Here is a 57,671-nt window from a genome sequence, read left to right as displayed (position 1 = left end):
AGCAGCGCGAGACGTCCGGGGTGTTCGTCGGTGGTCTCGCGGATCTCGTGGCCGGCGATCCCCCCGAGCGAGTGCTCGCCGCCGAACAGGGTGAGCAGGCTCTTGGGGCCCGGGCTCAGGTGGTACGGGTCGGTGAACCACTCGGGGCCACGGACGGACAGCGGGGAGTCGTCCTTGTCGCCGGCGACGACGAGGGCGGGCGTCGTCATGGTGGTGAAGTCCGGGTTCATGAACGGGAAGTGCTCGGCCGCGAACGGGGACAGGTCGGCTCCGCCGGCGCCGGCCGCGGCGAGCAGCACGCCGGCCCTGATCCGCGGGTCCGACAGGTCGTCGCCCGGCGCGCCCGCCGGGTCGAGGACGCGCTGGCCGAGCAGGCTGCCGGCGGTCTGGGCGCCGTAGGAGTGGCCGGCCACGGCGACCCTGCTCCGGTCGAGGCGGCCGCCGAGGCCGGGCACGGCGGCTTCGACCGTGTCGAGCTGGTCGAGGGCGCGCCTCAGGTCGTCGACGCGGATGCGCCAGATGTCGGGGGTGCGGGGGTCGTCCGGCGCGAGGCCCACGGTCCGGGAGTCGAGGTGGGTGGGCTGGACCACCACCAGGCCGTGGGCGGCCCAGAAGTCGGCCAGCGGGCCGTAGCCGTCGAGCGAGGAGCCGAAGCCGTGCGAGAGGAGGACGACCGGCAGCTCGTCGCCGGTGGTCGGGGCGGAGACCCTGACCCGCAGCTCCTCGCCGCGGCCCGGCGCCTCCAGCGTCACCGGCTTCACCGAGACGACCGGGGCGGGCGCGGTGCCGACGACGTCCGTCGCGACCCCTGCTGTTGTGGCCATGGGCATGCCTTTCTGCTGGCCGTTCGGCGGCCGATCTGCCACCATGAGAGAAACGGGACGCTGTCCCGGTTCCAAAGATACGGGACACTGTCCCGGTTAGCAACGTCGTGGTGGCACGGCGACGAGGGAGACGGTGCGGTGAACGGCGGCGAGCGGGGCGTGGAGCGGGCGACGAGGCCCAAGCGGGCGGACGCCCGACGCAACCAGGAGGCCCTGCTGGACGCGGCCGCCGCGGTCTTCGTCACGTCGGGGGTTGACGCCCCGGTCCGCGCGATCGCGGCCAGGGCCGGCGTCGGGACGGCCACCATCTACCGCCACTTCCCGACGCGGGCGGACCTCATCGTCGCCGTCTACCGGCACCAGGTCGAGGCGCTGGCCGAGGCCGGCCCGGCCCTGCTGGCCGACGGCCCGAGCCCCTACGCGGCGCTCGGCCGGTGGATCGACCTCTTCGTCGACTTCCTGGTCACCAAGCACGGCCTCGCCACCGTCCTGCAGTCCGAGGACGACCGCTTCGCCTCGCTGCACTCCTCCTTCCTCGAACGGCTGGTCCCGGTCTGCGCCGAACTCCTGGACGCCGCCACCGGTTCGGCGGAGATCCGCTCCGCCCCGGGCGCCTACGAGCTGATGCGCGGCGTCGGCAACCTCTGCGCGGGTGCCGGCGACGACCCCCGTTACGACGCCCGGCGCCTGGTCGGGATCCTCGTCGCGGGGCTGCGTCGGCCGTCCTCCGGCTGAGCGGCGGGACGCATCCGGGCGGCGACCACCAGCGTGCCGGCGACGACCGCGGCCATGGCGAGGAAGACGTCGGAGTAGGCGGCGCCGTCCGCGCCGGAGTAGAGGGGGTTGAGGGCGCCGCCGCCACCGTCCGCCCTGGCGGACGCCAGCACGCCGAACACGGCGGGGCCGGTGCCGGCCCCCAGGAACTGGGCGCCCTGCAGGATGCCGAGGCCGACGCCCGCCCGCTCGGCCGGCAGCTCGCGGGCCGCGGCGCCGATGACGGTGGTCATCACGAGCATGAAGCCGACGCCGATCCCGAGGATCCCGGCGCCGGCCGGGAGCACCGAGGAGCCGTCGGTGAGGGCCGAGAGCCACAGGGCGGACAGCCCCATCAGGGTGAGCCCGGCCAGCACCAGGGGGCGGGGGGCGGCCCGGTCGGCGAGCCGGCCGATCAGGGGCGAGAGCAGCGCGACGGCGGCCCCGGCCGGGATCATGACCAGCGCGCCCTCCCCCGGGTCGAGGCCGTTCACCTCGATGACCAGCAGCGGGACGAACACCAGGCCGCCCAGGTTGACCGTCATGGCCAGGAAGGCGACGAGCAGACCGGTCCGGTAGACGCGGTTGGTGAACAGGGCGGGCGGCACGAAGGGCTGGTCGACGCTGACGGTGCGTCGCCCGAAGAGCGCGAGCGCCGCGACGGCGATCAGCAGGCTGCCCCAGGCCGAGGGCGCGGCGAAGCCGGAGACCTGCGCCTGGGTCATGCCGAACAGCGCCAGCCCGGCGCCGAGGCCGAGGAGCGCGCCGCCGGGCAGGTCGAGCCGGCCCGTGCCGGACGGGCGCTCGTCCGGCAGCACCCGCCAGGCCGCGGGCAGCAACAGCAGCGAGACCACGAGCATGATCCAGAACAGCGCGGGCCAGCCGAGCGCCTCGCCGATCCCGCCGCCTACCGCGGGCCCCGCCGCCGTGCCGATGCCCGCGCCGGCGGAGACCACGCCGATGCCGACGCCGCGCCGGTCACCCGGCAGCAGCCGGGTGACGGCGATGACCGAGAGCACCGGGATCGCGGCCGCGCCGACGCCCGTCACGATCCTCCCGGTCACCAGGGCCGGCAGGTTCGGGGAGACGGCGCAGAGCAGGCTGCCGGCCGCGTAGGTCAGGAGCGCGAAGGCGAAGAGCCGCCGTAGGCCGACCCGGTCGGAGACCCGGCCGTAGAGCGGGACGCCGACCGCGAACACCAGCAGGAACCCCGTGACGACCCAGGCGAGTTCGGCCTCGGAGGCGCCGAACTCGGCCCCGATCGTCGGGAGCATCAGGTTGACCATGTCGCTGGCGGTGACGGTGGCGAGGATCGCCGCCATCAGCACGGTCAGCAGGGCGAGCCCGCGGTCGTTCCGCTCGCTCGTCCTCGGTGGGGAAGTCATGCGGTGAACCGGTCCCTTCAAAGCCCGCAACCGCCACCACGGCGGTTACATTTTGGATGTCGGAAACGACGGAGGAACCCGCCTCCGTCGTCGCTACTGTCAGTCGCCCCGGCGCGCGGCCTCGCGCTCGATGTCGAGCACCCGCCCGGCCAGTCGGGCGATCGTCGTCCGGCCGAGCCGCTCCTCCATGGCCCGCTCCGCCGCTTCGAACTCGACGTCGAGCAGGTGTTGCATGTTGCGCCCCACCTCGCACGCCTCGCTCGGCGGATGCGGATGCCGGGACAGCACCGGGCCCGCCTCCACGGCGGCGTACGCGTCGTACAGCGTGATCTCCCGCGCGGGGCGGGCCAGTTGCCAGCCCCCGTGGCGCCCCTCGATGGACCGGACCAGGCCCGCGTCCCGCAGGTTGCCCAGGATCCGCCGCACCAGGACCGGGTTGCTCGCCAGGCTGTCCGCGATCTCACCGGAGGTCAGCGTGCGGTCCCGCCAGCGCGCCAACATCGTGAGCGCGTGGATCGCCACCGCGCTCCTGCTGCTGACGCTCACCACGACCCCTTCCCGGCGGCGCACCGCCGACCGAACTGCAACCAAGCTAGTGTCAGTTCACCTCGCGCGTCAATCCACTCGGAACGCCGGCCGAACGCGCCGCGTCAGCGGCGCTGTCGGTAGGCCGTGGGGCTCAGGCCGGTGAACCGCCGGAAGCGCTGGGAGAAGTACAGCGGATCGCGCCACCCCAGCTCGCGCGCGATGGCGGCCACCGGGCGGTTGGTCAGGTCGAGGAGCTGCTTCGCGAGGGTCATCCGCTGCCGCTCCACATAGCGCTGCGGGCTGGTGCCCAGGTGCTCCACGAAGAGGCGGGTCAGCCGGGACGGCGACAGGTGCACGCTCGCCGCCAGCCGGTCGACGGTCAACGGCTCGGCCAGATGGGCGTCCACATGGTCGATGACCCGCAGCAGCCGCTCGTCCATGCGGGCGGTCAGCGGGTTCTGCGTGTCGCACCAGAGCAGCGCCTCCTCCAGCGCGTTCATCGCGAACGCGGTGGCCTGCCGCAGCGTGCCCGCGCCGACATGGGCGGCGCGGGTCAGCGTGGCGGCGACGCGCCGGTGCACCTCGCCGCCGGTGCGGATCCGGCCGACGCCGGCGACCGGCTGGGGCCAGTCGAGCAGCGGCAGCCAGGCGCGCCGGGGGTGGAAGTGCGAGAAGACGATCTCCCAGCAGGTCTCGTCGGGCGCCGTCCGGTAGTCGTGGAGCACGCCGGGGCGCAGCAGGACCGCGTCGCCGACCGCCGTGCGCAGGCTCCCGTCCACCCCGGTCAACTGCCCGGCGCCGGCGAGGGTGTGGATCAGCAGCCAGTCGGTCGTCCCGCGGCTGCGGAAGGTGGCGTACTCGGGCCCCTCGCGCAGTCGGCCGCCCTCCAGCTGGTCGATCACCGGGCTGCGTGACTCGGCACGCGGTCGTTGGCCGTGCACAGCAGAATCTTCCATGGGTGCGCCGCGTTCTGCCATACCCGTGGCGCGGGCCCCGCCGCAGAATCGCTGGTATGCCAACCATCGTGCGTGAGCCCGGAACCGGGCTCGCCGACGAGTACGCGCGCACCGGCGTGGTCCTGGAACGCGCGCTCCTGCAGTCGGCCGAGATCGAGGAAATCCGCGACGTCTTCATGGCACAGGTCGAGCGGGACCGGTCCATGGGACACGACGACCATGTGCCCGAGGACGACGTGCTGGCCCGCTACCCGCGCTTCGTCCATCCGCACCGGCACGTCGACCGGCCGGCGGGGCGGCTCGCCAGGCGCTGGATGCTCGACCACCGGATCCTGTCGCGGGTGGCGGAGCTGATCGGCCCGCCGCTCGGCGCCCAGTCGATGTTCTACTTCAAGCCGCCCACCGCCCGGGGCCAGGCGCTGCACCAGGACAACCTGTTCCTGCGGGCCCACCCCGAGACCTGTCTCGCCGCGTGGATCGCGGTGGACGACTGCGACGCGGCCAACGGCGCGCTCCGGGTGGCGCCCGGATCACACCGGTACGAGCTGGAGTGCCCCAAGGAGGCCGACCGCTCGGAGTCCTTCACCACCCAGGGGCTCGAACTGCCCCCGGGGATGGCGGAGGTCCAGACCGAGATGCGCGCCGGCGACGTGCTCTTCTTCCACGGCAGCCTGGTCCACGGCTCGGGACCGAACCGCACGACCGACCGGTTCCGGCGCTCGCTGATCTTCCACTACGTGCCGCGGTCGAGCACCGAGATAGCGCGCTTCTACAACCCGCTGCTCACGCCGGAGGGGGACGAGGTCACCGTGACCGAGGCGGCCGACGGCGGCAGCTGCGGCGAGGGCTGGCAGGAGGCGGCGGCCCCCTAGCCGCCGCCCCACTCACCTCCTCATCCCTTCATGCCGCTGGCGAAGCCCCTGATTACATACCGCTGGAGGAACAGGAAGGCGGCGATGATCGGGAGGGACGCCAGCACGAGGCCGGCGAAGACCAGACCGTAGTCGGAGACGTACTGGCCGACGAAGGCGAAGACCCGCACCGGCACCGTCTCCCGCGCCGACCCGCCCAGGTACAGCAGCGGGGTGAAGAAGTCGTTCCAGACGAACACGGCGTTGAGGATCAGCACGGTGCCGGTGATCGGTCGCAGCAGCGGGAACACCACCCGGGTGAAGGCCTGGAGGTGGGTGGCGCCGTCGATCAGCGCGGCGTGGGCGTACTCCGCCGGCAGCGCCCGGATGAACCCGGTGTAGAGGAAGACCGTGAACGGCAGTTGGATGCCGGTGTAGAAGAGGATCATCCCCTGGTAGCTGCCCAACAGGCCCATCGAGTCGAAGAACGTGAACAGCGGGATCATGCCGAGTTGGAACGGCAGCACGATGCCGAGCAGGAACAGCACGTACAGCCGGTAGCCGAGACGGGACGCGCAGCGGGCCAGGAAGTAGGCCGCGAACGAGCCGGTCGCGATGAGCGCCACCAGGCTGAGCACCGTGATGAGCGTGCTGTTCAGCAGCGCCTCGCCGAGCGCCGCCTGCGACCAGGCGCGGGAGAAGTTGTCGAACGTCGGCTCGGTCGGCGGCGCCAACGGCTCGGCGGCGATGGCCCGTTCGTCCTTCAGCGACAGGGCGATCAGCGCGTACACCGGGAAGAGGAACGCCAGGGCGACGGCGACCATCACGATCTCCAGCAGGAAGGTGCGGAACCCGTAGCGGAACCTCACGCGTTCACCTCCCGGCCGCGCAGGTAGTGGATCTGCACCAGCGAGACCGCCGCCACGAACAGCGCGAGTACCAGCGCGATCGCCGTGCTGTAGCCGTAGTTACCGAAGACGAACGCCTCCTTGAAGAGCACCGTGGACAGCGTCTCGCTGGCGTGGCCCGGGCCGCCGCTGGTCGCCGCGTAGACCTGGTCGAAGAGCTTCAGGCCGCCGATGGTCGACAGCATGACGTTGATGGTGAGCGCGGGCGCCAGCAGCGGCCAGGTGACGTACCGGAAGCGTTGGAACCGACCGGCGCCGTCGATCATCGCGGCCTCGTGCAGCTCGTCGGGCACCCCCGCGAGACCGGCCAGGAAGATGACCATCGAGTAGCCGGCGAACTGCCAGACCACCATCCCGGCCACCGACCACAGGGCCAACGACGGGTCGCCCAGCCAGTCCTGCCGCAGGCCGCCGAGGCCGAGCGCGCCGAGGACCCCGTTGAGGCCGGCGTCCGGCGCAGGGTTGTAGACGTACTTCCACAGCACCGCCACCATGACCGGGCTGACCACGGCGGGCGCGAAGAAGACCACCCGCAGCACGCCGCGCGACCTGATGCGGGTGTGCACCCCGAGCGCGAGCAGCAGGCCGATGCCGTTCTGCACGACGACGACCGCGACGGTCAGCGCCAGCGTGTTGCCCAGCGCGCCGCGGGCCGCGTCGTCCCGGAACAGCTCCCGGAAGTTGGCGAGCCCGGTGAACGAGCGGTCGCCGATGCCGCTCCAGTCGGTGAAGGCGTAGACCATGCCGCTGAGGCTCGGGTACAGCACCACCAGGGCGTACACCAGCAGGGCCGGCGCGGCGAACCACCACGGCGGGGTCAGGAAGCCGCCCCGCCGTGGCGACCCGCCGAACGCCCGCCCTCCCCGCCGGGTGGTCGGATGCGCGGAGAACGTCGTGGGCATGGCCTACTCCTGCCGGTAGGTCTCGTCCAGCCGGTTCAGCGCCTCGGCGACCGTGATCCGGTCGCCGAGCAGCTCCTGCACCACCGCGAAGTGGGCTGGCTGGACCTCGGCGTTGGGCCACGCCTGGTCCATGAAGGGGACCGCGCGGTCGCCGTCCAGGAACGGCAGGAACGGCTCGAGCACCGGGTCGACGCGGGACTCGGCGTCGCGCACCAGCGGCACGCAGGCGATCGCCTCGGCCCAGGCGTTGATGTTGCGCTGCTCGCCGAGGAACTCGACGAACTCCAGGGCCGCCGCCTGGTTGCGGCTGCCCGCGCTGACGCCGAGCCCGACCACGACGCCGGCCGGGATCCACACGTCGTCGGCGGCGTCCGCGCCGGGCACCGGGAACATCGACAGGTCGTCGGGGTTGGCGGCGGCGGCGCGGAAGTCCGGCAGCACCGCCGAGACCTGGACGGCCATCGCGGCGTCGCCGGTGGCCACCATGGCGGTCTGCTGCTCGAACGTCGTGCCGTTGGGGTTGTCGTTGAAGAACCCCCGGTCGCGCAGCTCCAGGTACATCTCGAAGGCGTCGGCCCAGCCGGAGTCGGCGAAGCTCGCCGAGCCGTCCCGCAGCTGGCTGTCGAAGTCCGGGTTCCCGGCGTACACGGTGGACGGCACCAGGGCGTAGCTGATGAGCTGGGTGACCCACTGGGTCTGCGCGCCCAGCGCGATCGGCACCCGCCCGGTGGCCTTGACCGCCTCGCAGACCTGGATGAACTCGCCCCAGGTGGTGGGCGGTTCGACGCCGGCCTCCTGGAAGACGCTCCGGTTGTAGATCGCGCCGATCACGCTGGCGCCGGCCGAGTAGAGGTAGGTCCTGCCGTCGAGTTGGAAGGCCGGCTTGAAGTTGTCGGGGATGTTCCGGGTCCACGCCTGCTCGCTCAGGTCGGCGAGCAGCCCGGCCTCGGCGATCTGCGCCATGCTCATCGCGCTGCCGTTGCCCGGGTAGACCACGTGCACGTCCGGCGCGTTGCCGGCGCCCAACTGGGTGCGCAGCGAGGTCTGCACCTGGTCGGTCGGGGAGTACGAGGTCTCGAACTCGGCGGCGCCGTACTCCGCGGTGAGCAGGTCGAGCGGTGCCTGCTGGTCGGAGACGCCGACGAGCCGCAGCGATCCTGAGCCGCCGGACGACCCGCCGCCGCAGCCGGTCAGCGCCGCGGGCAGCGCGGTCACGGCGGCGGCGCCGCCCGCCAGCCGCAGGAAACGGCGGCGGTCGAAGGGGATGCTCGGTATCGACGCTCTCATAAATTCCTCCTTGAATTCACGAACTCACGCCACGCTCTGCCCGCCCCGGCCCCGGCCCGTGGGGCGACGCCGCTCAGGTCGCCGCCACCTCGTAGGGGACGTTCCGCTCGTCCAGGTCACGCAACGCCCGTGGATCCGCGCCGTCGTCGACGATGACGCGGTCGAACGCCGTCAGCGGCGCGACCCGGTGCAGCGCGACCCGGCCCAGCTTCGAGTGGTCCAGGAGCAGCACGTTGCGGGCCGCGGCCCGGAGCATGACCCGCTTGACCGACACGATGTGCTGCTCCTGGTGGTAGGCGAACCCCTCGGACACCGCGGAGGTGGACACGAAGCACAGGTCGACGTTGAGCGCCTCGATCGCGTCCACGCACGAGACCCCGAGGAAGGAGTCGTGCAGCGGGTCGTGGTCGCCGCCCAGCGCCATCAGCCGGATGTCGCGCTCGCCGGCGAGCAGGTTGATGATCCGGAGGAAGTTGGTGACGACGGTCAGCGGCGTGATCCCGGCGAGCCGGCGGGCCAACGCGAGCGCCGAGGTCGAGTCGTCGAGCAGGACGGCCATGCCCGGCTCGATCAGTTCGACCGCGCGCTCGGCGATGGCGTCCTTGGCGGGCCCCATCGACTTCAACCGGTAGGCGACGTTGCTCTCGAACACCCCGGACGGCTGGGCGGTGACGCCACCGCGGTGCTTGCGCACGATCCCCCGGCGCTCCAACTCGTCGAGGTCACGGTGGATCGTCATGAGGCTGACGTCGAACCGCCCGGCGAGCTCGGCGGCGGCGACGGAGCCCGCGGAGAGAACGACGTCGGCGATGTCCTGCCGACGCTGCTCGGGGCCGCGCCGACCACTTCTGTCCATAGTCATGGTCCGAATCCTCGCTGCCGAGGGAAGGCGGCAGAAAGCTATAACAGGCCAGCTGTGTTGTTAACACTCAGGACAGAACTTCTCCGCGCCGGTCACAGCGATACGAGCCCCCGGGCGGGGGCGGAGGCCCGGCGCACGGGGGCCGAACGTAACGAAATCGCTTGTAACTTCACATCACGATGCGTTGGGGAAGGCCAGGTCCAGGACCCAGGTGACGCCGAAGGGGTCCCTGAGCATGCCGTACAGCGGCGCCCACGGCGCGGGCTCCAACGGGCGCACGACGGTGGAGCCGACGGTCAACTTTCCCCACAGCTCGGCGATCTCGGCCGGGTCGTCGCCGCGCACGGAGACGAACACGGTGTTCTCGCCGGGGTGGTACGGCAGGCGCGAGGGCACGTCGTAGGCCATGACGTGGAAGCCGTTGTCGCCGACCACCTCGCCCCACATCACCCACTCCGCCTCGTCCTGGTGCTGGACGTTCCCGGCGTCCCGCTGGGTGACGGCGACGGCGCGCCCGCCGAAGACGGAGTGGTAGAAGTCGAGCGCCGCGCGGGCGTCGCCGCGGAAGTTCAGGTGGGTCGTCGTCGCGATGGACATGGTGGCTCCTGGCTTTCGATCACCGTCCGGCCCCGGTTGGTGCCGGTGACCGCAGACTTCCAGCGGTGGCGGACAGGTTGTGTCCGCCACCGCTACCGCCACCGCCACCGCCCGCCGGCCCCGGGGCTAGGCTGTGTTCGCACACGGAAAGCGGCCCGCAGGGAGGCGCGGTGGCCGGGACGGTCGACTTCACGCGCGAGGACGTCGAGGCGGCGCTCGGCCGCTCGCCATGGCGGCGGCGCGAGTCGTTCGTCGACGAGATCGACCCGGAGAGCATGGCGGACACCGCGGCGACATACGCGCGGGCCGCGGCCGAGGCCGGGGAGGCGGGCGAGCTGGCGGAGGCCGCCACCCGGGCGGGCGAGGACGCGGCCCGGCTGGACGGCGAGGCCGTGGTCGACGGCGCCGAGCGGATCGACGCCACCGCGCGCGGGCTCCAGGGCAACGGCGCCGACCTGGACCGGGTGACCGGCCTGCTGGTCCGCGCGATGAACCGAGCCCTGGACGCGGTCGACGAGGTGAACGCGCTGGTTGTGGGGCCGACCGGGCTCGACGCCTACTTCACCGAGCAACTGGAGGGCGCGCGCCGGGAGTTCGCCGAGACTCCCCCGCTGGAGGCCGGCGCGTTCGGCGACGACGCGTTGCCGGCCCCCGGCGCGGGCGGCGCGCTGTCCCGGCCCGCGCTGATCAGGCTGCGGCATCTGACGGCGGTCGTCGACCGGGCCGGGGAGACGGCCCGGGAGATGGGCGAGGCCATCACCCAGTACCGGCGCCGGCTGGCGGAGTACGGCGCCGAACTCGGCGACCTGGACTACGACGTGACCGACGGACCGCTCGGGCTCTGGACCACCTCCGGCATGGCCGGATTCGCCGCCGACGAGGTCTCCCGCGAACTGGCCTCCGGCTCGCCCGACCCCGCGGCGCTGCGCCGCCACACCGAGACGTTGGCGGCCATCGGGCTCCAGCTGTACGACCCGCTCACCGGCCGGCCGCTGTCGGGCGCCCGGCTCGACGCCGGTCAACTCGCCTACCTGGAGGGCTTCTACGCCCGCCTCGACGCCCGCGAACTCGCCGCACTCGGTGCCCTGGCCGGCGGGCCGCTCGCGCTCGACCCGGCGCGCGGCGCCCCGTTGGCGGACGCCCTGGCGCGCGTCGCCGACGGCATCGTCATGCTGACCGACCCGGCGGTGGGCGGCGGCCGGGACCGCCTGCCCGCCGGGGCCCTGGCGTTCCTCGGCGTCAACGACGATCCCGAGCTGCCGCCCCGGGACACCGGCGGCCTGGGGCGGGAGCGGTTCGAGGACTTCGGCCGGCTGATGGACGCCGCCACCCACCCGCCCGCCGCCGACCTGGACCGCGAACTGCGCACCCAGCGCACCGTGGTGGCGCTCTGGGCCTCGCACGAGGCCGGCGACGCCGGCGTCGAGGTGCGGGCGGAGCGCGAGGCGGCGCTGCGGAGCGCCTTCGCCGAGATGGACCCCGGCGCGCGGGCCTCGTTCTGGTCGGCGCACCGCGCGGCCCTGACGGACGCCGGCCTGCTGTCGGCCCCGCCTGACCGCCGCTACGACGAGGGCGCGGGAGCGTACGACGTGGCCGAACCCCTGGTCCGCGACTACGCGTTGCAGACCGAGCTGGAGGCCGGCGGCACGGTGGCGGAGGCCCTCGGCTACGAGGACGCGGCCGGGCTGCTCGACCACTACCTGGACGGCTCGGGCAGCCCGCTCGACGTGGACGTCGACAGCATGCTCCAGGACTCGGCCGTGGTCGGCCGGGCGGTCGACACGGCGGTCTCGGCGAAGCGGGAGGAGTGGGCGCGGGAGGCGACGGAGGCGTTCCGGGAGAGCGGTGGCCGGCCCGTCGCCTTCCCGGTGCGCACCGGCACCCGGGGGTTCGAGTTCGACGACGCCGACTGGCGCCTGGCGATGGGCCACGCCGAGCTGGACGTCGCCGGCGTGGTCACCGTGGAGCCGGGGCCGACCGGCCGCCCGGAGGCCCGCCTCGACTACCAGGTCAACGTGTGGGACCGCTACAACTGGGACGACGGCAAGGTCGCCAAGATCGGCTGGCTGACGTTCGACAACGCCGACATCGGCCGGCTGCACTCCACCGGACTCGCCCAGGACTACGACGTGCGCGGCCGCAGCACGGTACGGCGGACCCCGCTGTCCGTGGACGCCCACGAGTAGCCCCACGGCCGCCAGCCCCACGGCCGCCCCGCGCGCTTTGCTCTCGCCATTCCGCTCTGGGAGCATGCGACTCGTGACACCCCGTCAGCCGCCACTCCGGCCGGCGGGTGCGCGGGGGGAGGGCGCGGGACGTGGAGTTCCAGGTGCTTGGCGATGTGGCGATCCGGCGGGACGGGCGGGCGGAGGCGCTCGGCGGGCGGCTGGAACGCACCCTGCTCGCCGTGTTGTTGGCGCGCGCCGGACGGCCGGTGGCGACGGACGTGCTCACCGACGCGCTCTGGGGCGACCGGCCGGATCCCCGTAGCGGGCAGCGGCTCCAGCTCCAGGTGCACCGACTGCGCCGCAAGCTCGGGGAGTCGGACCGGCTCACGCTGGGGCCCGCCGGCTACCGGCTGCGGGTGGAGTCGGGCGAGCTGGACGCGGAGCGGTTCGAGTCGTCGGTCGAGCGGGCTGTTGGGATCGCCGCCCGCCGGGACCCGCGGGGCGCGGCCGCGGCGCTGCGCGCGGCGCTGGAGTTATGGCGCGGGGCGCCGTTCACCGGGGTCGACCTCCCGCTCCTCGACGACTGGGTACATCGACTCGTCGAGCGCCGCCTCGTCGCCCTGGAGACGCTGTACGAGGCGGAGTTGGCCCGCGGCCGGCACACCGAGGTGGTGGCGGAGCTGATCCAGCGGGTGCGTGAACACCCGCTGCACGAACGGTTCCACGCGCTGCTGATGACGGCACTGGCCAGGGCCGGGCGCCAGGTGGACGCGCTCGCGGCCTACCGCGCGGCCCGGGAGACGCTGGTGCGGGAGCTGGGCGTCGAGCCGGGGGAAGAACTGCGGGCGCTGGAGCGCCGGGTGCTCGACGGCGAGTCGCTGGGGCCCGGCGGGACGGCGGGCCCGGGCGGCCGGCGGGGGGACGCCGGGCGCGCGGAGGTCCCCGCGCAGCTCCCGCTCGACGTGCGGACCTTCGTGGGGCGCGGCGCCGAACTGGCCGAGCTCGACGGCCTGCTGGCGTCGGCGCCGGCCGCCGTCGCGGCGCTGTCCGGGACCGCGGGCGTCGGCAAGACGGCGCTCGCGGTGCGCTGGGCCCATCGCGCCAGGGAACGGTTCCCCGACGGCCAGCTCTACGTCGACCTGCGCGGCTACGGACCCGACCGGCCGGTCGCGCCGCAGGACGCGCTGGCCGGGCTCCTGCGGTCACTCGGCCTGGAGGGCGCGGCGCTGCCCCAGGGGCTCGACGAGCGCGCCGCCCGCTTCCGCACCCTGCTCGCCGGGCGCCGGATCCTGCTCGTGTTGGACAACGCCCACGCCGTCGAACAGGTGCGGCCGCTGCTGCCCGGCGCCCCGGCGTGCTTCACGCTCGTCACCTCCCGCGACACGCTGGCCGGTCTCGTCGCCCGGGACGGGGCCCACCGGGTCCGCGTCGACCGGCTCCCCGCGGCGGACGCCCGCCGCCTGCTGCGGGAGCTGCTCGGCACCCGCGTCGAGGCGGAACCGGAGGCGGCCGAGGCGCTGGTCCACCAGTGCGTCCGGCTGCCGCTGGCGCTGCGGATCGTCGCCGAGCTGATCAGGTCACGGCCCGCCCTCGGCCTCACCGCGCTGACCGGCGAACTCGCCGAGCGGCAGGGCGCCCTGGACCTGCTGGACATCGAGGGCGACCCACACACCGCGGTGCGTTCCGTGTTCTCCTGGTCCTACCAGCGGCTCGACCCCGCCGCGGCCCGGGTGTTCCGGCTCCTCGGCCTGCACCCCGGGCGCGACACCGACGCGCACGCCGTGGCGGTGCTGGCCGGGCTGGGCCTCCGGGAGACCCGCCGGTGCCTGGACGTGCTGCTGCGCGCCCACCTGGTGGACCAGACCGGCGACGGCCGGCACCGGCGGCACGACCTGTTGCGCGACTACGCCGCCGAGCTCGCCGAGTCCACCGACCCCGCCGCCGAGCGCGCCGCGGCGCTCGACCGGCTGCGCGGCCACTACCTGTACACGGCCTCAGCCGCCATGGACGTCTTCGCGCCGCACGACTACGCGCACCGGCCGAAGGCGCCGCCGCCCGCCGGGCCGCTCCTGACGTTCGCCGGTCACGAGGACGCCCGGCGCTGGCTGGACGCGGAACGGGCCAACCTGCTGGAGGTCACCCGGCACGCCGATCCGACCTTCGTCACCAGCCTGTCGGAGACGGTGCACCTGTACCTGCGCGTGGGCGGCTACTTCGACGAGGCGATCACCCTGCACACCCGGGCGCTCCGGGCGGCCCGGGCAGTCGGCGACGAGTTCGCGGAGGCGAACGCGCGGCGCGTGCTCGGCACGATGATGAACCTGTGGGGCGCCGACCCCGACGCGGTGGTCGGCCACTTCCAGCGGGCACTCGCCGTCTACGAGCGGGCCGGCGACCGGTCGCTCCAGGCCTCGGTGCTCAACGGCCTCGCGGGGGTTCGGCTGCGCAGGGGGGAACTGCCGGCGGCCATGCGGGAGTTCGAACGCGCGCTGGAGCTGAACGGCGCGGCGGGCAACTGGCGGGTCCGCTGCGCGCTCCTGGTCAACATGGGGCGTACGCTGCGCACCCTCGGCCGGCTCGACGAGGCGAGGCACCGCCTGGAGAGCGTGCTCGAACTCTGTGCCTCCCACGGCGACAAGGCGGTCGAGGCCAACACGCACTGTGTCCTCGCCGACGTGCACACGCGGCTCGGGGCCGAGGCGGCGGCGTTCGACCACGCCCGGCGCGGCCTGGCCCTCGCCCGCGAGTCCGGCTACCGGCAGATCGAGGCCCTGTGCCTGGGCAAGTTGGGCACCCTCCACCGGAACCGCGGCGAACTCGCCCGGGCGCTCGACCTGCACGGCGAGGCGCTCGACCTGGCCCGCGCGGTGGCCGAGTCGGAGCTGATGGTCGAGGCCATGAACACGCTGGCCGGCACCCACGCGGCGGCGGGCGAGCCGGCCCGGGCGTTACGCCTGCACGAGGAGGCGCTGGCCCTCGCCGTCGAGGTCGGCGAACGCGTGGCGCAGGCCCACTCGCACGCGGGGATCGGCGATATGCGGGCCCGGCTCGGGGACCACGCCACGGCCCGCGCCCACTGGCGGCGGGCGCTCGCCGGCTACGAGGCCGGGTCCCTGCCGCTGGCCGCCGAACTGCGGGCCAGGCTCGACGCCCAGGACCCACCGCGGGCGTGACGGGTCAGAAGCCGTACTCCTCGATGCGGCCGAGGGGGGCGAACGCGCCGTCGGTCACCTGGTAGAGGTGGGGCCCGGACCCGCCGTACTCCCCGTCGCGGCCGAAGCGGATCACGCCGGTGACGCCCTCGTGGCTGGCCCGGGACAACGCCTGGAACACCGTGTCCCGGTCGACCGCCTCGGGGTCGAGGCCGGCCACCGCCTCCGTGACCAACCTGGTGACGTCGTAGGCGCGCGCCGCGAAGTAGCCCGGCTGCCGGCCGTACGCCTCGTCGAAGCGGCCGGCGAACTCCGTCGTGGCGTCGTCGGTGAACGGATCGACGACGAAGGAGGCGAGGAACCATCCCTCCGCCGCTTGTCCCGCCCGGTCGAGGAAGCCCTGGTCCAGCACCCGGTTCCCGGTGATCCGGGGCCCGACGAAGTCCGCCGCGTCGAGCGCGGTGGCCAGCGCGCTCGCCTGGTCGACCTCGCCGAGGAACGCCACGGTGTCCGCGTCGGAGTCCGTGATCTCCCGGACGAGGCCGTCGAGGTCGGTCTCGTCGCTCGCGACGGACTTCCGGCTCTCCAGGTAGTGGGTCTGGTCGTTCACCAGGACCGCCTGCACCTCGTTGGCCACCGCCACGCCGTACGAGGTCTCGTTGTCGATCACGGTCGCGCCGAAGACGGCCGGGTGCCGGGCGAGGAACTCGCCGATCGCGGTGCCCGACTGCCGGTCGTCCGGCACCGCGCGCAGCAGGGTGGCGAAGCCCTGCCCGGCGAGCTCGGCCTCGGTGACGGAGTGGACCAGGAAGGCGAGACCGGCCCCGCTGTACCGGGGGCCGGCCGCCAGCACCGTCTCGTACGACGCCGGGCCGACCACCGCGACGACGTCGCCGTCGTCGATCGCGGCCTGGGCCGCCGTCGCGGCGCGCGCCTCCGCGCCCTGGTCGTCGGCCTCGACCACCTCCAAACGGAGACCCGGGTGGTCGCCCGAGGCGTTCGCCTGGTCCACGGCGAGCCGGGCGGCGTCGAGCATCTCCCGGCCGATGTCGGCGTTGCTCCCGCTCAGGTCTCCCTGGACGGCGATCCGCACGGTCCTCTCCCCTGCCGCGCCGTCGCCGCCGGTGTCACCGCCGGTGTCACCGCCGCGGGCGAGCCGCCAGGCGAGCGCGCCGCCGCCGGCGACCACCGCCGTCCCCCCGGCGGCGGTCAGCAGCGCCCGCCGCGAGGGCCCACGGCCCGGCGGCCCGGCGGGCGCCGCGGGGCCGAGCGTGCCGGGTGGCGGCGGGGCCTCGGGGAGACTCGGGGTGGGGGCCGGCGGGGTGGTGGGCAGCGGGGTCTCGGTCCGTTCCCGCACCGCGTGGGACACCGGCGCCGGCAGCCACTCCCCCGCCACCAGAGGGCTCGTGCCGGTGTCCGACGCGAGTGCCGTGAGCAGCTCGGCGACGCTCGGCCGCAGCCGGGGTTCCTTCTCCAGGCAGCGGCCCGCCAACCCCCGAAGTCCCGGCGGTACGTCGCGCAGCCGGGGCGGCTCGAAGGCGGCGCGGAAGTTGACCTCCTCCGCCGTTCCCTCGCCGAACGGGCCCGTGCCGCTCGCCGTGTAGACGAGCACGGCGCCGAGGGAGAAGACGTCGCTGGCCGGGCCCGCCTCGCCGTTCCTCAGCTGCTCGGGCGCGATGAACCCGGGCGTGCCCACGACGGCCCCGGGCATGGTCAGCGCGGTGGCGCCCATCGCCAGCGATATCCCGAAGTCGATGACGCGCGGGCCGTCCCGCGCCAGCAGCACGTTCGACGGCTTCAGGTCGCGGTGGACGAGCCCGGTCGCGTGGATGGCCTCCAGCGCCTCGGCGAGTCCCGCGCCCAGCGCCCGCACCGAGGGCTCGGGCCAGGGCCCGTGCGCGGAGATCGCTTCGTTCAGCGACAACCCCGCGACGTACGCGGTGGCCAGCCACGGTGGCGCGCCCCCGGGGTCGGCGTCCACCACCCCGGCGGTGAAGAAGCTGTTGACGCGCCGGGCCGCCGCCACCTCCCGCGCGAAGCGCCGTCGGAACTCCGCGTCCTCGGCCAGCTCCGAACGCACCACCTTGACGGCCACCGGCCGCCCGCCGGGCGAGCGCGCCAGGAAGACCCGCCCCATGCCGCCCGCGCCCAGCCGGGCCAACACCCGGTAACGCCCCACCCGCCGCGGATCCCCGTCGGCCAGCCCCGCCAACTCCGCCACGCCCCCCAGCTCCCCTCCCGCTCGCGGCCGCGACTCCCGTCGCCAGCCGACCCATTTTGCCGCACGCCCGCCTCCGGCGTGCCGCAAGCAGCGGGAAAGGAAAGCGAGTTGGCTCCGGCTAGCGGGGTGCTCCGCCGCGGCCCGCACCAACGGCCGGTGATCCACGGGTACGGGTTCGGCAAACTCCTTCGGCGCGCGCCCCGTCGCCCGGTCGGCCGCGGGTAGCCTCCGAGGCGAGCACCGGGCACCCAGGAGGCACCTCGCGATGTCATCCCAACGTGGCGAGGAGATACTCGCCGTCCTCGACGCCGCCTTCGGCCAGCTGCTGGCGGCCGACCCGGCCGCGTTCCGGGTGAAGTTCCGCAAGATGGCCGCCTCCGCCTTCGCGTTCTACCGTGGCACGGCCTGCCTCTTCTACCGGGACCTGGCCGAGGACCACGCCGAGGGCCCGTTCCTGGACGAGCGCACCTCGCGGGTGTGGATCCACGGCGACCTGCACGCCGAGAACTTCGGCACCTACATGGACGCCAACGGGCGGCTGGTCTTCAACGTCAACGACTTCGACGAGGCGTACGTCGGCCCGTTCCTGTGGGACCTGAAGCGCTTCGCCGCCTCGGTCGCCCTGCTCGGGCACACCAAGGCGCTCAGCGACGACGTGATCGGCGACCTGGTCCGCGCCTACGCCGCCGCCTACCGGGAACGCGTCGCGGCGCTGGCCGCCGGCGCCACCGCGGCGGAGGTGCCGCCGTTCACGCTCGACACCGCCCGCGGTCCGCTGCTCGGCGCGCTGCGCGACGCCAGGAAGCGGACCCGCTTCGAGTTGCTCGACTCGATGACCGAGATCCGCGACCACGAACGCCGGTTCACGCCGGGCGGCGGCGCGGTCGAACTCGACGCGGAACACCGGGACCGGGTGCTGGCCGCCTTCGAGGGCTACCTGGAGACGCTGCCGTCCTCCCGCCTGTCCCGACCCGACACCTACCGCGTCAAGGACGTCGTCGGCCGCCGCGGGATCGGCATCGGCAGCGCGGGCCTGCCCTCGTACAACATCCTGCTGGAGGGCAACAGCGACGCCCTGGAGAACGACGTGGTGATCTACCTCAAGCAGGCGCAGACCCCCGCGGTCTCCCGGCATGTCACGGACCAGCGGGTGCGTTCCTACTTCCAGCACGAGGGGCACCGCACCGTCATCTCGCAGCGGGCCCTCCAGGCCCACGCCGACCAGTGGCTCGGCTGGACCGTGCTGGACGGCGCGGGGCAGCTGGTGGCCGAGGTGTCGCCGTACGCCGTCGACCTGGACTGGTCCGACATCGACGACCCGACCGAGATCGCCGAGCTGGTCGCCGACCTGGGCCGCGCCACGGCGACGATGCACGCCGCCGCGGACGACTCGAGCGGCCACTCCCTCGTCCCGTTCTCCACCGAGCGGGCGATCCACGAGGCGCTCGCGGCCGACGAGGCCGGCCTGCCGGAACTGCTGGTCGACTTCGCCCACCGCTACGGCGCCCGGGCCAGGGCCGACCACCAGATCTTCGTCGACCTCTTCCGCAACGGCCGCATACCCGGCCTGTAACGCCGGCTCCCGCGCGGCGCGGGGCCGCACGCCGTCGGCCAGGTGGGTGTCCACCACCGGCCGGCACCTCACGGTCACCTCGTGAGCCGGCTCATCACCCCCCGGCCGGCCGCGCTGGGCGGGATGCCGTACGCGCGGCGGAAGGCCTTGTCGAAGGTCTGCGACCTGCTCTACTCCGACGGCGCACCGCCGTTCGGCCCGCAGGGCATGGACGCCGGGCTGCGCGCCGCCGCCCACCTGTACAACGGCAGCGCCGCCGCGCACGGCGGCCGGAACCAGGCCGTCTACCTGCACAAGGACCGCCAGGAACACGTCCGCCGCATCGGCGTTTTGGACGTGGAGCGCAGCCAGCAGGAACGGCTGACGCCCTACCCCTGGCAGACCGACACCTGAGTCGGCGGCTGGTTCTACGACGTGCGCGCCGTCTACAAGACCCCGGCACACGTGATCGAGATCCTCGTCGACGTCGTGGCCAAGAACGGCAACCTGCTCCTCAACATCCCGCAACTCCCGGACGGGACGATCGACGAGGAGTGCCGGCACCTGCTGACCGAACTGGCCGACTGGATGGCGCTGTGCGGCGAGGGCGTCCACGGGACGCGGCCGTTCCGCGACGGCGTCGAGGGCTCCAGCGGCGTCGTCGTCGACGGCTTCACCGAGGAACGCGTCCCCTGGACGCCCGCCGACCACCGACTCACCCGCCGGGGCCGGACCGTCTACGCCTTCCAGCTGGCCTGGCCGAAGGACGGCCGCACCGTCATCCGCAGCACCCGCTCCGAGGACCGCGTCGCCGCCGTGCGGCTGCTGGGCCACGGACCCGTGCCCTTCGACCAGGTCCATCCCGGCGGCGAACTGGTCGTCGACCTTCCGGACCGCGCCCCCTCCCGCTATGTCAACGCCCTCGCCATCGAGTTGGGAGCGCCCTGAGACGATCACGTCGGCGGCCGGCCCGGTGCCCGGCCGGCCGCCGACGACTACCTGCCGGCTGGTTCAGCAGGTGGCGTTGGTCTGGGTCAGCAGGCCCATGCGCCAGGGGAGTTGGCTGTACTCGCCGCCGGCGCTCGGGTTGATGCCCTGGTAGAGGAACTGCAGTCGGCACGGGTTGATGGTCATCGTCTGGTCGTTGCCCGCTCTCAGCAGCTCACCGTGGCTGAAGTCCTGCGTCCAGTTCTGCGTTCCGGACGGGAAGGTCACGTTGTTGGAGCGGGCGAACGGATTGGACTCCGTGCCGTGCAGCGCGGTCCACGGTCCGCTGATGCTGCTGGAGGTGAAGGACCGGTACCAGCGGCGCCCGCCTGCGCCGATGGCCTCCTGGAGCAGCAGGTACTCGTTACTGCTCCCCAGCTTGTAGACCGCGGTGCCCTCGAAGAGGTTGTTGCGGTTGGAGTCCTGGAGGGCGATGACGGTGTTGCCGAACCCGTTGGGGAAGTTCGCCACCGACGTCTGGGCCCGGTAGATGTGGCCGTTGTCGTCGCTGGAGAAGAGGTGGCAGTTGGCGGTGTCGCAGATGACCCAGTAGTCGAGCCAGGCGCCGTTGCCGATGTTCTGCCGGACGATGTCGGGCACGCTGTTCATGAAGTTACGCGGCGTCGACCAGGATCTCGGGTTGCTGGGGTCGCTGCTGGTCGAGTAGGACGGCAGTCCGGTCTGGTAGACCAGGTACCACAGGTTCTGCGGTGCGAAGTAGAACACGTGTGGGGCCGCCCGGTAGCCGGTGCCGACGCCGGAGGCGGTGTCCAGGAAGGTGTGTTGGGCGCCGGCCATCTGTGACCAGTCGGGTGCCGCGAAGTGCACCAGGTTCCAGCCGCCGCTCCGGCTGGCGGTGGTGGCGTAGATCTGCCACTGGTTGTTGTGCCACACCACCGAGTAGTCCTTGATCGAGACGATGTCGTGCGTCGCGTCCGACCTCGGCCCGGCCAGCACTCCACTCGAACTCCACTGCATGGAGGAGGGCAGCGACGAGCCGGGCGGCGTGGTGCCTCCCCCGACGCGCACCAGCTGCCACTGCTGGTTGGCGCCGCCCCAGTCGGCGTACTGGACGACGTTGGCGCCGTCGTTGGTCGCCGCGCCCTGTACCTCGACGGCCTTGCCGCTGTTGCGGTTGATCAGCCGCACGTAGCCGCCGTCCGAGTCGGCCAGCCGGAACTGCTGGTTGGCGGTGTTGTTGTCGGCCCACTGGACGATGCCGCCGCCGTCGGCCGTCGAGAAGTTGTAGACGTCCAGCACCTTGCCCGAGTGCCGTGACCGCAACCGGTAGTAGCCGCCGCCGGAGTCGACGAACTGCCACTGCTGCTGCGCCTGGTCGTTCCTCGACCACTGCGTGATCCGCGCCCCGTCGTTGGTCGCCAGGTTGTACACGTCCAACGCCTTGCCGCTGTTCCGGTTCACCAGCACGTACCAGGCCGCGGTGTCGATCCCGTCGGACGGCGGCGGGGTGGTGCCCTCGTTGAGCGCGTTCAGCACCGCCGTGTAGGCCGGCTTCTTGTTGCCCGAGGCGTCGAAGAGCAGTGGGTTCTGCCCGGTCCGCCACGAGTCGCTGTCCCGGATGCCCCACACGGTGATGCCCGTGCACCGCGCGACGGCCAGGCAGGCGCGGGTGACGGTGGAGTAGACGTTCGCCTGGTTCGAGCCCGAGATGTCGAGTTCGGTGATCTGCACGTCGACGCCCAGGTCGGCGAAGCGCTGGAGGTTCGCCTGGTAGTCGCCGGGCACGGAGTTGGTCAGGTGCGACTGGAAGCCCACGCAGTCGATCGGCACCCCGCGCGCCCTGAAGTCCCGGACCATGTTGTAGATCGCGGTGCTCTTGGCGTTGATCCCGTCGGTGTTGTAGTCGTTGTAGCAGAGCCGCGCGTTCGGGTCGGCGGCGCGGGCCGCGCGGAACGCCGCCTCGATCCAGTCGTTGCCGGTGCGCTGGAGGTTGGAGTCCCGCCGGGCCCCGCTCGTGCCGTCGGCGAACGCCTCGTTGACCACGTCCCAGGAGTGGATCTGGCCCCGGTAGTGGGTGGCGACCTGGGTGACGTGGTTCATCATCGCCGACCGGAGCGTGCTGCCCTCCAGGCCCTGGGCCCAGCCGGGCTGCTGGGAGTGCCACAGGAGGGCGTGGCCGCGCACCGACATGCCCTGCTGCCGGGCGTGGTTGAGGATCCGGTCACCGTTCGTGAAGTTGAACTGCCCCCGGTTGGGCTCGGTGGCGTCCCACTTCATCTCGTTCTCTGCGGTGACGCTGTTGAACTCGCGGTTGAGGATCGTCGTGTAGACGCCGTCGTTCAGCTTGTTGGCGGCGACGGCCGTGCCGAAGTACCGGCCGCGCTCGGCCGCCGAGGTGCCCAGCGTGGTGCCGGCCTCGGCGGTGCCGGCCAGCGCGACGATCGTTCCCGAGGCGACGAGCACGGCGACCAGCAGCATCACCAGCGTTCTGAGCCGGCGTAACGGGGCGAGCCCGGTGCCCGCCCGTATCGGTTGTTCCATCTGACGTCCCTTCAGATGAGGTGGCGAGGAGCGAACCCGGTCCCGCCGGGCGCGCGGACGTCCCGGTCGTCGGCCGGATGTCGGGCGGCCTCACCGGAACGGGATGAAGTGGTGCGTGACGCGATGGTGCGTGGCACGGTGACCTCTGACGTTCGAGATGACGAACGCCAGTCGAGGCATCAGACAGCAGGATGGCAGGCGGCGCCCGGAGGGCGTCAATACCTTCGACGGGATTCGGTGGTCAGTCGCGAAAAGGTGTGGTGCTGTCGCGGATGACGAGTTCGGTGGCGAGTTCGGCGCGGCGCTGGTCGAGGGGGTGGCCCTGGGCGAGGGTGACGACCATGCTGGCGGCGGTGGCGGCCATGTCGGCGAGTGGCTGGCGGACGGTGGTGAGGGGTGGGGTGAGCCACTGGCTGGGGAAGAGGTCGTCGAAGCCGACGACGCTGAGGTCTTCCGGCACCCGTAGCCCGGCCTCGGCCACCGCCCGGTAGACGCCCAGCGCCTGGCCGTCGTTGCCGGTGAAGACGGCGGTGGGCGGCTCGGGCAGGCGCAGCAGGTCGCGGGTGTGCTTGAGCCCGTCCTCGATGTGGAAGTCGCCGACGCGCACCAGCGCCGGGTCCAACGGGATGCCGGCCATGTCCAGGGCGGCCCGGTAGCCATCCAGACGGGCCCGGGCGGCCAGCAGGTGCTCCGGCCCGGCGATCACCGCGATCCGCCGGTGCCCGAGCTCCAGCAGATGCCGGGTCGCCGACAACCCACCGCTCCAGTTGCTCGCCCCCACCGACGGCGCGTGATGCCCCGGCTCCCCGGTCGGATCGACCAGCGCGAACGGTATCCCCCGGGTCCGCAACCGCTCGGCCTGCTCCTGGTCCGGCCCGGAGAACACCGACACCACCCCGGTCGGACGGCGCGCCAACACCCCCTCCACCCAACCACGCTCCGGCGTGTGACTACCCCCCAACTCCGAGACCACCACCGCCAGTCCATGCTCCGCCGCCACCCGCCGCACCCCACGGTAGATCTCCGTCGGATACGGCCCACGCACCTCGTGGAACACCAACTCCAACAACGCCGCCGGACCCGCCGCCTTCTGCCGCCGGTACCCGTGCCGACTGATCAACCCCTCCACCAACGCCCGCGTCCCCGGCGCCACATCCGCCCGCCCGTTGACCACCTTGGACACCGTCGCCACCGAAACCCCCGCCCGCGCCGCGAGCTGCGCGATCGTCAGCGGCCCACCCGAAAGATCATCAACAGCCGACATGCCCGAAGTCTAACGATCAACCCACCAGCGCCGTGCCCCGTCGCGCGCGGCGACGTTCGCGGAGGGTTGACGACGCGCGAGGGTGCTTCTACGGTCCCCTCACCGCCTTAACGATCGGTAGAACTCCCCAAAATCATTCGCCCAGGAGTGATCCCATGTCCGCGTCCGACCAGCCACACCACCCCAGCCGCCGGGGGATACTGACCACCGCCACCGGCCTGGCCGCGGGGGCCGCGCTGCCACTCCTCAACGCGGGGTCGGCACATGCCGCGTTACCGCGTGCGGCGGCCCAGGAGCCGCCGGGTGCCGCCGCGACGTTCACGAACCCGGTGCTCTGGCAGGACTTCGCCGACATCGACGTGATCCGGGTCGGGGACACGTACTACTACTCGGCCTCGACGATGCACTACTCGCCGGGCGCGCCGATCCTGCGCTCCTACGACCTGGTGAACTGGGAGTTCGCCGGCCACTCGGTGCCGCGCCTGGACTTCGGCGCCAAGTACGACCTGAGCGGCGGCCGCGGCTATGTGCGCGGCATCTGGGCCTCGTCCCTGGCCTACCGGCCGAGCAACCGCACGTTCTACTGGCTCGGCCAGATCGACTTCGCCCGCACCTACCTCTACACCGCCACCTCCGTCGAGGGCCCCTGGAACCGGCACGCCGAGCTGCCGCAGGTCTACTACGACGCCGGGCTGCTGATCGACACCGACGACACCATGTACGTGGCCTACGGCAACACCCAGATCAGCGTCGCCCAACTCGCCCCGGACGGCCGCGGCCAGGTCCGCGCCCAGCAGGTGTTCTCCACCCCCTCCAGCATCGGCACCCTGGAAGGCTCCCGCTTCTACAAGATCAACGGCGCCTACTACATCTTCCTGACCCGCCCGGCCAACGGCCAGTACATCCTCAAATCCACCAGCGGCCCCTTCGGCCCCTACACCCTGCGCCAGGTCCTGCTGAACCTGCCCGGACCCATCCCCGGCGGCGGCGTCCCCCACCAGGGCGGACTCGTCCAGACCCAGAACGGCGCCTGGTACTACCTCGCCTTCGTCGACGCCTACCCCGGCGGACGCGTCCCCGCCCTCGCCCCCGTCACCTGGACCTCCGACGGCTGGCCCCAACTCCAACTCGTGGGCGGCGCCTGGGGATCGTCATACCCCGCCCCCGAACTCCCGCCGCCACCCCGCCAGGTCGAACCGCTCACCGGCGTCGACACCTTCGCCGGCACCACCCTGAGGCCCAAGTGGGAGTGGAACCACAACCCCGACACCAGCCGCTACACCGTCAACAACGGCCTGACCCTGCGCACCGCCACCGTCACCGGCGACCTCTACGCGGCCCGCAACACCCTCACCCACCGCGTCCAGGGCCCCACCTCCACCGCCACCATCACCCTCGACCACGCGGCGATGCGCGACGGCGACCGCGCCGGACTCGCCATGCTCCGCGACTCCTCCGCCTGGATCGGCCTCAGACGCGACAACGGCACCACCCGCCTCGTGATGGTCGACGGCCTCACCATGGACGCCAACTGGAACACCACCGGCACCGGCACCGAACGCGCCACCGCACCCCTCACCGGCACCCGCGTCTGGCTGCGCGCCACCGCCGACATCCGCCCCGGCACCGGCCGCCAGGCCCGCTTCTCCTACAGCACCAACGGCACCACCTACACCAGCCTCGGCCCCGCCTTCACCCTCAACAACGCCTGGCAGTTCTTCATGGGCTACCGCTACGCCATCTTCAACCACGCCACCCAGGCCCTCGGCGGCGCCGTCACCGTCACCCGCTTCGAACTCACCACCCCCTGAACGCGCTACCGCCCGTCCCGCAGCCCGAGAACGTAGGTCGCGGTGAGCGCCACGGCACGGTCGTCGTCATGCGCCAGCGCCACGAGGGCCCGGGACGCCGTGGCGCCCGGGATGTCCGCGAGCGCCTGGGTCAGCCGGCGACGCGCCGGCTGATCCGTGCCGCCGTGGGCGAGGCGGTCGACGAGCCCGGCGGCGATCCGGTCCGCCGAAGCGGGATCGCTCGCCAGCGTGCTCAGCGCGTCGGCCGCGTCGGCGTCGTTCCGCTCCTCGACGATCATGTCGAGGAGCGTGGGGATCGCGTCGGCCACTCCCCGTCCCCCCAAGGCCAGCGCCGCGTACCCGCGGACCACGACGTCGGGGCTGGTGAGGGCGTCCCGCAGCAGTGCGGTCGCCGCACCGCCCGGCATCTCGGCGATGGACCGCACGGCACGCTCCCGCACCTCGGCCGCGGGTGAGCCGAGGCCCTCCGCCAGCAGTGCGAGAGCGTCCTCGCCGGACTGTGCCAGCGCCCACCGCAGGGCGCCCGCGACATGGGCGTCCGACTCGCTGAGCACGGCCGCCACCAGGGCTTCCACCGGCACCGGAACCTCCTCGGCCGCGGACAGGGCCGCGCGCTGCCGCGTGCCGGCGCTCCCCGACCCGAGCCCCTGGAGGAGCGCGACGATCTGGAGGACGTCCTCCCAGCCGGCCGGCTGCGCGGCGCCGATCCGACGGAGGCGGGTGAGCAGTTCGGTCTCCGCCGCGATGCGGTCCCGCGTCCGGCGGACGAGGTCGTCGACGAGCTCGGCGGGCGCGAAGTCGGGGTCGTCGAGCGCGCGCCCGACGTCGCGCAGCGAAAGGCCCAGCGCCCGCAGGCTCTCGACGTGGAAGATCCGGCGGATGTTCTCGTCGGAGTACTCCCGGTAGCCGGAGTCGGTGCGGCCCGTCGGCCGCACCAGGCCGAGCGCCTCGTAGTGCCTGAGCATGCGGGCGCTGACCCCGGACCGTCGCGCGACCTCACCGATCAACACCGTCTACCGCTCCTCCTGGCCGCCTCCGCCGAGGGCCACGACGCGCTTCGCCTCCTCGACCGCGAAATCGAACCCGGCGTCCGGGTCGCGCCACAGCCGTTCCGTGGCGATCGCGTGCTCGCGCACCCGGGGGTCGGGGTCCGTCGTCGCGGCGCGCAACACCGGCCACATCGCGTCCCCGAGCGCGATCAGCGCCCGGCTGAGGCTCAACCGCGTCCCGCGTCCGCCGCGCCCGAGCTGTGTCGCCAACCCTACGGCCAGCTGGGGCTCCTCCCCTTCGGGCACGAGCACGACCGCCGCCCGCCAGGCGCTCCTGGCCACCTCGTCGTCGGCGTCGGCCAGCGACGCCGGGGTGATCGCCGGCCACGCCCGCCGATCCCCGATCTTGGACAGCGTGTGCAACGCCTGGCTCCGGGCCTGGGCGCGCTCCGAGCGGACCTCGTCCATCAGCGCCGGGACCGTCGTCGACGCCTCGTGGCGGGTGAGGGCCCAGGTCAGCATCTCGCGCACGGGGAACTCCGGCTCGACCGCGCATCGCTCGACGAGCCTGCCGACGAACCCCGGATCCGGGTCCGTGCCGGCCGCCAGCGCCGCCCGCAGCCGGACCGACGGGTTGCCGTGCTCCAGCCCCTGGAGAACCCGCGCCGCGCTCGTGTCCGCTTCCGTCCTGGTCATCGGGACCACCTCCTCGACGGCAGTCAAGACCTTCGCAACGTGTCAAGGTCAAGCGGAGCCCGCCGGGGCGACGCGCCGGCGGGCCCTCAGCCGGGGACGCCGATGGCACGCCGCATGACGGCGTCGAAGGCGCGGTCGGGCAGGACGCGGCGCAGGGTGATCAACGGGCGGGCGGCGAAGCCGGTCGCGTAGCGGGTCCTGGGGCGGCGGGCGGTGACGGCCTTGCCGATGGCGTCGGCGATGACCTGGGGTGGCGAGTTGCGTTTGGCGTTGACCTCGGAGCTGAGGGAGGCGGCCACGGCGTCGGCCTGCTTGGCGTAGGCGCCCGAGCCGGAGGTCTCCCGCAGGTGGTCGGCGGCGATGCCGCCCCACTCGGTGGCGATGCCGCCGGGTTCGATGACGACGACGTCGACGCCGAAGGGCCTGGCCTCCATGCGCAGGCAGTCGCTGAGGGCCTCGAGCGCGAACTTGGTGCCGTGGTACCAGCCGCCGAGCGGGGTGTGGATCTTGCCGCCCATGGAGGTGATGTTGACGATGGTCCCGCCGTGCTGGGCACGCATGTGGGGCAGGGCGAGCTGGGCCAGCCGCATGGCGCCGAAGACGTTGACCTCGAACTGGCGGCGGGCCTCGGCCATCGGCACGTCCTCGATCGCGCCGTAGGAGCCGTAGCCGGCGTTGTTGACCAGCACGTCGATCCGGCCCGACTCGGCGATGACGCGCTCGACGCCGGCACGCATGGACGCGTCGTCGGTGACGTCCATCCCCAGGGGCAGGACGCCGCGGTCGGCCAGCGACTCCAGGCGCTCCGTGCGGCGGGCCGCGCCGTAGACGGTGTAGCCGAGTTCCTTGAGTTTCAGGGCGGTGGCCTCGCCGATGCCGGAGGAGGCACCGGTGACGAGGGCGGTCTTGGCGGGCATGTCGAGTCCTCACGATTAAGATGAACCTGCGTTCACCAACCTATCCTGAACCACCGTTCATGTTGATGCAAGCGAAAGGGGTGGTGAGTCCGATGGCCCAGGCCAGGGCGCCGCGCGCCGACGCGGTCCGCAACCGCAGGAAGATCCTCTCCGCGGCCGGCGAGCAGATCACCGCACACGGACCCGACGTCGGCATGGACGAGATAGCCGCCGCCGCCGGCGTGGCCGTGGGAACCCTGTACCGCCACTTCCCCACCAAGACCGACCTGGTGGCGGCCGTCGTCGCCGAGCACGTCGCCCGCGTCGCCGACGACGCCGAGGCCGCCCTCGCCCGCGTCGCCTCCGGCGGCGCCCGCGCCATGGACGAGCTCGCCGCCTTCCTCGGGCGGGTCGTCGAGACCTCGGCCACCGACCGCGCCGTCAAGGCCGCCGCCCAGACCCTCGGCGCCACCCCGGGCGACCGCGCCGCCGAGGACCGCGCCAGCGCCGCCGTGACCGCCCTCATCCACGCCGGCCAGGCCGACGGCGACATCCACCCCGACGTCACCGTCGCCGACATCTACCTGCTCTTCTCCACCGCCCCCACCGACCAGCCGGCCACCGCCAGAACCCGCTGGCTCACCCTCGTCACGACCGGGCTGACCACCCACGCGCGCGCGACGAGCACCTGAGGGGCCCGAGCGGGCCGGGGTGGTCCGGTTTTCCGGGTTGACGCGGCCGGTATCGGCAGTAGCTTTCTCGTCGCCACATCCCGTACGTCGTTCGGCATGTCAAACAGCGGCCCGAGGTGGCTCCCCCATGAAACGAACGACCAGGCAGACGACAGGCGCCGCGGCGGCGACCGCGCCCGGCGCGTCGGTGTCGTCTCACCGGACACGCGCACCCTCGGCCCGCTCCCCCCACGAGCAGAAAGGTGGCATCGCGATGACGCGTCGCCGACCGTTCAGCCGACTGGTCCCAGGGGCGGCAGCCCTGGTCCTCACCGCCGTCGGACTCACCACGACGGCGGGCCCGGCCTCGGCCCAGCCACCCGGGTACACCGCACCGCCGGAGACCGCGCCCGGCGCCTCGGACGGCATCGGGCCGATGGCCAACCCCATCGTCACCGACATCTACACCGCCGACCCCGCCACGCTCGTCGTCGACGGCACCGCGTACATCTTCACCGGACGCGACGAAGCGGCGCCCGGCCAGCAGCAGTTCGTCATGCGCGAATGGCACGCCTTCTCCTCGCGGTCCCCCTCGAACGACCCGGCCGCCTGGCGGCACCACGGAGCGGTCCTCTCGCTCGACACCTTCGCGTGGGCCGGCGCGAACGCCTGGGCCTCCGAGGTGGTGCAGGGACCCGACGGCCGGTTCTACTGGTTCGCCTCGGTCGACGGCCGCACCGACAACGGGTGGATGAACATCGGCGTCGCGGTCGCCGACCACCCGCTCGGCCCCTACCGGGACGCCATCGGCCGCCCGCTGATCTCGGACGCCACCCCCAACTCCTCGTCGCTGAACATCGATCCGACGGTGTTCATCGACGACGACGGCGAGATCTACCTGTACTGGGGCTCGTACTGGGCGCCCAGAGCCGCGCGCCTGCGGGACAGCATGACCGCCCTGGACGGCGGCGTCTTCACCCCGGCGGGCCTGACGGGCTTCTGGGAGGCGCCCTGGCTGTTCGAGCGAGACGGCGTCTACTACCTGGCCTACGCCTCCAACTCCGGCGCCGACTGCGTCACCGATTCGGCCTACGCCTGCGTCAGATACGCGACGGCCACCAGCCCCGCCGGACCCTGGACGCACCGGGGAGTCGTGCTGGGACAGGTGAGTTCGACGACGAACCACCCGGCCATCATGGAGTTCGGCGACCGGTGGTACATGGTCTACCACACCGCCGACGCCCCAGGCGGCGGCAACTTCCGCCGCTCCGTCGCCATCGACGAGCTGTTCTTCAACCCCGACGGCACCATGCGGAAGGTCGTCCAGACCCCCTGAACCGACGGCGGCCCCGATCTCCCTCCGGGCCGCTCCCCCACTCGCACGGGAAAGGGATCGATCCTCATGTTACGAAAACCGAGCAGGCCCCGCGTGAAGTCCCCCTGGCGGCGCGCCCTCGCGCTCGCCGCCGCGTTCGCCACCGCCCTCGTGCTCGCGGGCCCGGCGGGCTCGGCCGGCGCGACACCGGACAGCCGGGTCCAGGTGGCGAAGCAGACCCGGGTCCCGCGGTTCATGACCGACGCCGGCGCCCACACCGGGAACGTCGCCGAGTCCGAGCACTTCGCGGTCCGCTGGGGCGACGCCGTCGACGCCGTCGCGTGGGGACGGCAGAACCGCGGCATCGACAACTACCCGCAGTGGGTCGCGGACCACATGGACGACATCTACGACTTCTACGTCAACGAGGTCGGGTTCGTCGACCCCGCCGACCACCAGGTCGGCTCCCAGTACCGGATCAACCTCTACCTGTGCGGCACCTGGTCGGGCGGCTTCCTGCCGCCGGCCAACTGGGCCGGCCGCGACGACATCGGCCTCGGACACATGTGCCTGCCCTACGACAAGATCTGGGACGACTGGGTCGAGTCGCACGAGTTCAACCACGTCCTCCAGAACTACGCGGTCGACCTCAACATCGCGCGCGGCAACGGCGGCGGCTGGGGCGCCGGCAACCCGGTGGCCGGGCCGGTCTGGGAGGCCCACGCCAACTACATGGCCCGCATGCGGCGCCCCGAAGTGGTCGTCGGCTCCGGCTACTACGTCGACCGCCAGCACCGCCGGTGGCTCTCCCAGGAGACCTACTACGGCGACTGGATGCTGTTCAACACCATCCGGGACATCTACGGGCCCGAGGTCATCGACCGGTTCTGGTACGAGGCGCGGCAGGGCGAGCACCCGATCAACACCATCAAGCGGATCCTCGGCCTCGACCACCAGGGCTTCGCCCGGCTGATCGCCGAGTACACCTCCCGGCAGGTCGTCTACGACTTCACCGACGGCGCCCGGATCCGCGGCGACCTCTGGCGTGGCGGCGGCAGCTACCGCCCGCTGCACACCGACCCGACGCAGAACCTCGGCAGCGGCCGGTACCGGATCGCCGACAGCGACGCCCCACACCAGTACGGGCACAACGTCATCCGGCTCAACCCGAGCGGCGGCCAGGTCTCCGTCCAACTGCAGGGCCGGTCGAGCCTCGCCGGCGCCGACTGGCGCTTCCGGCTGGCGGCGGTCTCCGCCGACTTCTCCGTCCGGTACAGCGACACCTTCGCGCCCGGCCAGACGGCGAACTTCAGCCTCCAGAGCGGCGAGACCCACCTGATGCTCGTGGTCGCGGCCACCCCCTCGCAGCACCGCGACTACCCGATGTGGGAGGTCGGGGTCGGCGACCCCTTCCCCTACGAGCTCACGATCCAGGGCGCCACCCCGGCATAGCGCACGCGTAACGCCCCATCCCCCGGTGGGGGATGGGGCCGCCCGAACGCTTCGCGGTGCCCGGACGGGTCGAGCGGACGAAAGCGTGGTGAAAGTGGCCCTCGCCATGCTGCGGGGTCCGGGGGCCTCGGGCGGCGGGTGGGACAGCGCGCCGGCAGGGGCCGTCCTCGCCACCGTCATGAAGGAGGAAGGATGCGAGCGAAGGCCCGTACCAGAAGGCTCGTCAGTTCCGCTCTGATCGCCGGCATCAGCGTCGGCAGCCTGGGGATCGCCGGCGTCGCACACGCCACTCCCGCGGAGAGCGCCACGACGAGGTCAGCGGCTGTGACTCCGCTGGCCACCGTCAACTTCGGTGTCCCCACCTCGCACGCCAGGTGCCTCCAGGTCTGGTTGGAGCGGAGCTGGGGCTACGAGGGACCCATCGACGGTCTGCTGGGCACCGAGAGCTGGATGGCGTACCAGAGGTACCTCGCGCATCGCTGGGGCTACGACGGCCCGATCGACGGAATCGTCGGAAGCGGCACCGTGTCGGCGCTGCAGCGTTCGCTGGTGGCCTGGGGTTACGACGGGGAGATCGACGGCATCCCGGGACCCGAGACCCGAGAGGCGTTCCAGACCATGGCCGCCGCCTGCTGAGATCTGTCGACACGGCGGCCTCCGCGGGCCGGGCCACCGTTCGTCGTTCGTGGCCCGCTCGCGCCGGTCAGGCCGACGGGCCGGTGCGGCGCACCGGCCCGTCGGGTGTTTCCGGGTGTTTCCGGGGGTTTCTGGTGTCAGTGGTGTCGTGCGCGCCGCTGACGGGTGATGAGGACCGCTGTCGCGCCCGCGCCGAGCAGCATGGCGGTGAGGGCGATGACACGTCCGAGGCCGGAGGTACCGGTTTCGGCCAGGCCGCCGCCCGGTGTCCGTCCGTCCGGTGCCGGGTCGTTGGGCTCCGGGTCCGTCGGCTCCGCCGGGGGCGGGGTCGTGGGCGGAGTCGGTTCCGGAGTCGGTTCGGGAGTCGGCTCCGGGGTCTCCGGCTCCGGGATGTGGACGCCGGCGTCGATCGTGTGGTCGACCCCTCCTGGGGTGTCCGGCGCGGTGACCGGGGCGTAGCCGTTGCAGAGCCGGCCGGAGGTCGGCGGGGTCACGTTGGAGTCATGGACCCGGTCGTCGCCGGCGCGCGGCAGTGTGAACCGCAGGTCGGTGGCGGCCGGTTGGCCCGGTACCCCGCTGGTGTCCGCCGTGCAGACATCGAACTGCACGGTGTACTCGGCGCCCGGTGTCAGCTGGTACTCCGCGCCCACCCCGCCGAAGTAGTACTCGCCGGCGGCATCGGTCGTGGTCGTGGCGACCTGCTCGCCGTCGGCGTCCAGGAGGTTGATCGTCGCCCCCGGCAGCAGCACGTGCCCCGGGTCCTGGAGGCCGTTGCGGTCGCCGTCGTACCAGACCACGTTGCCGATCTGGATCGGCGCGTTCGCCGCGGCGTACGCGATGTCGCCGAGGCCGCCGGCCTTGCCGAACCCGTTCTGGTTCGGACCGACGAACTCGTAGGAGTTGTTGACCGGGTCGTTGCCGGGGCCGAGGCCGGTGGCGACGTCGTAGTAGCCGGTTCCGCTGGTGATGACCCGGCCGCTCGGGTCCATCTGGGTGCTGACGACCCACTGCTGCTGCGGGATGTAGGCGACCGAGCCCAGGGCGGACTCCTGGTGCGGCCCTGGCTGGGTCGCGGAGCCGCCGTTCGGGAAGAAGTCACCCGGGAAGTACTCGACGACGCTGCCGGGCTGGACCCCGTCGAGGGTCGGGTCCGTGGCGTGGTCGGGGCAGATTCCGGTGCCCTCCCAGTCGTACCCGCCGTCGGGCCTGGCGCAGGCCATGTTGATGTCGCCGCCGGACATCCCGTTCTGGGGGGTGTCGACGCCCGGCCTCGGGTCGAGACCGCCCCAGCTCACGACGTCCATGAACCGGTCGCGGAAGCCGAGGATCAGCGAGCCGTCGCGGGCGAAGGCCATGCTGGCCAGCGCCGGCTGCGGGTTCATCATCGCGCCGCCCACCTGGAAGGAGTCCCAGTCCGCCAGGTCGGTGTTCCACGGGTTCCAGTGGTTGACCTGGTCGCGTCCCGAGTTGCTGGTGAGCACCTGGCCGCGCTCGAAGTCCAGCGGCTGGGACAGCACGGTGGTGAACTCCTCGCCGTCGTAGGTGGCGACGACGGCCCTCAGGTCCGCGCGGTCCTGGGTGCTCTCGGCGCTGCACACACCCCCGACGTACAGGAGCCCGTCGTGGGCGGCCACACTGAACGGACGCCAGTCGTCGGCCGTCGCGCAGCCCAGGTCGGGGATCGGCACGGTCTCCTCGGGCGCCGAGGCCGTGGCCCCGGTCGCGTCGAAGCTGACCAGGCTACGGGTGAGCAGGTTCACCGCGTACAGGGTCGAGCCGTCCTCCGACAGGGCCAGGCCGCCGATGCTCTCCTTGCCCGGCGCGTCGGTGAACGCGGCGTCCTTGATCAGGTTGTCGGTGTCGTGCGCTGTCTCCGAGGCGTCCGGCACCGTCGCGAACAGCGTCGGGGCACCGCCGTCGGCCGGCTGGGCGTAGATCGCGCCACCGCCCTCAGGACCGTACTCGGTGTACCGCCGGGCGAACGCCGCCTGGAACAGCCGGTCGCGGTACCGGTCGTAGGCCAGCCCGTAGGTCGTGCCCACCTGGTCCTGGGTGTTGAGGACCTCGGGGCACGCCTGCTGGTCGGGACAGACGCCCCGGGCGTCCGTCCCGAACGCCACCAGGGCCCGGGTGTCCGTCCCGCCCGCGCCGCTCTGGATCGGCACGAAGTAACGGGAGTCGGGCAGTGCGTAGTCGGCGGGGTTCCAGACCCCGGTGGTCACCGAGTCGTCCTGGCCGTCCGAGACGTCCACGAACGAGGTGAAGCTGTCGAAGTGGTTCTCCGCGGTCGAGGCGGGCGCCGCCCGCAGATAGTCGTCGTAGGGTTCCGGGATGGTGACGTCGACCCGGTACCGGCCGCCGGTCAGCTCGCTCGACGGCGGCACGACGACCCTTCCCGTGACGTCCGTGACCCCGGTGACCCGGTTGCCCTCCGGGTCGGTGACATCGACCTGGATCCCCCGTTGGGGCACGTCCATGGTCGCGTTGATCACGCCGGTGCCGAAGAAGTCCCGCAGTACCTCGACGGTCAGGGTGCCGTCGGAGGTCGCGGCTCCGGCCGGACCGGCGCCGGTCAGGATCACGCCCACGCCGCCCCCTACGAGGAGCACGCCGGACAACCCCATCCGCAGCAGTGCACCTAATCGCATTGCGCTCCCTTCGTCCTGGGCTCACGCAAACCCAGCGACTTCCCGCGCAGAGACTACAGTTGACGACCCGTAGTGTTTGGGCAATCACGGAGTTCGAGGGTGCCTCGGTGAGAACTGTTATCTCGGGCCGCGTGCGGAGCACCGACGTCAAGCGGCGTCGCCGGTGGCCTCGCTTACGGTGGGCCGCGGCAGGCGTCGTCTGTGTCGCGGCTGCCGCGACCGGCGCCCTCGTCCTCCTCGGCGACGGCGAAGGACCCGCCGCCCCGCGGGCGTTGACCTCGGACGAGGTGAACCGGCTGGCGGTCACGCGGTTCCTCAACTACCAGGCCGAGGGCCGGGCGGTGACGATCAGCGTGCCGAACGTCGACGGCGGGCTGGTCATCACCGCGTCAGTCGACTACCGCACCCACACCGGTTACGGGGTGGTGCGCGGGACCGGGCGCGACACGTCGAGCGACGGGCTGATCCGGTGGACGGCCAGCACCGTCCTCGTGCATCCCATGACCGACCCGCCGGCGGTCGTCCCGGCGTCGCCGCCGGAGTCCGGTTGGTACAGCCGTCCGCTGCTGACCTCGGGCATGACCCTGGACAGCGCGCTGGCCATCGTGCTCGACCTCGGCAGCGACCGGCCGGACAACGCCGCGCTGTTGCCGCAGAACGGCGCCACCTGGCTCGGGCGGGAGCAGGTGCGCGGCCAGCGGACCGACATCATGAACGGGCCGCGTGCCGAGGCCGATTCCGGCGCCGAGGCCCCCGGCACCGGCACCGACACGTCAGGGACCGTGCGTTACTGGATCGGCTCGGACGGCACCATGTACCGGGTCGAGGTCGACATCGCCTCCGCGCCCGAGCCGGTGGTCCTCGACTTCGACACCCAGGCGTACGTCCCCGTCGAGCCGCTGCCCGGGGCCACCCCGACGCCGTAGCCGCCGCTCACGAGATCCGCACCAGCGCGCCGTCGGCGAGCAGTGACGGCGACGGCAGCGCGATGTCCTCGACGACCGGCAGCTCAGGAACGTCCGGCACGACGGTGGCGCCGGTCGTGCCGGCCCCCGGGAACTCCGGCTGCGGGCCTGGCGCGGCCACCTCGGTGAAGGGAATGCCCGCGGGCGCCGCCGGGCCGCGCCAACTGCCGGAGGGCGTGGGGGAGGTGGCGGACACAGGGCAGGACGCGGTGGACGCGAGCCCCTCGGGCACGGTCGTCCTCAGCTCGTTCCCCTCCAGGCAGTTGCCCTGTCCCTGGGTGGCGGTGGGGAAGGTCCAGCCGACGTCGACGCCGTTGGCGGTGAAGGTGTTCTCGGTGATCTGGTTGCGGTCCGCCGTCAGGTCGGCGGTCGCGGTGATCACGAGCCCGGCGTTGGTGTTGCCGCTGACCAGGTTGCGGATGAACCGGTTGTCGCTGCCGCCGTCGACGCCGATGCCGATGCCCCAGCCGCCGTCGGCCTGTTCCGGGGTCTCCGGCTGCTGGTTGTCCGCGACCAGGTTGCCCGCGATGACGGCGTCGCGCTGCGGGAGCAGCTTCTCCTGGTGGTCGGAGTTGGTGGTCAGTCCGACCCGGTTGCCGACCAGCCGGTTGCCGACCACGTACATGTCCTCGCTGGCGTTGGTGCCCTCGTAGCCGACCGCGTTGAGTTCGGCGACGTTGTCCCGCACCACGATCCGGCAGGGCCTGCACTGGCCGACGTAGATCCCCGAGTCCGCCCCGCCCGAGGTGTAGGAGTGCTCGATGGCGCCGTTCTGCGCGGAGAACGCGTAGATGCCGTAGAGGCCGTTACGGGTCGCGGTCACATGCGAGACCAGGAACGACTGCAGGAGGGTGACGGGTTCGTCGCCGGTGTCGTAGCCACCGTCCCCCGGCAGTGCGTCGACCGCCGCGGCCGAGCCGGTGACCAGCACCCCGGTGTGCGTGTTGTTCCGCACGGTCAGGTTCTCCACGGCCACCCCGGGCGCCGTGACGACCACACCGTTCGGCTGCCGCACCCGACCGTCGATGACCACCTCCGCCCGGGACTCCCCCCGCAGGGTGACGCGCTCGGTGTCGATCAGCACCGACTCGTGGTACACGCCCGGCGCCACCAGCACCAGGTCACCGGGCCGGGCCAGGGCCACCGCGTCCGAGATCGTCGGAGCGTCGGCGGGCACCCGGATCGTCACCTCCGCGCCGTCCGGCCGCCGCCCCTCGCCCGATCCGCCGTCGTCGCCACCGCCGCCGCAGCCGGTCACCAGCGTCAGTGCGCCCAGGGCAGCCGTCATGACGCGAAGAGCTAATCGAGACATGATCCCAGTCTGGCACGGCGTCACCCCGCCGGAACGCCGAACTCCGGGTCGTGATTCGACGGTTGGCCGGCGGCCTCGGGCCGGGTGTGGCATGGTACGCATCATGCCCAGCGCCGACCGTCCCCCGTCACGCCGCGCGTTCCTCGATGTCACGGGTGTCACGGTGGCCGCCGGTCTGCTCGCCGGGTGCTCAGGGGGCTCCGCACGGTCCGACCGGTCCGTCGATCCCGCCCCTTCCCCGTCGGCCACGCCCACCCCGGTCGCGGCGACCGGCCGGCACCAGGCGGGCGTGACGCTTCCCCGCTCGGCCCAGCCGCACCTGCTGGCCCTGGTGGCCGACCTCGACGACACGGTGCCGCCCGGCCCGCTCCTGGCCGAGCTCGGCGAGACCATCCAGACCCTCACCGCCGGGTCCGACCCACGCCTGCTGGGCCTGTCCCCGGGCGATGTGACCGTGACCGTCGGCGTGGGCCCACGGCTGGTACGGGCGGTCGGCGCCACCCTGCCCGGCGCGACCGACCTCCCGCGGTTCTCCCGCGAACGCGTCGACTCGCGGGAACGCGGCGGCGACCTGCTGATCCAGATCTGCGCCGGCGACGCCCTGCTCCTGCCGCTCGCCGCCACCGCGCTCCTGGACCAGGCCGGCGACCGCGTCCAGGAGCGCTGGCGGCAGTTCGGACGCCGCGGTGCGGAGGTGCCCGTGGCCGAGGACCGCACCGCACCGCGCAACCTGCTCGGCTTCATCGACGGCATCGTGGGCCCACACACCGACGCCGAGCAGGAACGCGACCTGTGGCTGGCCGGCCCCCCGGCCGTCGCCGGCGGCACCCTGGCCGTACTGCGACGCATGGAGATCGACCTGACACGGTTCGCCGCCCTGTCCGTCGCCGAACAGGAGGCGGTCTTCGGACGACGCCGCGCCAGCGGCGAACCCCTCTCCGGCGGCGGCGTCGACTCGGCCCCAGGACTCAACGCCAAGACACCCGAAGGCCGTTATCTCATCCCGGTGGACGCCCACGTACGCCGGGCCAACCCCACCGTGGTCGGCGTCGGCCACATGCTCCGCCGCTCCTACAGCATCGACGACCCCGCCCCCGGCCTGCTCTTCATCAGCTTCCAGAACGACCTGCGGACCTTCACGGCCACCCTCTCCCGCATGGACACCTCCGACGCGCTGCTGCCCTTCACCACCACGACCGCCAGCGCGACCTTCCTGATCCTCCCGGGTTACGAACCACAACGCCCGCTCGGTTCCACCCTGTTCGGCTGATCCAGCAGAAGGCCCCGTCCCGGCTCACTGAGGCCGCTCTCACCACCATGTGCCTGGGCGACCTCGGCGGCATGTACTTCCCCCGTATGCGGCGGTTGCCCGGGCACCCCGTACACCCACCGCCGACTGCTGAACTCTGCCTGGCGCGGAGTGGACCCGCCGTCGCAACCACGGCCACGGTCAACGAGGCGGCCACCGGGCACCTCGCCAGGCCCTTCCCACCACCGTGTACATGTTTGTTCGTCCGCACCGGGAGAGATCCCCCAGCCCCCGATTCGACCTGGTGCCCGAAAGTGCCCCCGGGCACGGGCCTCTGACCTGCCGAAACGCTGAGGCGGCGGACGAGTCGGCCTGTACGCCGGATTCATCCACCGCCCCCGCCGAGCCCGGTTTCAAGCCGGGCCCAATGCGCCCTCAGGGCGCATCGAAGCCGATCACGCGCCTACCCGAATTCGACCTCATTTCACCCCGACTTCCTCCTCATCGGGGCAGAGAAAGTAAGGGAGCAATGACTCCCCCTATTGGCCGCCTCCCCGCAAGGCGGAAAGAACATCAACAGATTCCCTCAAGGCAGCCGCAAGCCTGTCCCGAGCATTCGAGATTACTGGAGATACATCTTCGGGACGGCCTTCAAGCTCCAAAGCCGAAGCGAAGCCCCTCCAGGCCTCGTATACGAATCGAGTCTGATCGCGCACTTTTGCCGACAACTGAGCGAGCTGGCGCACCCCCGCGCCGTCCCCCTTGCGCTCTTCCAGGATCCAAGAATTAAACAGGGCATCCTGCAGGATGAATTCGCCTACAAGCGCTCTGATCTCGAGCCCAGTAGTGTCGCACGAGAGAATCTGGATAGCAAGGCTGACGTTGATCACAGGAGAGGGGCGCCGGAGCTCGTCCGGAACCTCCCAATCGTCGATCATGTCGTCCAACCACTCCCATCCCTCCGGCAGTTCCACAGCCGCCCCTTTCCTGACACTAAGCTAGGCCGAACCTAACAGGCTAGCCATGTCGACGCAGAAGCCATCGCGTTGCGCTCCATGTATCCAGAGGAATCCCCGATACGCCGCCAGCGCGAAGGACTTGTGCACAGTATGTTACACAGCTCTGGCTTGCCAGATCGTATGCCGGATACATGCCTCTGGCAGTCCGTTCCATCATCACTTCCGAGTACGCCAGAGCACCTCCTGGATTCAGTAGCGGTATCCTGACATTTATCGTCGTCGGAGATAGGGTTGCCGGATCAAACGTGGCAACACCATTGGTAGGAAGCCCAACGCCCCCAAACTGGTGCGTACTCAATGACTCATCAGCCGAGCGAACAGTGATCAACGCATGTTCATTTGGCCGGTCCAGGTGAACTATGGCTTCCCCACCGCAGTTATGCACGAGGACGGGCGTGGACTCTGCCTGAACATAGTAGCTGTGCACCTCTTCGACCGTGAGGTCGTAGGTGCGTGCGCTGTCGTGGTACGTGCGGACGTCGGTGACCTCGGCGGTAGTGCCGTCGGGCGTGCGGAGGAGGGCGCCGGGTTCGAGGTCGGAGGCGTTGGTCCAGGTGTCGGTGCTCTCGTCCCAGAAGGGGTGGTGGGCGGTGGCGACGATCTCGTTCTCACCGTCGACCCCGGCCAGGGTGACGCGGGTGAACTCCTTGTCGGAGGCGGTGATGATCGTCGCGGTGACGCGGCGTGCTGTGGTTTCCCCGGTTTCGGGGTCGGTGGCGAGGATCTCGTCGCCGACTTCAAGGTCTTCGATGTCCCGACGGGTGCCATCGGCCATGACTACGTCGGTGCCGGCCAGGAACGAGTGGCGCCCGCCTTGGACGACGCAGCTCACTGCGTCGTCGACGTAGCGTGCGGCGTCGACGGCCTCGTCGGCGTAGCGGGCGGCGACGATGACTCCGCGGCCGCTTCCGCCAGTCGCGACGGAGGCCACCACCATGCCGCAGGCCACCCATTCGCCGTTCCAGCAGTCCCGGACGTCGTTGTAGCCGGTGAGGTCGCCGGCGATGTCAAGGCCGATGTCCCACCAGCTGCTGCTGTCCTGGACGACCGGGGTGGGCTCGGGTTCGGGGATGCGGGGCGGGGCGTAGACGGGGCCGGGGGAGCCGCAGAGTTCGCGGGCGCAGGCGCGTTGGGTCTGGCCCTGCTGGTTGCTGGCGTAGGAAACCTGGGAGTCGGTGCGCGGGGTCGGCAGGGCTTGGACGATGCCGGTGACGCCGTTCTTTTTGACGCCGGTGATATTGCCCTTGCCGTCGAAGCCGCAGGAGTAGCCGCCGTTCCAGCAGGTGCCGAGGATGAGGCCGGTGGGGTCGCTGAAGGTGACGGGGTTGTTGTTGGCGTAGGCGTAGCCGTGGATCTGCTGGGGGTCGGTGAGGTCCATCAGCGGGTCGACCGAGATGAACCGTCCCAGTGCCGGGTCGTACTCGCGCGCGCCGAGATGAGTCAGGCCGGTGGACGCGTCCGTCGTTCCGCCGACGTATCCGCGGGTGCCGGCCCAGAAGAACGGGTCAGGTCCGCGTATGCCGCCGAAGGGGAGGTTGCGGCGGTGGGTGACGTCAAGCGTGTAGGCGTCGACGGCGACTTGTCCGGTGCCGAGGTGGTCGGCCAGCAAGTAGGTGAGGGTGCCGTCGTCACCGAAGACCACCGTGTTGCCACCGCCAGCGTCGATGTACCGGGTGGCGCGGGCGGACGACTCACCCTCGGCTACGGTGAGTTCGGTGTGGCCGAGGTAGAGGGTGGTCTCGTTCGGGGTCCGGCCGATCAGCCGCTGGCCGTCGGCGTCATAGAGGTATTCGGTGCGTGAGCCGTCGGCTTCCTCGACCTCGGCGAGCCGCCCTTCGGCGTTCCAGGTCAGGGTCTGGGTGTCGCCGCCGAGTTGCCGGGTGCGGGTGTTCCCGGCCTCGTCGTAGGTGTACTGCTCCAGGGAGGTCACGTCCGGGGTCTCGTCGACGACGGAGGTGACGGTGTGGGGCTGCGGCTGTCCTGGTTCGGGGTAGGTGTAGGTGCGTTCGGTGTCCTCCTCGTGGAGCGTCTCGGTGAGCCGGTTGCCGACGGCGTCGTAGGTGTAGGAGTGCCAGTAGGGCGCGGGGCCGCCCATCGCGGACTCCGACGGAGCCGTGGCACAGCTCCTGGTGCCCTGGGCCCACGCTTCGGTCAACCGCCGCAGGTGGTCGTAGCGGAAGCACTGCGTGTCCGTGCCGGATTCGGACACGTCCGAGATCGACAACATGTTGCCGGCCTCGTCGTAGGCGTAGGTGGCAAAGCGGTCGAAGTCCGGGGCCATGAAGCGCAGCACGTTCGACGTCTCGAGGCGTCGGGTCCCGCTCTCGTAGGTGTTGGTGACCCAGGCCGCCTCGTCATAGAACTGGTCGTGCTTGAGCGCGATCTCCGCCGGCAGACCGGTGAAGGTGTACTCGGTGGCGGTGTACAGACCCTGGTCGCCGTGGAGTTCGATGGGGCGAAGGGTGCCCGCCTCGTAGACCGGGCTGACAGTCAGCTCCGGCAGCGCGCCCGCGGCCGGATAGGTCGTGGCTTCGGGGAGACCGAACTCCGTGTAGGCGGTGGCGGTCTCGTAGGAGCCGGCCAGCGGCCCTTCCTCGTCGGGGATGGTGATCTCGCTGCGCAGGGCCCGGTAGAGCGCGTCGTACTCCAGGACGCGGTTGGTGTAGGCGGCTCCGTCCTCGTACCGGGTGGATGAGGCGAGTTGTCCGCGCGCCCCGGGCAAAGTGTCGTACTCCCAGGCGGCCAGGAGGGTCCCGTTCGCATCGTCCTGCCGGAGTTCGGTCTTGCGTCCCAGCCCGTCGTAGCCGTACGCGAGGGCCGAGCCGCGGCCGTCGGTGCGACGGACCAGCTGGCCCCGGTCGTCGTATTCGGAGACGGTCGTGCCCGCATCGGGATCGGTCGCGCTGATCTGCCGGCCGCGCTGGTCGTAGGCGTAGGCCCAGGTGTTGCCTGCCGGATCGGTGACCTCGGTGAGCTGGCCACGCCCGTCGTACTCGTAGGCGGTGGTGTCGTAGGTGGAGTCGAGGGTGCGCGTGTGGTGCTGGCGCAGTTCCGTTGTGCGCCCGCGGGCGTCGGTCAGGACCGTGGTGGCGGTGTCACCCTGGGGTGGAATGACGGTGGTGCGGCCCCCGTAGTAGTGCGTGCGGGTGGTGCTCAGCACCTCGGCGCCGCTTCCCAGTCCGGCCAGGAGCTGGGATTCGGTCTCGCGACCCAACCCGTCGTAGGCGTGGCGAGTCTGGGTTTCGACCTGACGCGCGTCCTCGGGCTGGAACAACTGGTGGGTGGGAGCGTCGGTGTTGTAGTAGCTGGCGTAGGTCTCCTTAACGAGACCACGTGCGTCGTAGAACGTGTCGGTGACCAGTCGGCCGCCGCGAGGGCCTGGGTCCTGGGTCTGGCGTTGCCTGAGGAGTCCGTCGTAGATGACGTAGGAGGTGTCACGGGTGCCGTCGACGCCGAGTCTTCGGGTACTGACGGCCACCGGGGAACCTTCGACGAAGCGGTAGCCGAACTCGTAGCTGGGGGTGTCGGAGGTGCTTCTGTCGGCCAGCCAGACACGCGTCGCTCTGCCGAGGGCGTCGTAGGCGGTGACGGTCTCGCGGTCGTTGGTGTCGGTGCTTTTGACGGTCAGGCCGCGGCGGAGTTCGAACTCGGTGACGGTGGTCTGGGCGGTGGAGTTGTCGCCGGGAACGGCGGGTGGCGACGTCTCGGTGGCGGTGGTGGGGAAGCCGGTCGCGGGCTGGTAGACGGTCCTCGTGGTGCGGCCGTCGGCGCGGGTCCTGCGAGTGAGGGTTTCCCCGGCGACGGTGACATCGGCCGTGAGGTCGGTCGCGGTGAGCTGTCTGCCGTACCGGTCGAACGTGGCGCCGGACTCGAGGTAGGTGGCCGTCGTTCCGTCGTGCTCGTCGAGCGTGGCGGTGGCGGTCACGTCGCCGTTCGTGGGTGCGCTGCCGTAGCCGCCACCGTCGTAGGCGAACCGCTGATCGCTGATGACGTCGGTGGATCGGTCCGGGGTGGCGGAGCAGCGGACCGCGACCGTCTCGGTGCGGGCAGGAAGGGTGAACGGCCTGCCGGAGACGTCGGTGGCGTAGGTGGTGCGGGTGCACTGATCGTCGGCCGAGGTGGCCGTGTCGCCGCGGTCGTCGATCTGCGTCAGCCGGCCGGCGACCGTGTCGTAGCTCTGGAAGCTGTCGGTGACGCGCCACTCCCGGCCGGCGCCCTCGTCGAGGGACGTCCACTCCGTGGTACGGGCGGTGCCGGAGAAGTGCGAGGCCAGCGTTCCCCAGTCGTAACTGCGGCTTGCGGTCTCGTGGTACCAGGGGCGCGAGACAGTACGTTCGAGTGCGCGGCCGCCAGGTCCGTCGTAGACCACCGACCGGTACTGGAAGCCGGCCACCGCCCGGTGGTCGGTGATGGGATCGCCTTCGCCCGCCGGCAGATCCACGCTGACGGAGCGGGTCCCGCCGGTGGGTGTGCGGCGGTCGCCATGCATGCCGCGCAAGAAGTAGCTGTCGGTCTGGGTGAGGGACTCGCTGGACCCGCCCCTCTGGACACGAACGTGTCCATAGCCCCGCCACTGGGACCAGGTCTTCTCGTCTTCTGGAACCAGCCCGTCCTCGGTGTAGTGCCAGGCGGCACCACCACGGTAGTCGTAACGGGTGACCTGGCTGGGCGAGCCAACGGTGCGCTCGGCGACGGAGACCTCGGTGACGACGTACTTGTTGAACCACTCCAGGTCGGGGTCCTGGTCAGGGCCGTTGCCGAGGTACTGGGGGAAGCAGCGGGTGCTGTTGGTCTCGGGGGTCGGGAGCGCGTCGGCGTCGCAGGCTTCCTCCGAGTAGTCGATGTTGATCAGGCCGCCGGACTCGTCGGCGATGGAGGAGAGGCGGTTCTTGACGAAGGGTGCGTAGCCGTCGCCTGTCTCGTCCAGCCGGTTGACGAGGCTGGCGTAGCCGAAGGTGACGGGTGGCAGGGTGATCGGCTGACTGGCGGCCTGGCCGGTGTGCTGAATGCTGGCCAGGAGCAGTTGGTAGTCGATGTCCGCGGTTCCCCAACGGTGGTTCAGCCGCCACGAGTCGACGGGCTGCCAGGAACCGTTCACCCGAACGTGAGTGGCTATCTCGGTGAGGCGCTCGGTGGTCCAGAAGGACGGGGAGAAGCGTCCAGTGTCGCAGTCCTCGGCCTCGTCGCAGTTCAGGTCCCAGGGGGTGTCGTACCAGTACTGGGCGTGCGTCTCGATGTCACCGCAGGTGGCACCGTTGCCGGGAAGGCAGCGGTCTCCGCTGGTGAACTCGACCTTGGCAAGAGCGTCTCCGCGGTAGAGGTCGTCACTGGTCAGGCCGTACTCGACGCGGTCCAGGACACCACCGCGGATGTAGCGAGTGTTGTCGCTCTCCTCCAGGAACCGCCCGTAGGAGTTCTCCTCGACGTCGTAGTAGTAGGCCATGGCGTTGCCACGGGGGTCCACGACGTAGTCGAGGTTCCAGCGCCAGGCCTGGCGGCACCAGGAGTCCCGCATCGCCGACGCGTGGCAGGGGTCGTTGGTGTCGTCGCCGAAGACGGGCACGGTCCAGGTGGAGTTGGTGGTTTCGTCGCCGCTGCTCCAGCCGGGGAGGCGGTGGTAGCCGAAGTAGTACTCGACGCCGGCCGGGTCGGTGACGCGCCAGTGCTCGTCGTTCCGCGCGCCGTTGGAACGGCCGGTGCCGGTGAGGCGCTCGACCACGGTGCCGTCGTCGGTGGCCAGGCGCCAGGTATCCTCACCGTCGGGGACGAGTTCACTGGCCGAGCCGTTCAGTGCCAGGATGGCGTTGTCGTAGTCCCAGCACAGGTCGCCGACATCGAAACCGTCGGCGTTCTCCACTCCCTCCTCGGCGCAGGGCACGTAGCGTCGTTCGATGTAGCCCGGGGCGAGGGAGAATCCGTCCCCGACCCAGGAGCCCTGGTTGTTGGTGCCGCCGGTACGGCCGTCGATGGAACCGGAGGAGTAGTCCAGGCTCAGGTCGGGGCTCAGACCACCGGGGACGTCCGGTGTGTTGATGCCGTAGGACCAGGAGAACTCACCGGTGTTGAGGCCGACGTCCCAGCTGGCGGAGGGTGCCAGATCGGTGGCCTTGTAGTCGCCCTGCGCTCCTTCCTCAGCGGCCACGGCCGCCAGGACGAGCGGCTCGGCCTCGTCCAGTGTCAGTTCTGGTGCGGTGAGCGTCTGTCGTTCGGTGTCATTGTGGGCTTCGAGGGGAGACTGCTCACCGCACTCGGGAACGTCCGGGGTCTCCAGAGCACAGGCGGGCAGTTGGACGAGGGTGAGCCGTGATCCGTAGCCACCGCCGTAGGCGTCGGCGAATCCGGAGTAGTCGATCTCAAGGCCGACCGGTTGGGAATCGACGGCCATCGCGGCGGCGGCCGGGGTGACCGCCGCTCGATCGAGGCTGATCAGAACTCCCGCCAGGTCCATGGTTTCTGCGGCTCGACGGTCGTGTACCTCTATCTCGACCCGCTGTTGGGCCGCGAGTTCCGGTATCGGGGCACGCAGTTGCTGTGGAAGCAACCGCACGGGCACGTTCTCGAACAGCCGTGCCGCGTCCCCGGTTTCGTACAGCGGGGTTTCGATCACGCCCGGCTCGGGCCAGGCGGCTTCCGGGGCCGGAGCGGGAGTCACCTCGTGAGAGTCGGGGCGGGGCAGCGTCTCAAGGCCGTCGCTCCCCGGCACGGACTCGCCCAGTTCCGGGTTCGGCCGCTGCCAGTTCTCCTCGGCCCGGGCCGATGGGAAGGCCACGGCTTGAAGCAGCGTGGCGACCATGAGGGTGGCCGTGCCCAGGGTGACGACCCGATGGACGGCGACGCGGCGGCGAACAGCACTGCCCTTCAACGCTTCTCCACTTCCGATAGAGGCGGCCGGGTGGGAGAGACCCACCGGGCAGCTGTGAGACCACGGGTCGTTCGTCGCTGGATGGGTGCTGGTGGCGACGCGGTCCACGCCGCCACCAGCAGGGTCACGAGTCGGACTGCTCGGGTTGTGGCGGCACCTCGGTCGCCGCGTCCCTCGGGCCGAGACTCAGTTGCGCTATCTGGTCGTCAGTCAGGACGCCCTGGATCGCCCAGACGTCGTCTACCGCGCCCGGCCATGGCTCTCGCCACACCCCGCCCGTCATGGATCGACCGACGTGCAGGCTGCTCTGCGCAGCGAAGGGGAACACGTCGCCGGCTCGGGAGTCGCTTGGAGCGCAGTTCGTCTCCTCGCTGTCGAGGCACGTCACCTCTTCCAGCGCGCCGTCCACGTACAGTCGTGCCTCGGCGGCGAAGGCGTCGTAGACGAGAGCCAGGTGATGCCACTCGCGGACGTCGTACAACCGGCTGTGGCCGACGCGCGTGGTCGTCGCGGTGGAGTCGTCCCGGTCGGACAGGGTCACCTGCCAGCGTCCGAATCCCTCCTGCTCGCTGTCCGGTTCGAAGCGGACAGCGAAAGCACTCTCACGTTGCCCCACGGCGCTGAGCACGGAGGCGGCGGCTGCCGGCGGGGAGGCGGCCCGGGCGAAGGCGGTCACGGTGAAGCTGCCGGCGGTGTCGATGGGGACGTCCGGGGCGTAGGCGTAGCCGCCACCACCATCGACGTACAACGATGCCTCGTCGACGAAGCCTGGACTCACGCCCGCTCCGCCCCAGAGGAACAGGTCATTGCCGTAGGTGGTGGCGTCCGGCGAGGAGGCGGGGCTCCCCGTGCTCAGGTCGTCCAGCTGCCAGCGGGCGCGGACGATCGGCGCCTGGTGGTAGATCTGCTGTACCTCGTACGTGGTGAGGATCCGGTCGAACACCCGGACGTCGTCGATCGTGCCGGGGAAGAAGGACCGCAGAGCGCCGCTGGACTGGCCCGCGCCGATCTGGATGGCCTGGTTGGCGTGGAACGGGGTGTCCAGGGTGACGAAACCCACATCCTCCCCGTCGACGTAGAGTCTCAGCGTCTGTTCATAGGCGTCATGGACCCCGACGAGGTGTACCCACTCGCCTACCTGGGCTGTCTGCCCGTCTGGTTGCATCACGCGCACCGGCTGCGCGTCGGCGGTGTTGTCGCTGTACTGGTTGAACGCCCAGCGGTTGTAGGCCGACGAGTAATACAGCTCGAACCCGGGTGCGAGAGTCCCGGTCTGCGTAGCGACAACGGCCGCGCCCTGCGGGGTGCGGTCCAGTCGGGCCCAGGCGGACACCGCGAAGCTTCGCTCGGTGTTGACCATGGCGGTGCCGGTGCTGGCGTAGCCGTCGGTGCCGTTGAGTTGCAGCGCACGGCTGTGGACCCCCGGGACGCCGGCCTGGGCGCCGCCGTGGAAGCTCACCGGGAGAACATCCGGAGCTGCGGAGACTCGCTGGCTGCCCGCTCTCTCGTCCAGTGCCATCAGCGCGACCGCGGGACGGCCACTGGTGTGCAGCCGCTCCTTGTTGTAGAGCCGAGCGATGTGCGAGGTCTCGGAGGCCATGTAGAGGTCGAAGACCTGAACTTCGTCGATCGTGCCGGGGAAGAACGACCGTGGCTGGCCACTGGTCTGACCCGCACCGATCTGGAGGAAGCCGCGGGCGTTCCACGCCTCCGCGTACGAGGTCGAGCCGGCCAGCCGACCGTTGACGAAGAGCCGGAGCAAGTCGCCCCCCGGATCGTAGGAGCCCACCAGATGGGCCCACTCACCGGCGACCACGTCGACCCCCGAGGCAAGGACCCGAGCAGTGCTCGTCTCCCCCTCGCGGTCGTAGCGGTACTGGTTGAACGCCCAACTGTCCTGGGTGGCGGAGTAGTAAAGCTCGAACCCCGGCTGGTGTGTGCCCGCCTGGGTGGCGACGACAGCTGCGCTGGTCGGCTTGTGGTCCAGCCGCACCCAGGCCGATACGGAGAAGGCCCGGTCGGTGTCGATCACAGGCAGCGTCGTCCGGGCGTAACCGGACGTGCCGTCGAAGCGGATGCCGGTCCCGACGGCGCCCGCCACGCCGAGCGTGGTCCCGCCGCTGACGGTGGCCCATCGCGTCGGGACAGTGGCGGAGGCACTCGAGGCCGAGGATGTCTCGTCGAACTGCCACCGCCCTCTGGCCGGCGCCCCGGCGGCCGCACGGAACTGGTAGGTCACCTCCTCCGAGGAGTAACGAGCGGCGTCCTCGGCGATGACATACAGCCGGTGCGGTCCTGGTGCGTCCGGCACCAAGTCCACGGTGCGCGGTGCGCCTCCGGTTGTGGCGATCCGCTGCTGCGGACCGTCATCCAGACGATAGACGTACGCGACCACGTCGGTGTCGGAGGAACTGAACGTGAACTCGCCGTAGTGCCCCGCGCCCTGGTACCAGGGACTCGCCTGACCAGGCGTGATCGACGGATAGTGGGCCGAGGAGACTTCCGGCCCGGATGGTACCGACAAGTCGTAGACGAAGTGGCAGGCGTGGTTGCCGTTGCCGCGGTAGGACCAGGGGCTGTAGGCGTATCCGTCGTAGGACCGGGCGAACCACTCGATGACGACCCCTTCGGGTAGGTCGTCCGGAAGAGGCACGTCGAAGTAGGAGCCCGAATCTCTGGGGCCGACCCGACCGGACTCCCACCGCACTATGTTGCCCCGGCCGTCGCCGGCGTCCCAGCGCGCGGCGAACTCGACGGACAGCGCGCCGCCGTCGGGATCGGTGACGGGATCGGCGAAGATGTCGCCGAGAGTGTGGACGTATGCCGGGTTGCTGGCTGGTCTACAGGCGCCGCCGCGGCTCATGACCAGTTGCGAGGGCTCGATCTGGTCGGGCACCCGGTTGTAGAGGACTGTCAGGTGAGCTCGGTCGGAGAAACGCTTCCATGACAGCGGCTCGGTCTCATCGGCGGCCTGAAGGCCGAAGGTGAGAGTGGAGCGGCCGTCGTCCGCCGCGTCCTGTACGGCGTCTCGGACATCGAACTCGGCCTGTGCCGCGCCGCAGCCGTCGTAGCCGTAGGAGAAGGTCTCCGTCTCCAGACGTTCGATCCAGAAGGAGCCATTGTCCTGACTGTTCCAGGTGGTGTTGGCGTTGATCCCGGCGGTACGCCACAACTCCACGGCTTGCGGCGTGCAGGTCGCCGAGTGCACGTTGCGGACCGAGAACGTCGCCTCGATGATGCGGGCGTCGGAGAACGTCGAGACGGGTATGCGGTACATCAGCCGCTTGACGTCCTGCGGCATGCAGGTGGCCCATCCGCAGTAGCCCATGCCCGCGTTGCTGGAGCCGTTGAACTTCCACTGGGGTGACGATGCCCAGTAGCGGGAGACCATCGTCCAGGCCGTCGACCGGGGACTGTGCCACTGCGGGTCGATGTACACCGGGTAGACGGTGTCCTCACCGAGCAGCACATCCTGGTCCGGGGTGAGCGTCAGCGCGTCCTGCTCGTCGTTGATGTCCGCGCCGACATGGGCCATGTTGGCGGACTCGCCTGCTCCCGGAGGTCCGACGGCGGCTTCGTCGTCTGCGGTGGCCAGCGTCGCGGCCTCGGTTCCGCCACTCGAGTCCCACATCAGGGGAACCGGAGCTTCGAAGACAGCGGTGTCGGCGTTCTCGTCCAGTGCCTCGATGCCACCGCTCTCGGTGACCTGGGGATCGACGCCGGACGAGGCGAGGCCGAGGCGCAGCTCGGACAGCGCGGAGTTGGCAGCGGCCTCGGCCGAGTTGACGACGATCAGCTGGCTGAACCCGTCCGGCTGGGCAGTCAGTCGGAGGTCCACGTCCGGCAGAACATCGCGGTACAGCGCGGTGTCTCCAGCCAGCTCCGGCTCAGGCAGTTCCTCGGGCCACACCAGCGCCAGCTCGCGCCCACTGCGTTCGAGCTCCACCAGCGGACCGTCACCGCCACCGGAGAAGTTCAATTGGGCCGTCGCCGCGCGTGGCCCCACCGAGCCGTCCTCCCGGACCTCGAGATCGGTGTCGACCGCCTCCCACTCGCCGTCCACCCGCGCCCACACCGGCCGCAGGTACTCGTACGCCTCGAGGAGCCCCTCCGGGGTGGCGAACACCTCGGTCGTCTCGCCGCGCAGGGACTCGACCTCGACGTTCTCGCCCGTCTCCGCCGCCTCGGCCAGGGCGATGGCCTCGGCGGTCTCACTCACCTCGCCGGGCGCCTCGGTCGAGCTGGTGGCGGTGGCCGGTTCGGCAGCGGCCTCCTCAGCCGTGGCGATGGCGAGAACCGGCAGCAGACCAGCCACCAACGCCGTCGCCAACACGGCCGATCCGGCACAGGCGTTACCTCTTCGGCGGAACAACCCCACAGATCCCCACCCTCACCACGTATCGCGCACATGTCATACGAGAGGGGACCTTAAGACGGCCCACACAAAGATCACAGATGAACAAATCACCCAAAGATCACCAAGTTCCGGTAAAGGAGCGAACAACTGTGTGACAAATTCCATGTTTGACCGCAGAGTTGCCCCGATTGATCATTTACGCCCAGTTACACATGGCCACCGCGAGACCCCCCAGGTCAGCACGGGTTCTTGTCGAGTCCATCGCACAGCCATCTCTGTGTCACCATCAGTTCTGCATGACAGATGCGACCAAGCCGTAGGGGTGCGGCTTGCGACATGTGACCAGTGGGGGGCTGACGTGAAGATCACGTTTCTGCTGAACAACGCCTACGGGATCGGGGGCACGATCCGCTCGGTGGCCAACCTGTCCGGCGGGTTCGCCGAGCGCGGGCATCAGGTGCGGGTCACCAGCCTCTACCGGCACCGGGACACCACCAGCTTCGCCTTCGATCCACGTGTCCCCATCGAGACGTTGATCGACCAGCGCGAGGGCTCGGCCGACCTGGCCCTGCCGGAGGCCACCGCACCGAGCGAACTCCTCCCCGCCTGGCACGAGGGCGTCTCGTTGCTCAGCGACCGCCGCATGGCCGAACATCTCGCGGCCGTGGACGCCGACGTGGTCATCTCCACCCGACCGACCCTCAGCCAGTACCTCGGACACTTCGGCAGCACCCGCTACCTGCGCGTCGGTCAGGAACACTCCACCCTCGGCACCCGCAAGCCGGCCGCCCAGCAGCTCCAGTTGGCGTCCGTGCCGCTGCTCGACGCCTTCGCACCGGTCTCCGAGCAGGACGCCGCCGCCTACCGCGAAGCGCTTCCCGGGATCGCCGAACGCGTCGTGTGGATCCCCAACTCCTCGATCCTGCCCGCTGTCACGCCCGCCACCGGGGACAGCAAGGTGATCGTGGCCGCCGGGCGCCTGGTCGACCAGAAGCGCTACGACCGACTGATCGACGCCTTCGCCCTGCTCACCGACGAGTTCCCCGACTGGCAGCTGCGCATCTACGGCCGCGGCCAACTCCGCGCCGATCTCCGCGCCCACATCGACCGACTCCACCTCGGCGACCGCGCACGGCTGATGGGCGCCGTCTCCCCCATCGAGACGGAATGGGCCAAGGGCTCCGTCGCGGCCGTCACCTCCTGGTGGGAGTCCTTCGGCCTCACCATCGTCGAGGCCATGGCCTGCGGCGTCCCCGTCGTCTCCACCGACTGCCCCACCGGCCCGGCCGAGATCATCACTCCAGGACACGACGGCCTCCTCATCCCCGAGGACGGCGGCCCCCACGCCATCGCCGAGGGCCTGCGCAGCCTGATGAAGGACGACCAACTACGCCTCCGCATGGGCGCCCACGCGCTCAAGACCGCGCAGCGCTACGCGCCCGACGTCATCGCCCAACGCTACGAGAAGCTGTTCGCCACGCTCCGGCCACAGCCCAAGGGCCTGACCGCCCGCCTGCGCGGCCTGTTCACGGCGGGCAACCGCACCGCGACGGCGCCGGCCGAATCCCCCGAGACAGCGGACCCGACCCCGCCGGCCGCCCACGCCGTCGCCCACTCCGACGGCAGCCTCACCGTGCACATCACCCCCGCGACCCACGAGGACCACTTGGTCCTGCGGATGCGCGGCAACAGGAAGCGGCAGATACGCCTCCCCCTCGACCGCGACGGCCGCGCCACCGTGGCCCGCGACGCCCACGACCTGGCCGAAGGCCGCTGGGACGCCTTCCTCGACTCTCCCGACGCGCCCAAACCACAACGCGTCACCGCCCGCCTCGTGGAAACCGCCGCCCTCGTCACCGCCCGCCCCGCCACCCGCAAGAACACCGTCGGCGCGTGGATCCCCTACACCACCAAGGACGGCAACCTCACCCTCCGCGTCTGGCGCCGGCCAACCCACGCCGAGGTCACGGCCATCGAGACCAGCGCGACCACGTCCACCGTCACCGTCGCCGTCCACCCGGCCCACACGCCCCTCACCGGCGCCAAGGGCCACACCGAGGACGGCCCCTCGCTCGACCTCCCGCTCGCCACGGCGAGCGCCGGCGCCCACACCCTGACCATCGACCACACCCGAGCAGACACCCCGGCCACCTGGCGCCTCGTCCTCACCACCCGGGACGGCTCGTCCATCCCCCTCACCCGCATCGCGGGGGACACCGCCGACCGCAAGAGGACCGACGTCTACCCCACCACCGACCACGGGGACCTGTCCGTGAGGCTCGCCTTCACCACCGACAACGAACTCACCCTCACCGCGGCCCGTCCCGCATAGGACCGCTGTCACGTGGGGGAGGGCGCTTGCGTGGCGCCCCTCCACCAGAAACCGAGGACTGTGCAGGGACCACTCAGAGCAGTGACGCGCACCCACGGCGTCCGCGTTCCCGGTCCGGTGCCGCGCCCGAAGGGAGCGGAAAGGGACGAGAAAACACCCCGAACAGGCAAGGCGCCCGGAACCGCCCCAGGCACGGAGCTCTGACCTGCGAAAACGCAGGCGGCGGACGAGCCGGCCTGTACGCCGGGCACAGTGAGGGTGCCCCTCAATGCAGCTTCTGACCTGCGGCTTTCCCTAGTTCGCCCTGACGCGGTGCACATCGAGTGCACACCCGTCGGAACCAGGTGCGGCGCAGCGACAGGAGAGGGGCATGCCTTGATCACGGATCCCACCTCTCTCCTTACGTGCCAAGCGTCCGCTTCAGCTGTTGATCATTCGACCTGAGGGCCCCTCAGCCGGGTGCCTTCATCTTCAGGCTACTGCGGTCGGCGCGGTCGTCTGTCGTCCTGTCATCTTGCCGCAGTTTCCCGCTCCGCCCGTGGAACCAGGGCGGCCTCCGGCAGGCCAGGCGGCGCCGGAATGCCGTACAGCTCTTCGAAGGACGCAGGAGCGTTCTCCCAGTCCACGTCCCAGATCAGATAGCCGTAGGTATCCAGCGTCTCGCCTAGACGAGCGTGTCGCATGCGAGCTTGAACCTTGCGTGGTTCAAGCCCCGAGGCTACTAGCACCGCGTCGACGAAGTGCCGTAGATCACGGAACGTCGCACCCTCGGGGATCATGATGCCGCGGGCTCGTACTCGTTCCTTGGCCTGGTTGAACGCGCGACACAACGCGTTCTCCCTCACTGGGGTCCCGTACCGGGTAACCGTCACCAGGTCGTCATACTCTGCCCGAAGTGGTGCCAGGCCCCGACGTTCCCGCTTCCGCAAGGCACCTTCTGACAGCGGAGCGCGCCAACGCGCTACGTGCGCGACGTACTTGTCCAGCAGAAAGGATCCAACGGGCAAGAACGCCGTGCTCGCTTCGGTCTTCAGCGGCGCGGCCCTGCCGCGCTGCCTCTGCTCCTCGACCAGTTGCTTGCCTCGAGCAGTCTCCATGTCCGACCGGCGTACCCCCGCAGCCTCCATGGACCTCAGGGCCTGCAACGCCCCGTACCAAATCATCATCTCGTACCGGGGGTAGATCTCTTCAGCCAAGGCAACGACGTGCTTCCAAGTCAGCCGTATCTCACGGTTCTTCGCCTTGGGGAGACGGATACCGGCTACCGGATTGCCCTCCATATAGCCGTCCTCGACGGCCATCGACAGCAGCGCAGAAAGCGACTTCTTCACGCCGGACCGAGTGCTGTCCGGCATGCCTCCGGATTTCAGGGCGGCCAAGAAATCCCGGTATTCTCCACGCTTGACAGTGTCGATGCGGCGCTCGCCGAGCACGGGTATCACGTGCCCCCGCAGCCGGTACCGGTATGTGTCCACGGTCCCTGGTCGGCCTTCATGCCGGGATAGGAACGTCTCTGTGTACTCGGCGATGGTGGGGGTCGCAGACTTCTTCCTCTGGCCGCGGTGCGGGAGCGGGTCACGGCCCTCGTCGACTGCGGCCCGTTGGCTTCGCTGGTAGGCGGCAGCCGCCGTCTTCTTGTTCTTAGGGAAGTTCTTCGACCTCTGCTGACCGTTTCTGTCCCGCCAGCGAGCCTGCCAGCGCTTTTCACAGCCGTGGTCTGAACTTGGCACCAGGCCAGGGTGTTCGGGGCACTCGGGTTCCCCTTCCCTGGGGCGGGCCTTGTGCCATCGGTCGTACGGTTCCTCCGTGGTCACGTGTTGCTCCGGTCGCTTTTTTTGCGGGCCTTCTACGAGGCTCGCGGTATGGATTCGATGTAGCGTGCGACGTCAGATTCCCGGTAGCGCAGAGCACGCCCGCCCATTCGGAGCGGCTCGGGTCCTCGCTGCTCCACCTCCCAACTGCTCGCCCAGTTGTAGAGGGTTTTGCGTTTCACGCCGAGGCGGTCTGCGGTTTCCTGTGCCGTGAGCAAGCGCTCATGGGGGCGTGCGGGCCTAGGCATGGGGTACCTCCGAGGCTTGAGCATCTGACAAGCTCAGTTGGCCCCTGGCGGAGTTGATTTGCTGTCTCTTCTGTCTCTCCGGCAACGGTTCGACCTTCTGCCGGGGTACGTCCCGCTGCGGCAGCCCGCGCACTACAGCGGCGCAGACTACCGGGGCCGCTGCAGAGAGGGTGAGCGGATAGCGCGTGAAATCCGGCCGCTTGGGGCACGCAAGGGCAGCATGCCGCTTTCCCACTCGGCACTTTCGTCGGGGCGCGGCTTCCTTCACATGAAAGCTCAGGTCAGGAGGGTTTTCAAGTCCGGCTTTGGAGTACCGACTGAGTGAAATGACGAGTAGCCCAGGGGTATGGGCAGCGGCGTGTGGAGGGCCGGTTGACACGTACTCATTCATCCCGTCTCCCGGGGGTGAGCCTCAGGTGACCGCCCATTCCCCTCAGGTCGGTTGGCAGGGGCAGCTAACCTGCGTCCGACTTCCCAGCGGGTGCGGGCTACGGACCGTCGCTGGGGAAGCCGACGGCGGCCGGGGCGGTCCCAGCCTCGATGGGCGGGCAGGTTGGCGATTACGCGGAACCCTGCGGCGCGCAGGCTGGCTCCGGTCTCACCGACTGCGTATCGCCGGCAGGGGCAGCCTGTGTGAGTGCAGCCATCCGGTTGTGGCGGCAGGTATGTGCCGGATTTCCCTGCTGTGGGACAGTGCACGTCCTGGGTGTGTTCGCAGGTACGGCATACGGCGTGCTGTGTGTAGGTGACGAGGCGTCGGTATCCGAGTGCTTTGGCGGCGCGCCAGGCGGCTCCGTAGAGCTTGGAGTTGGCGTTGGGTGTGCCGTTGGTGCAGGTCCGGGTGACTTCGGCGGTGCGGCCGTCGTCCAGGTGGCGTGCCAGCGGTCGGCCGACGACGGCCACCCCAACCAGGATGTCGTCGGCGGCAACGCCGAGGGCGACCTTCATGCCCTGTGGCGGTGGGTGATGGCGGTGATGGGCCGCGATGAACTGCTTGGCCTGCCGGAACGTGACCGGCACGATCTCCAGTGCCGAATGGGCCGCACCCGTCACGGGATCACGTTCCTTCATGCTGCTGTCTCCGCGAGCTCGGTGGCGGATTCCGAGGTGGGGCGGCCAAGGAACTCGGGGGCGTCGGCGTTCCGGAGTGCGGAGGCGTTGGCACAGGCGTGCGGTGCGCGGAAGACCCACACGTCATGGTGGGCGGTGGCGGCGATGGGGTGCCCGGTGATGCGCTGGAGGCGGGCGATGGCGGCACGCTGGGCGATGGACATCTCCACACGCACGTCCTCGTCGTTGAGTGGGGCGACGAGGGCGACGCAGCGAGCGACGAGGGCCAGTTTCGCGGTGCGGGCTGCGGCGGTGATCTGCGCGGGACCGTCCAGCAGGTATCCCTCCCGCCGTCGCGGGCGGGCAATGACGACCACGTGTCCGTCCGGGGCGAGTAGCGGTCGGCACCGGTTCAACAGCTCGGCGAGTCGGTTGGCTCCGGTGGGAGTTCGCCGATCAGAGGGCCGGGCCGTTGCCGGCCGATGCGGCGCGGTGGGGTGACGCCAGGAGGTCAGGATGAGGTCGACAGCGCCTGCCGCGGCGAGTTGGTTGTGAGGTGTTGTCTGGTCCAGGACCATGCCGTCGGTCGGCGGACTCTGCCTGGCGTCGTGGTGGCGGCGGGCGGCGGTGAGGTTGGCGCGGGCGGTGTTCCACCAGCGGCGCCCGGATGCCAGACCGATGGCGTGCCGGCCGGCGCGGACGGCTTCGACGAGGGTGGTGCCGGCTCCGCAGTCGGGGTCGAGGACCGTGTCGCCGGGGCGGGTATAGGCGGCGATGGCGAAGGCCGCGATCTGAGGGCGGATACGCAGGTGATCACGGGCGGTCTCGGGGGCGTAGCCGTGCTCGGCGGGTTCCTGCGGCTGCTGGCCGGTGGGCCACACGATGGGCACGGCCTCGGGCTCGGGGCATGCCCCGGGATCGGCGAGGGGCGGCCGGAGCGGGAAGCTGGCGTTCATCGCCGCGCCTCCCGGGGGTGGCTGAACAGCAGGACGCCGCAGTAGGCCTGCCGCGCCTGGCGACGGAGGGGTACGTTCTTGATGGCGCTGGGTGTGCCGGTGGAGACGATCACGAGGCGGTCGAGGAGGGCCAGTCCCAACTGATTCGCCAGGTGCATAAGCAAAGGCTCCGGATCCATCAATCGCCCCTGACGCCGACTACTGTGTGTAATTGCGGCGAGGACACCGGTCGGGGTCAGCAAGCGGTCCCAGGGAACGACGTCGGCCCAGTCGGCAGCCTCAGGACCGGCGATCATCAGGACCAGCGAGTGGCGGTCCGGTCCGCGCGGGTCTGTGTCGCCGGGGTCCGGGTGGGTCCGGGTCAGGGGCCGTCGGGCGACGGACTCTTCGTGGTGGCGGGGTCCGGAGTCAGACTCGGACTCTTGGCGCTGCGCGGTCCGCATGATGCTCGGGTTGGTCAGGGATGCGACCGTGCGGACCTCGGTCGGTCGACCTCGCCGGGACACGGACTGGGCGACGTCGAGCAGTTGGGTGAAGCCTTCGGCGTCGGACGTTGGTGGAGCAATGAACTGAATGCGATCATTCGGCCGGGTGTAGAGCGTGACGATCTGCCGGATGGCTTCTCGAACCCAGCTTGGCGCCCTTCCCTCGCCGTTCCTGGGGCAGTCCGCGGTGACGGTCAGAACGGACGTCGGAT

Annotated in this window: 40 protein-coding genes (2 of these 40 cut by a window edge); 15 read left to right on the top strand and 25 right to left on the bottom strand. The window is 71.1% G+C overall.

Annotation, left to right across the window (positions count from 1 at the left end; all coding sequences use genetic code 11):
- A protein-coding gene (locus RNC47_RS09710) for an alpha/beta hydrolase family protein (RefSeq protein ID WP_394814744.1) crosses the window boundary here: on the bottom strand, nucleotides 1-824 show its 5' portion. 121 nt of this gene lie to the left of the window's left edge; only the first 824 of its 945 coding nucleotides appear in the window; the start codon lies at nucleotides 822-824; its stop codon lies beyond the left edge, outside the window.
- 138 nt (nucleotides 825-962) lie between these two features.
- Here RNC47_RS09710 and RNC47_RS09705 point away from each other — a divergent pair, with 138 nt between their 5' ends.
- The gene (locus RNC47_RS09705) at nucleotides 963-1,559 is read left to right on the top strand and encodes a TetR/AcrR family transcriptional regulator (protein ID WP_311597382.1); all 597 of its coding nucleotides are present in this window, start codon (nucleotides 963-965) and stop codon (nucleotides 1,557-1,559) included.
- Here the strand turns inward: RNC47_RS09705 and RNC47_RS09700 are convergent.
- From RNC47_RS09700 to RNC47_RS09690, 3 genes are all read right to left on the bottom strand, one after another.
- The gene (locus RNC47_RS09700; RefSeq protein ID WP_311597381.1) at nucleotides 1,496-2,962 is read right to left on the bottom strand and encodes an MFS transporter; all 1,467 of its coding nucleotides are present in this window, start codon (nucleotides 2,960-2,962) and stop codon (nucleotides 1,496-1,498) included. The genes RNC47_RS09705 and RNC47_RS09700 overlap by 64 nt on opposite strands.
- A 99-nt stretch (nucleotides 2,963-3,061) precedes the next feature.
- The gene (locus RNC47_RS09695) at nucleotides 3,062-3,508 is read right to left on the bottom strand and encodes an Rrf2 family transcriptional regulator (protein WP_311597379.1); all 447 of its coding nucleotides are present in this window, start codon (nucleotides 3,506-3,508) and stop codon (nucleotides 3,062-3,064) included.
- A gap of 104 nt (nucleotides 3,509-3,612) precedes the next feature.
- Nucleotides 3,613-4,446: a helix-turn-helix domain-containing protein gene (locus RNC47_RS09690; protein WP_311597377.1), complete on the bottom strand. Its 834-nt coding sequence runs from the start codon at nucleotides 4,444-4,446 to the stop codon at nucleotides 3,613-3,615.
- Nucleotides 4,447-4,502: 56 nt separating this feature from the next.
- Between RNC47_RS09690 and RNC47_RS09685 the strand changes: the two genes are divergently transcribed.
- On the top strand, nucleotides 4,503-5,318 hold the full coding sequence (locus RNC47_RS09685) for a phytanoyl-CoA dioxygenase family protein (RefSeq protein ID WP_311597375.1): 816 nt from the start codon (nucleotides 4,503-4,505) through the stop codon (nucleotides 5,316-5,318).
- Nucleotides 5,319-5,338: 20 nt separating this feature from the next.
- Here RNC47_RS09685 and RNC47_RS09680 read toward each other — a convergent pair whose 3' ends face one another.
- From RNC47_RS09680 to RNC47_RS09660, 5 genes are all read right to left on the bottom strand, one after another.
- Entirely contained in the window at nucleotides 5,339-6,166 is an 828-nt protein-coding gene (locus tag RNC47_RS09680; RefSeq protein ID WP_311597373.1) for a carbohydrate ABC transporter permease, read from the bottom strand.
- Complete coding sequence (locus RNC47_RS09675) at nucleotides 6,163-7,107, bottom strand: carbohydrate ABC transporter permease (protein WP_311597371.1); 945 nt, start codon at nucleotides 7,105-7,107, stop codon at nucleotides 6,163-6,165. The genes RNC47_RS09680 and RNC47_RS09675 overlap by 4 nt, the downstream gene beginning before the upstream one ends.
- A gap of 3 nt (nucleotides 7,108-7,110) precedes the next feature.
- The gene (locus RNC47_RS09670) at nucleotides 7,111-8,394 is read right to left on the bottom strand and encodes an ABC transporter substrate-binding protein (RefSeq protein WP_311597370.1); all 1,284 of its coding nucleotides are present in this window, start codon (nucleotides 8,392-8,394) and stop codon (nucleotides 7,111-7,113) included.
- A gap of 73 nt (nucleotides 8,395-8,467) precedes the next feature.
- Nucleotides 8,468-9,256, bottom strand: coding sequence for a DeoR/GlpR family DNA-binding transcription regulator (locus tag RNC47_RS09665; RefSeq protein ID WP_311597369.1), 789 nt, complete (start codon nucleotides 9,254-9,256; stop codon nucleotides 8,468-8,470).
- A 174-nt stretch (nucleotides 9,257-9,430) separates the two neighbouring features.
- On the bottom strand, nucleotides 9,431-9,853 hold the full coding sequence (locus tag RNC47_RS09660) for a VOC family protein (RefSeq protein ID WP_311597367.1): 423 nt from the start codon (nucleotides 9,851-9,853) through the stop codon (nucleotides 9,431-9,433).
- Nucleotides 9,854-10,023: 170 nt separating this feature from the next.
- Here RNC47_RS09660 and RNC47_RS09655 point away from each other — a divergent pair, with 170 nt between their 5' ends.
- Both RNC47_RS09655 and RNC47_RS09650 read left to right on the top strand, forming a co-directional pair.
- Nucleotides 10,024-12,039, top strand: a complete 2,016-nt coding sequence (locus RNC47_RS09655; protein ID WP_311597365.1) for a hypothetical protein — start codon at nucleotides 10,024-10,026, stop codon at nucleotides 12,037-12,039.
- A gap of 143 nt (nucleotides 12,040-12,182) precedes the next feature.
- Nucleotides 12,183-15,194, top strand: a complete 3,012-nt coding sequence (locus tag RNC47_RS09650) for an AfsR/SARP family transcriptional regulator (RefSeq protein WP_311597363.1) — start codon at nucleotides 12,183-12,185, stop codon at nucleotides 15,192-15,194.
- 4 nt (nucleotides 15,195-15,198) lie between these two features.
- Here the strand turns inward: RNC47_RS09650 and RNC47_RS09645 are convergent, their stop codons facing one another.
- Nucleotides 15,199-17,394, bottom strand: coding sequence for a bifunctional serine/threonine-protein kinase/ABC transporter substrate-binding protein (locus RNC47_RS09645; protein ID WP_311597361.1), 2,196 nt, complete (start codon nucleotides 17,392-17,394; stop codon nucleotides 15,199-15,201).
- 265 nt (nucleotides 17,395-17,659) lie between these two features.
- On the opposite strand from RNC47_RS09645, the gene RNC47_RS09640 reads away from it, so the two are divergent.
- The 3 genes from RNC47_RS09640 to RNC47_RS09625 all read left to right on the top strand — a co-directional run bounded on the left by RNC47_RS09640 (nucleotide 17,660) and on the right by RNC47_RS09625 (nucleotide 19,894).
- Complete coding sequence (locus RNC47_RS09640) at nucleotides 17,660-18,967, top strand: DUF2252 domain-containing protein (protein WP_311597359.1); 1,308 nt, start codon at nucleotides 17,660-17,662, stop codon at nucleotides 18,965-18,967.
- Between the two features lie 81 nt (nucleotides 18,968-19,048).
- Entirely contained in the window at nucleotides 19,049-19,360 is a 312-nt protein-coding gene (locus tag RNC47_RS09635; RefSeq protein WP_311597358.1) for a hypothetical protein, read from the top strand.
- Between the two features lie 21 nt (nucleotides 19,361-19,381).
- Entirely contained in the window at nucleotides 19,382-19,894 is a 513-nt protein-coding gene (locus RNC47_RS09625) for an alpha-L-fucosidase (RefSeq protein WP_394814743.1), read from the top strand.
- A 63-nt stretch (nucleotides 19,895-19,957) separates the two neighbouring features.
- On the opposite strand, the gene RNC47_RS09620 is transcribed toward RNC47_RS09625, so the two are convergent.
- Nucleotides 19,958-22,435, bottom strand: coding sequence for a non-reducing end alpha-L-arabinofuranosidase family hydrolase (locus tag RNC47_RS09620; protein ID WP_311597356.1), 2,478 nt, complete (start codon nucleotides 22,433-22,435; stop codon nucleotides 19,958-19,960).
- 241 nt (nucleotides 22,436-22,676) lie between these two features.
- Nucleotides 22,677-23,699, bottom strand: coding sequence for a LacI family DNA-binding transcriptional regulator (locus RNC47_RS09615; protein WP_311597355.1), 1,023 nt, complete (start codon nucleotides 23,697-23,699; stop codon nucleotides 22,677-22,679).
- A gap of 155 nt (nucleotides 23,700-23,854) precedes the next feature.
- On the opposite strand from RNC47_RS09615, the gene RNC47_RS09610 reads away from it, so the two are divergent.
- The gene (locus RNC47_RS09610; protein WP_311597354.1) at nucleotides 23,855-25,510 is read left to right on the top strand and encodes a glycoside hydrolase family 43 protein; all 1,656 of its coding nucleotides are present in this window, start codon (nucleotides 23,855-23,857) and stop codon (nucleotides 25,508-25,510) included.
- A 5-nt stretch (nucleotides 25,511-25,515) separates the two neighbouring features.
- Here RNC47_RS09610 and RNC47_RS09605 read toward each other — a convergent pair whose 3' ends face one another.
- From RNC47_RS09605 to RNC47_RS09595, 3 genes are all read right to left on the bottom strand, one after another.
- On the bottom strand, nucleotides 25,516-26,520 hold the full coding sequence (locus tag RNC47_RS09605) for a HEAT repeat domain-containing protein (protein WP_311597353.1): 1,005 nt from the start codon (nucleotides 26,518-26,520) through the stop codon (nucleotides 25,516-25,518).
- Nucleotides 26,521-26,523: 3 nt separating this feature from the next.
- Nucleotides 26,524-27,195 (bottom strand): HEAT repeat domain-containing protein, encoded by a 672-nt coding sequence (locus RNC47_RS09600; RefSeq protein WP_311597351.1) that lies wholly within the window; start codon nucleotides 27,193-27,195, stop codon nucleotides 26,524-26,526.
- Nucleotides 27,196-27,281: 86 nt separating this feature from the next.
- Nucleotides 27,282-28,112 carry an oxidoreductase gene (locus tag RNC47_RS09595; RefSeq protein WP_311597349.1) on the bottom strand — a complete coding sequence of 277 codons (831 nt, stop codon included), beginning with the start codon at nucleotides 28,110-28,112 and terminating at the stop codon, nucleotides 27,282-27,284.
- Nucleotides 28,113-28,177: 65 nt separating this feature from the next.
- Here RNC47_RS09595 and RNC47_RS09590 point away from each other — a divergent pair, with 65 nt between their 5' ends.
- The 4 genes from RNC47_RS09590 to RNC47_RS09575 all read left to right on the top strand — a co-directional run bounded on the left by RNC47_RS09590 (nucleotide 28,178) and on the right by RNC47_RS09575 (nucleotide 32,165).
- Entirely contained in the window at nucleotides 28,178-28,783 is a 606-nt protein-coding gene (locus RNC47_RS09590) for a TetR/AcrR family transcriptional regulator (protein ID WP_311597347.1), read from the top strand.
- A 253-nt stretch (nucleotides 28,784-29,036) separates the two neighbouring features.
- Nucleotides 29,037-30,098: a family 43 glycosylhydrolase gene (locus RNC47_RS09585; protein ID WP_311597346.1), complete on the top strand. Its 1,062-nt coding sequence runs from the start codon at nucleotides 29,037-29,039 to the stop codon at nucleotides 30,096-30,098.
- Between the two features lie 93 nt (nucleotides 30,099-30,191).
- Nucleotides 30,192-31,529, top strand: a complete 1,338-nt coding sequence (locus tag RNC47_RS09580; protein ID WP_311597344.1) for a DUF6055 domain-containing protein — start codon at nucleotides 30,192-30,194, stop codon at nucleotides 31,527-31,529.
- 192 nt (nucleotides 31,530-31,721) lie between these two features.
- The gene (locus RNC47_RS09575; protein WP_311597343.1) at nucleotides 31,722-32,165 is read left to right on the top strand and encodes a peptidoglycan-binding domain-containing protein; all 444 of its coding nucleotides are present in this window, start codon (nucleotides 31,722-31,724) and stop codon (nucleotides 32,163-32,165) included.
- Between the two features lie 137 nt (nucleotides 32,166-32,302).
- Here the strand turns inward: RNC47_RS09575 and RNC47_RS09570 are convergent, their stop codons facing one another.
- Complete coding sequence (locus RNC47_RS09570) at nucleotides 32,303-34,813, bottom strand: SdrD B-like domain-containing protein (protein ID WP_394814742.1); 2,511 nt, start codon at nucleotides 34,811-34,813, stop codon at nucleotides 32,303-32,305.
- Between the two features lie 131 nt (nucleotides 34,814-34,944).
- Between RNC47_RS09570 and RNC47_RS09565 the strand changes: the two genes are divergently transcribed.
- A complete protein-coding gene (locus RNC47_RS09565) occupies nucleotides 34,945-35,739 on the top strand; it encodes a hypothetical protein (protein ID WP_394814741.1) in 795 nt (264 codons plus the stop codon).
- Nucleotides 35,740-35,746: 7 nt separating this feature from the next.
- Here the strand turns inward: RNC47_RS09565 and RNC47_RS09560 are convergent, their stop codons facing one another.
- Nucleotides 35,747-37,090: a right-handed parallel beta-helix repeat-containing protein gene (locus RNC47_RS09560; protein WP_311597341.1), complete on the bottom strand. Its 1,344-nt coding sequence runs from the start codon at nucleotides 37,088-37,090 to the stop codon at nucleotides 35,747-35,749.
- A 103-nt stretch (nucleotides 37,091-37,193) separates the two neighbouring features.
- Here RNC47_RS09560 and RNC47_RS09555 point away from each other — a divergent pair, with 103 nt between their 5' ends.
- The gene (locus RNC47_RS09555; protein WP_311597340.1) at nucleotides 37,194-38,360 is read left to right on the top strand and encodes a Dyp-type peroxidase; all 1,167 of its coding nucleotides are present in this window, start codon (nucleotides 37,194-37,196) and stop codon (nucleotides 38,358-38,360) included.
- A gap of 518 nt (nucleotides 38,361-38,878) precedes the next feature.
- On the opposite strand, the gene RNC47_RS09550 is transcribed toward RNC47_RS09555, so the two are convergent.
- The 3 genes from RNC47_RS09550 to RNC47_RS09540 all read right to left on the bottom strand — a co-directional run bounded on the left by RNC47_RS09550 (nucleotide 38,879) and on the right by RNC47_RS09540 (nucleotide 50,283).
- Nucleotides 38,879-39,313, bottom strand: a complete 435-nt coding sequence (locus RNC47_RS09550; protein WP_311597339.1) for a hypothetical protein — start codon at nucleotides 39,311-39,313, stop codon at nucleotides 38,879-38,881.
- Nucleotides 39,314-39,356: 43 nt separating this feature from the next.
- Nucleotides 39,357-46,220 carry an RHS repeat-associated core domain-containing protein gene (locus RNC47_RS09545; RefSeq protein WP_311597338.1) on the bottom strand — a complete coding sequence of 2,288 codons (6,864 nt, stop codon included), beginning with the start codon at nucleotides 46,218-46,220 and terminating at the stop codon, nucleotides 39,357-39,359.
- Nucleotides 46,221-46,344: 124 nt separating this feature from the next.
- A complete protein-coding gene (locus RNC47_RS09540) occupies nucleotides 46,345-50,283 on the bottom strand; it encodes a LamG-like jellyroll fold domain-containing protein (protein WP_311597337.1) in 3,939 nt (1,312 codons plus the stop codon).
- Between the two features lie 652 nt (nucleotides 50,284-50,935).
- Here RNC47_RS09540 and RNC47_RS09535 point away from each other — a divergent pair.
- Nucleotides 50,936-52,909 (top strand): glycosyltransferase family 4 protein, encoded by a 1,974-nt coding sequence (locus tag RNC47_RS09535; RefSeq protein ID WP_311597336.1) that lies wholly within the window; start codon nucleotides 50,936-50,938, stop codon nucleotides 52,907-52,909.
- A gap of 509 nt (nucleotides 52,910-53,418) precedes the next feature.
- Here the strand turns inward: RNC47_RS09535 and RNC47_RS09530 are convergent.
- The 5 genes from RNC47_RS09530 to RNC47_RS09520 form a co-directional block, all read right to left on the bottom strand.
- Nucleotides 53,419-54,723, bottom strand: coding sequence for a site-specific integrase (locus RNC47_RS09530; protein WP_311597335.1), 1,305 nt, complete (start codon nucleotides 54,721-54,723; stop codon nucleotides 53,419-53,421).
- A gap of 32 nt (nucleotides 54,724-54,755) precedes the next feature.
- The gene (locus RNC47_RS37595; protein ID WP_394814740.1) at nucleotides 54,756-54,968 is read right to left on the bottom strand and encodes a helix-turn-helix transcriptional regulator; all 213 of its coding nucleotides are present in this window, start codon (nucleotides 54,966-54,968) and stop codon (nucleotides 54,756-54,758) included.
- A gap of 387 nt (nucleotides 54,969-55,355) precedes the next feature.
- The gene (locus tag RNC47_RS37590) at nucleotides 55,356-56,039 is read right to left on the bottom strand and encodes an XF1762 family protein (protein WP_394814739.1); all 684 of its coding nucleotides are present in this window, start codon (nucleotides 56,037-56,039) and stop codon (nucleotides 55,356-55,358) included.
- Entirely contained in the window at nucleotides 56,036-56,974 is a 939-nt protein-coding gene (locus tag RNC47_RS09525; RefSeq protein ID WP_311597334.1) for a DNA methyltransferase, read from the bottom strand. Before RNC47_RS09525 ends, RNC47_RS37590 begins: the two co-directional genes overlap by 4 nt.
- Nucleotides 56,971-57,671, bottom strand: the 3' portion of a protein-coding gene (locus RNC47_RS09520) for a hypothetical protein (protein ID WP_311597333.1). The gene runs 46 nt beyond the window's last position; only the last 701 of its 747 coding nucleotides appear in the window; the start codon falls outside the window, past its right edge; its stop codon occupies nucleotides 56,971-56,973. The genes RNC47_RS09525 and RNC47_RS09520 overlap by 4 nt, the downstream gene beginning before the upstream one ends.

Origin of the sequence: Streptomyces millisiae, assembly GCF_031845425.1 — a bacterium.
Taxonomy (GTDB): Bacteria; Actinomycetota; Actinomycetes; order Streptomycetales; family Streptomycetaceae; genus Streptomyces; species Streptomyces millisiae.
Note: the sequence above shows the minus strand (reverse complement) of the source record. Positions and strands in the feature narration are given on the sequence as shown.

What these genes read in the sequence shown, in the direction of transcription:
- RNC47_RS09525 (WP_311597334.1), bottom strand. Translation starts at nt 56,974, where the DNA reads ATGAACGCCAGCTTCCCGCTCCGGCCGCCCCTCGCCGATCCCGGGGCA.
- RNC47_RS09610 (WP_311597354.1), top strand. Translation starts at nt 23,855, where the DNA reads ATGTCCGCGTCCGACCAGCCACACCACCCCAGCCGCCGGGGGATACTG.
- RNC47_RS09660 (WP_311597367.1), bottom strand. Translation starts at nt 9,853, where the DNA reads ATGTCCATCGCGACGACGACCCACCTGAACTTCCGCGGCGACGCCCGC.
- RNC47_RS09595 (WP_311597349.1), bottom strand. Translation starts at nt 28,112, where the DNA reads ATGCCCGCCAAGACCGCCCTCGTCACCGGTGCCTCCTCCGGCATCGGC.
- RNC47_RS09670 (WP_311597370.1), bottom strand. Translation starts at nt 8,394, where the DNA reads ATGAGAGCGTCGATACCGAGCATCCCCTTCGACCGCCGCCGTTTCCTG.
- RNC47_RS37590 (WP_394814739.1), bottom strand. Translation starts at nt 56,039, where the DNA reads ATGAAGGAACGTGATCCCGTGACGGGTGCGGCCCATTCGGCACTGGAG.
- RNC47_RS09690 (WP_311597377.1), bottom strand. Translation starts at nt 4,446, where the DNA reads ATGGAAGATTCTGCTGTGCACGGCCAACGACCGCGTGCCGAGTCACGC.
- RNC47_RS09590 (WP_311597347.1), top strand. Translation starts at nt 28,178, where the DNA reads ATGCAAGCGAAAGGGGTGGTGAGTCCGATGGCCCAGGCCAGGGCGCCG.
- RNC47_RS09685 (WP_311597375.1), top strand. Translation starts at nt 4,503, where the DNA reads ATGCCAACCATCGTGCGTGAGCCCGGAACCGGGCTCGCCGACGAGTAC.
- RNC47_RS09585 (WP_311597346.1), top strand. Translation starts at nt 29,037, where the DNA reads ATGACGCGTCGCCGACCGTTCAGCCGACTGGTCCCAGGGGCGGCAGCC.
- RNC47_RS09555 (WP_311597340.1), top strand. Translation starts at nt 37,194, where the DNA reads ATGCCCAGCGCCGACCGTCCCCCGTCACGCCGCGCGTTCCTCGATGTC.
- RNC47_RS09675 (WP_311597371.1), bottom strand. Translation starts at nt 7,107, where the DNA reads ATGCCCACGACGTTCTCCGCGCATCCGACCACCCGGCGGGGAGGGCGG.
- RNC47_RS09640 (WP_311597359.1), top strand. Translation starts at nt 17,660, where the DNA reads ATGTCATCCCAACGTGGCGAGGAGATACTCGCCGTCCTCGACGCCGCC.
- RNC47_RS37595 (WP_394814740.1), bottom strand. Translation starts at nt 54,968, where the DNA reads ATGCCTAGGCCCGCACGCCCCCATGAGCGCTTGCTCACGGCACAGGAA.
- RNC47_RS09570 (WP_394814742.1), bottom strand. Translation starts at nt 34,813, where the DNA reads ATGCGATTAGGTGCACTGCTGCGGATGGGGTTGTCCGGCGTGCTCCTC.
- RNC47_RS09700 (WP_311597381.1), bottom strand. Translation starts at nt 2,962, where the DNA reads ATGACTTCCCCACCGAGGACGAGCGAGCGGAACGACCGCGGGCTCGCC.
- RNC47_RS09665 (WP_311597369.1), bottom strand. Translation starts at nt 9,256, where the DNA reads ATGACTATGGACAGAAGTGGTCGGCGCGGCCCCGAGCAGCGTCGGCAG.
- RNC47_RS09620 (WP_311597356.1), bottom strand. Translation starts at nt 22,435, where the DNA reads ATGGAACAACCGATACGGGCGGGCACCGGGCTCGCCCCGTTACGCCGG.
- RNC47_RS09615 (WP_311597355.1), bottom strand. Translation starts at nt 23,699, where the DNA reads ATGTCGGCTGTTGATGATCTTTCGGGTGGGCCGCTGACGATCGCGCAG.
- RNC47_RS09600 (WP_311597351.1), bottom strand. Translation starts at nt 27,195, where the DNA reads ATGACCAGGACGGAAGCGGACACGAGCGCGGCGCGGGTTCTCCAGGGG.
- RNC47_RS09575 (WP_311597343.1), top strand. Translation starts at nt 31,722, where the DNA reads ATGCGAGCGAAGGCCCGTACCAGAAGGCTCGTCAGTTCCGCTCTGATC.
- RNC47_RS09560 (WP_311597341.1), bottom strand. Translation starts at nt 37,090, where the DNA reads ATGTCTCGATTAGCTCTTCGCGTCATGACGGCTGCCCTGGGCGCACTG.